Genomic DNA, 54795 nt, shown 5'->3' with positions numbered 1-54795 from the left:
GCAGGTTAGCTTGGCACAACACCAGTTGCCACGAGAAAAAACCGATTGGATGCTGGGGCTACGCTTCGGCAGGTCAGCGAACTTCGCCGTCATGCTTCCCCTTGCCCTGACACTTTGGCTGATGCAAACTTGTTTGCGAATGAGGAATGTCTGTTTCACTGCTGGGTCTGTTCGCGAACAGACCGGCCCGGCACCATGCTTTGGGAGGAGTGTGTCATGACATCCGAGACCGCAGGCTCCACGCCACCGGACAACCTGACGCCGCAGCATCAGGCCATGCCCAACGTCAATAGGGTCACTGCAGATGATATCACCGCGTCGCTGAAGGCCGGGTTTTCCGACTTTCTGGCTCGCCCTTTCATGAGCGGCTTCTTCGGCCTGTTCTATGCAGTATTTGGTATTCTGCTGGTTTGGGCCCTGTTCTGGCTCGGCCAGATCTGGATGATCATTCCCGCCATCGTAGGCTTTCCGCTGGTCGCACCTTTCGCCGCCGCAGGGCTTTACGAAATGTCGCGCCGACTGCAGAAAGGCGAAAGCTTTGGCTGGTCTGAAATCCTCACCGTTATGGCCAATCAACGTAAACGCGAAATGGGCTGGATGGCCTTTGTCACTTTATTCATTTTCTGGGTGTGGATTTACCAGGTTCGGCTTTGGCTGGCGATCACCCTGCAGAATGCTTCTTTCTCTGACTTCGACGGGTTTTTGAACACCGTTTTCTTCACGTCGCAGGGTTGGATCTTCCTTGCCATAGGAACTTGTGTAGGCGCATTCCTGTCGGCCGTACTGTTTTCGGTGACCGTCGTCGCCATGCCTTTACTCCTCGACCGAGAGACCAACTTCATTTCCGCCATGTTAACATCCCTGCGCGTCGTATCGGAAAGCCCGGTGGTCATGCTCAGTTGGGCGGCGATCATCTCGGTTACCATGCTTTTGTCTCTGGTTCCGGCGTTTTTAGGCCTGGTGTTCACTCTGCCGATCCTTGGCCACACCACGTGGCACCTTTATCAGCGGGCCGTGGAACCAGTGGAAAGATAACCCGCCGCAGAGTTCAGTGTGCCATCATTGGCCGAAATTCGTTAAAGCTGCTTTCCGCTCGATATGGAAGCCTCACACTGGCAACCCACAAAAAAAAGCCGGGCCATTCGGCCCGGCAGTCCAACAGGGAGGTACATGTCATAACCCGGACATGCACGGGTTGGGAGTAACCTAATTATGAGTACAGAGTATCACTTTGATCCACATCAATCCACAACCAGTTAAGACACGAGCCTATATCCACCCGATTCTGTGACCAAAAGGCGCGCATTGGACGGATCGGGCTCGATCTTCTGGCGCAGACGGTAGATGTGGGTTTCTAAAGTATGCGTGGTGACACCGGCATTATATCCCCAAACCTCGTGCAGCAGCACATCCCGTGCAACAACGCCATCGGTCGAGCGGTACAGGAACTTGAGGATATTGGTTTCCTTCTCGGTCAGGCGGATTTTGCGATCTTCTTCCGTGATCAGCATCTTCATCGCCGGCTTAAATGTATAGGGACCAAGAACAAATACAGCGTCTTCGGACTGCTCGTGCTGGCGCAATTGCGCGCGGATACGGGCCAGCAGCACCGGAAATTTGAAAGGTTTGGAGACGTAATCATTCGCACCGGCATCCAGGCCCAGGATCGTATCGGCATCACTGTCATGACCGGTCAGCATCAGGATTGGGCTTTTGACGCCCTGTTTGCGCATCAGGCGGCACAGTTCGCGCCCATCGGTATCCGGCAGACCAACGTCAAGAATAACCAGGTCATAGATCGCTTCACGTGCGCGCTCCATTGCGGACTGACCATCTGACGCTTCGAAAACGTCAAAATCCTCGGTCATTACAAGTTGCTCACTGAGCGCCTCGCGCAGATCCTCGTCATCATCCACTAACAGGATTTTCTTGAGTTGAGCCATATCACGGTCCTCCAAACGCTTTTCCATCACTTGCGCGTGGAATATGCAATCAACAAGATTTGCTGCAACGGTTTCACGCCTTCGTGTCAGAGTGGGTAGAAATGTTTCACTTTTCCTTTCGAAAGAGCTAGGAGAAGGGCTTAACGTTATAGGGTAACATAGATGAGTCTCATCCCCGATATCACTGAACTTCTGGCCCGAGCCCGGGCCGACTTGCGCATGGGTGTTCCCGTCGCGCTGACCGATGACAGCGGCTTTGGTGTTCTTGCGGTCTCTGCGGAGACGCTCAACCCACAGCGTCTTGCTGATTTGAAAAAACTCGGTGATCCGGTGGTGGCAATTACCGGGCGACGGGCCGAAACCCTCAAAGCGCGCGCTTATGACGGAGATCTGGCGCGGGTTTCGATTCCGGCAGATGCAGATATCACATGGGTACAGGCGGTTGCCGATCCCTCTGACGATCTGAATGCGCCGATGAAAGGGCCGTTGATGACCGAGCGGCACGGCAACGCCAATCTGCACCGCATTGCTATTGCGCTGGCGAAATCCGCTCGCATTCTTCCTGCCGCAGTCGTCGTGCCGGTCGAAGACGGTCGGGCCTTCGCCGTTTCGCACGGACTGACATGCATTGATCATACACGCGCCGCCCCTCATCTGGCAGGCCGCAGCACTTTGCATGAGGTGGTCGCCGCACGACTGCCGATGGAAGTATCCGAGGCCGGTCGCCTGCATGTTTTCCGCCCCGAGGATGGCGGGGAAGAACATTACGCGGTCGAAATAGGCCGCCCGGATCGTGACAAGCCCGTGCTGGCCCGATTGCATTCCGCCTGTTTCACGGGCGATCTGATGGGAAGCCTGAAATGCGATTGCGGTCCGCAACTGCGCGGTGCGCTGGCACAAATGGGTGTCGAAGGAGCAGGGGTACTTCTATACCTGAATCAAGAGGGGCGCGGCATCGGCCTGGCCAACAAGATGCGAGCCTATTTCCTGCAAGATCAAGGCTTTGATACAGTAGAAGCAAACCACAGGCTAGGCTTTGAGGATGATGAGCGCGATTTCCGGCTCGGCTCGGATATCCTGAAATCACTGGGCTTCAATTCGGTGCGCCTGCTAACCAATAACCCCGCCAAGATCTCGATGATGGAGCGGACCGGGATTGCCGTGACCGAGCGTGTGCCATTGAAAGTCGGCGAAACTGCGCATAACCGGGGGTATCTGGCTACAAAAGCCGCTAAGTCCGGGCATCTGTTGTGACTCCAGGCGATCTGGTACTGACCCCTCGAGGCGTTCGGTTTCTGGGCAGAACGTTCCCCTGTTCCATTGGCAAAGGCGGATTGACCAGCGCGAAACGCGAAGGCGATGGAGCGACCCCCATCGGATGCCATCGAATCGTTGGGATGCTATATCGGCCAGATCGGCTGGTCGCACCCAATTGCTGGGCCATCCCGATCGGACCGCAGGATTTATGGTCGGATGATGTATCGGACTGCCATTACAATCAAATGGTGCCTGCGCCATATGCCTTCAGCCATGAGAAACTGCGCCGGGCTGATCCGCTTTACGATCTGGTCCTGTTGACCGACTGGAACTGGCCGAATGCCGTTCCCGGCATGGGATCGGCAATTTTTCTACACCAGTGGCGCAGGCCCGGTTACCCGACCGAAGGTTGTGTTGCCTTTCGTCGGGACCATCTGCGCTGGATTGCACGGCGCATAACCCTTGGAACGCGTCTGATCATTCCTGAGGCTTAACCCGTTCACCAAAAATGGCCGAGCCGACGCGCACATGGGTTGCGCCCAAAGCAATGGCTTGCTCGAAGTCGCCGCTCATACCCATCGACAACCCCTCAAGCTCGTTGCGTGCGGCGATCTTGGCCAAAAGTGCGAAATGCAGCGTGGGTTCTTCATCGACAGGCGGGATACACATCAACCCGCGCACTGGCAGATCAAGACCCTTGCATTCGGCGACAAATTCATCAGCGTCAGTAGGAAGAATGCCGGCTTTTTGTTCTTCCTCACCTGTGTTGACCTGAATGAACAGGTCCGGGCAGCTTCCCATTTCCTGCGCCAATCGCGCCAATGACTTGGCCAGTTTGGGGCGATCGACCGAATGGATTGCATTGCACAACTCCATCGCCTGGCGTGCCTTATTTGTTTGCAACGGGCCAATAAGGTGCAGATCGACCCCTTCGAAGCGCTCTTTGAAAACCGGCCATTTCCCGGCGGCCTCTTGCACCCGATTCTCACCGAAACACCTGTGACCCTGCTCTAGCACAGCCTGAACCCGTTCATTCGGCTGTACTTTGGACACTGCGATCAGTTTGACGGAACCGGCAGGGCGGTTTGATTTAGCTTCGGCTTTGGCGATACGTGCGGTGATGTCTTGCAACGACATGGGGCCCTCAATCTGTCTTTGGCGCAGAAAAACACCAAGTCGCCACAAAAGAAAAGGGCGAGTCCGAAGACCCGCCCTAAAACCTTACGGTTCAGATCAGCTTAGAAGTTGAACTGAGCACCGAAGTCAGCAACAGTCTGCGAGTCGCAAACGTCACAGTCGTTGACACCGATACCACCGCGCAGCGATGCACCGCCGCCCAGGTCGTAGATGGCACCAATTGCGACCTGCTGCGTGTCGCGGTCAGCGTTACCGTCACCGTAGGTGAACAGCAGGGTGGTTGCAGCGCCCAGGTTGTAGGCAGCCGACAGACCCCATGCAGTACCGTCGGTCGCAGCAACTTCAGTTGCGTCGTCAGCAACGAACAGAGTACCCGAGAAGTCACCCCATTCGCCACCCAGGGTCAGAACGGTCAGGCTCGGATCGCTAACACCGGAAACACCCGAGTCGGTCTGACCATAGGCCAGAGCGGCAGTGATGTTGTTGAAGGTGTAGGTTGCGCTGATGTCCCAGCGGTCCGCGTCAAGACGAACAGGCGCACCACCGTTAAGGGTAGCTGCAACGTCTACCTGGTCGTACGACGCGCCGAACGAGAAGTCGCCAACGGAGTACTGGAAGAATACTGCGTTCGCGCCCGAACCGGTCGACGAGTATGCCAGGAAGTCATAGTCAACGCCCGAGTACTGACCTGCGAACAGTTCCAGACCAACTTCGTTGCCGTAGTAGTTTGCAAGGTTGTCGAACGAACCTGCAACGTTACCGGCGTCGACACGCAGACCACCGTAGATGACCGAGAAGCGTGCGCCGTTCAGGCCAGCGGAGTTTGCTTCGCCGTTGTCCGAATCTTCGTCAGCTTGCAGACGAACACGACCTTCAAAGCGAACGCCGGAGTCGGTTTCAACGATGCCGTCGATGTTCAGACGGAAGCGAGAAACCAGGATAGCGTCGTCGGTCGAACCAGCTGCAACAGTACCGGTTGTGGTTACTGTCTGACCGGTTACAACTGCGCCGTCCACGGTTGTGGTGGTTACACCGGTGCGAACGTTGATCTGATCGATATCGCCGCTGCGATCTTCAACGTAGCCGATACCAAAACGGCCATAACCGCTGAAGTTAACTTCAGCTGCTGCAACGCCTGCGGTCGCAATCAGCGCCGTAGTTGCGAAGAGAACTTTTTTCATCTTGTTTCCCTCGGTTTCAAAAATGTTATCTACTCGACACATGCCTCGGCATATGTCTCAGCACGGACACCGTTTCGCTCTTTTTGCCCCCGTTACGCAAGCTTGGCATAAACCCGGTCACCTCATTGGGGTCAGATTGGTGCAAGGATGCCACAGTTCCTTTTCACCCGGATGCAAGCGATACACTTACATTTCAGAAGAATAGGCTTGTTGCAGCGGGGGTCCTTGGCTAGGAGTATCCCCTGAATACTGCACAACAAGTGAAACAGGACCTGCTGACAATGCGCCTGCCTACGATTTTGGGATTAATCATGCTGACCACCACTATTGCGGCATGCGGGCAGAATCGAAGCACTTCGACAACTTATTCTCCCAACCCCGCCAGCGGCAATTCCGATGAACGCGAATTGAACGATCCGGAACGTTCAACGTTATGGGACATTTTTGACCGCAGCACGGCCGAGCAGACCACAAATGTAAACCGGTATCTGTGGGCGGCTTCACTGGATGTGCTGAACTTCCTGCCTGTGCAGGAGGTTGATCCGTTTACCGGAGTAATCGTAACGGGTTACGGCACCCCTCCGGGCGGGGGACGGTCATACAGGGCGACGGTACACATCAGTGATCCGGCGCTTGCCGCCCGATCTTTGTCTGTCGCTCTGCAATCCAGTGGGGGTGCCCCGGTGAGCGCGGCAACAACTCGCGCTGTCGAGGATGCGATTCTCTCCCGTGCCCGCCAGCTACGCATTGCGGACAACAAGTTCTAGCAACCCGCCGAAAATCACACTAATACCACGCCGGGTTCCTACCCGGCGTTTTCATTCACGAAGGACCGCACAATGTCGCGCTATTCGGCCACCGAAATCGAAGCAAAATGGCAAGAGGCCTGGGACAAGGCAGGAATCTTCACCGCCAACCACAAGGCGGACAAGCCGAAATATTATGTGCTTGAGATGTTCCCCTACCCGTCTGGCCGAATCCATATGGGGCATGTGCGCAACTATACGATGGGCGACGTGATCGCGCGACACAAGCTGTCGACTGGCCATAACGTTCTGCACCCGATGGGCTGGGATGCATTCGGTATGCCTGCGGAAAACGCTGCGATGGCGATAGGCGGTCACCCGAAAGACTGGACCTACGGCAATATCGCGGACATGCGCGGGCAAATGAAGCCCTTGGGCCTGTCGATCGACTGGTCTCGCGAATTCGCTACATGTGACCCTGAGTATTATGGCCAACAGCAGGCGCTGTTTCTGGATATGCTGGAAGCCGGGCTGGTTTACCGCAAGAACGCCGTGGTGAACTGGGATCCGGTCGATATGACCGTCCTGGCCAATGAACAGGTGGAAAACGGGCGCGGCTGGCGTTCGGGCGCGCTGGTGGAGCGGCGCGAGCTGACGCAATGGTTCTTCAAGATCTCGGATTATTCCGAAGAACTGCTGGATGCTCTGGACACGCTGGACAACTGGCCCGCCAAGGTGCGTCTGATGCAGGAAAACTGGATCGGCAAGTCGCGCGGCCTGCAATTCGGGTTCGAGCGCACCGATGGCGGTGCGCCGATCACCGTCTATACGACTCGCCCCGATACGCTGCTGGGCGCATCCTTCATTGGTATCTCGCCGGACCATCCGATTGCCAAGCAACTTGAGGCTGAAAATCCAGAAGTTGCTGAATTTGTTGCGGAATGCCGCAAGGGCGGCACCACGGAAGAAGCCATCGAGACTGCAGAAAAGCTGGGTTATGACACCGGCATAAAGGTCAAGCACCCACTGGATCCGAACTGGGAACTGCCGGTCTGGATCGCCAACTTCATCCTGATGGATTACGGCACCGGCGCGATCTTCGCCTGCCCGGCGCATGACCAGCGTGACCTTGATTTCTGCCGCAAATACGGCCTGCCCGTGGTCGATACCTTCTTCGCACTGGATGACGATAGTCCGGTCGACAAGATCGCCTTTGTTCCGCCGAAGACTGAAAAAGTCCGCTGGGTGAACCATTTCGCGGGCCTGACCGAGGCCACCGGGGATGAGGCGATCAACGCCACCGTCGATTTCGCTGAAAAGGCAGGCTGGGGCGAAGGTGTCACCAAATACCGTTTGCGTGATTGGGGCCTGAGTCGTCAGCGGTACTGGGGTTGCCCGATTCCCGTGGTGCATTGCGAATCCTGCGGCGTGGTGCCCGAGAAAAAAGAGAACCTGCCGGTCCGTCTGCCCGACGATGTCACGTTCGACAAACCGGGCAATCCGCTGGATCGCCACCCGACCTGGCGCGATTGCGCCTGCCCAAACTGTGGCGCTCCGGCCAAGCGTGAGACCGACACGATGGACACGTTTGTCGATTCGTCGTGGTATTTCGCCCGGTTCACTGCGCCGCGAGCTGAAACGCCCACCAATCTGGCCGAAGCTGAATACTGGATGAATGTCGACCAGTATATCGGCGGAATCGAGCATGCGATTCTACATCTGCTCTATTCGCGTTTCTTTGCCCGCGCGATGAACATCACCGGGCATCTGCCGAAAAAAGCCATCGAACCGTTCGACGCGCTGTTCACTCAGGGTATGGTCACGCACGAGATCTACCAAACCCGAGATACCAACGGTCGCCCGGTCTATCACCTGCCCGAGGATGTTACAGACGGTAAACTGGCCGACGGCACTGAGGTCGAGATCATCCCATCGGCCAAAATGTCGAAATCCAAGAAAAACGTGGTCGACCCGGTCAGCATCATCTCGGCCTTTGGCGCTGACACCGCGCGTTGGTTCGTGCTGTCCGATTCCCCCCCCGAACGCGACGTGGAATGGACGGCAGCGGGCGCCGAAGCCGCTTACAAGCACCTTAACCGTGTCTGGAACCTCTGCGACAAGATCGGTGCCATGGACCCGGGCGCCACGGGCGAAGGGGATCAGGAGCTGCTGCGCGAGATGCACAAAACCATCCGCGATGTGACACTCGGCGTAGAGAGCTTTGGCTTCAACGCAGCCATCGCCAAGCTTTATGCCTTTACCAATACGCTGGCAAAATCCAAGGCAGGCGCGACCGCCCAGAAGCAGGCGATCAAAACACTGGCACAGCTAATGTCGCCGATGACGCCACACCTGGCCGAAGATATCTGGGCACATCAGGGCGGCGAAGGTCTGGTGGCCGTCGCTCCGTGGCCGGTCGCGGATGAGGCAATGCTGGTTGATGACACCGTCACCTTGCCGATTCAGATCAACGGCAAGCGCCGCGCGGAAATCAGCGTGGCCAAAGATCTGGACAAGGTCGAGGTTGAAAAAATCGCGCTCAGCACCGAAGCTGTCCGAAAGGCGCTGAATGGCAACGCGCCCAAAAAAGTGATCGTAGTTCCGGGCCGGATTGTGAATGTCGTCGTTTGATCGCAGAACTTTTATGCTGATGCCGCTGGCGCTGGCCGCCTGCGGCTTTGAGCCCGTATACACCCCTGGCGGATCGGGTTCGGCCTTATACGGCCGGGTCGAGGTATCCGCCCCTAACACCGTAGACAGCTACCTGTTGGTTCAAAATCTGGAACAACAACTGGGCCGAAGCGCAGGATCGGCCAGCGCATACAAGCTGGATGTTCAGGTTTCGACAGTGACACGTGGCGCAGCGATCACCACGACAAATGAAACGCAACGCTACACAATTGACGGACGGTCTCAGTATTCCCTGCGGTCCAACGAAACCGGTCAGATCGTGGCCTCGGGCACGGTTGCAGACTTTGTGTCTTATTCTGCTGCAGGGTCCACCGTTTCCACATTGGCGGATGAGCGCGACGCCAAGAAGCGTTTGATGGTGATTCTGTCGAGTCAGATCATGAATCGTCTTTACGCTACACCGGATCTGGCCGCATGAAACTGAGCCCGCGCGAGGCTGATGGGTATTTTGCCAAGCCGGACGCGGACAAGACCGGGCTGCTGATCTATGGCGCGGATGCGATGCGCGTTGCGCTCAAGCGGCAACAAGTGCTGGCCGCTCTGCTTGGTCCCGGAGCCGAAGAAGAAATGCGTCTGACCCGCCTGCCGGGTGGCGATCTGCGTGGCGACCCCGCTCTGCTATTGGATGCGGTCAAGGCAGTCGGCTTCTTTCCCGGGCCACGCGCCGTATTTGTGGAAGACGTTACTGAAACCGCAGCGCCCGCAATTCTGACCACGCTTGAAGATTGGGCTCCTGGGGATGCTCAGATCATCGTGACGGCGGGGCAACTGAAACCCAGCTCGAAAATCCGCAAGGCCTTCGAAGGGCACCCTGCAGCATATGCGGTAGGCATTTACGACGACCCTCCGTCACGCGCCGAAGTGGAACGGGTTCTAACTGCGTCGGGTATGAAGAACGTGCCCCGTGACGTCATGTCTGCCATCAGCGAATTGGCCGTCAGCCTCAGCCCCGGCGATTTCGCCCAAACCATTGAGAAACTGTCACTTTACAAACGTGGTGACAGCTCTGATCTGACAGTCGAAGACATCGAAGCCTGCGCCCCGCGCTCAACCGAAGCAGCGCTGGATGACGTTCTCAACGTCGTTGCCGAAGGCCGCGCGGGTGAGATCGGGCCACTGATCCGAAGGTTGCAGGCACAAGGCACCAATGGCGTGACACTCTGCATCGGGGCGACGCGGCATTTTCGGACACTCTACGCCTGCGCTTCGGATCCCGGTGGTGCTGCGCAGGGCATCGGAAAACTGCGCCCACCTGTTTATGGCAAACGACGTGACCGCATCCTGCGGCAGGCACAGGGATGGGGGGCACCTAAGCTGCAAACTGCGCTGACGGTTCTGACCGATACCGATTTGTCGCTGCGATCCGCCGGTCAGACGGCCCCAGCCATGGCCTTGGTCGAACGCGCGATGATCCGTTTGGCGATGCTGGCGCGATCGCGCTAAATCATTCAGCCTTTTCCAGCCAGTCCGCGGCGGACCGACCGGCCCATCGTCCAGTGGCAAGGCACGCGGTAAGAAGATATCCCCCTGTTGGGGCTTCCCAATCCAACATTTCACCGGCGCAGAACACACCCGGCAGGGCAGTCAGCATCAGCCCATCATCCAGCGCTGTCCGTTTCACACCACCTGCGGTCGAAATGGCTTCATCCATCGGACGAAGACCAGCATGCAAGATTGGCAGCTTTTTCAACATGCTCGCGTCCGCAGATTGAAGCGGGCCGCTGCGCTTTGCCATTTCATGAAACAACGCGATTTTCTGGGGCGACAGGTTAAGCGACTTTCTCAACCATTGGGACAGCGTTGTTTTCGACCGTTTCGCAGAAAACCGCGCCAGCAGAGCCTGCCGATCCAGATCGGGCATCAGATCGACGAACAAAGGCTGCCCCGCGCGCAAGGCCGGCGTGAGCGAGTAAAGCCCGCCGCCCTCCAGACCAGTTGCCGAAATCGCAGCCTCTCCGCGGCTCTCTATATTGCCCGCCATCCATTGCACCGTTTTCAATGCAGCCCCGAAATGAGGCTGCATATGTGGGCTCCAATCGACCGAAAGTGCTGAATTCGCGGGTTCAAATGGTGCGAGAGCCACACCTTTTCCACCTAAAATCTGCGCCCAATGACCGTCCGATCCAAGGCGAGCCCAACTCGCCCCGCCCAGTGCCAGTACGGTGACATCCGCCGACACGCTTTGACGCCCGTCCGGAGCGTCGAACATCAGCACTTCACCTTCCCAGCCTGCCCAACGCCATCGGGTTTTGACCTCGGCCCCGGCTTCACTCAATCGTGCCAGCCAGGCCCGCAATAAAGGCGAGGCCTTCATGGATTCAGGAAATACACGCCCCGTCGAGCCGGTAAACAGCGTCTGACCCAGCCCGCGCGCCCAGTGCTGAACCGCGTCAGCATCAAAGGCGGAAATGATCGGGCGCAACCAATCCGCTGCCGGGCCATAAGACCGGATCAGGATGTCGAACGGCTCGTCCTTGGTCAGGTTCAGCCCCGACTTCCCGGCCATCAGAAACTTGCGGGCAACCGAAGGTTTGGCCTCGGCCACCAATACGGAATGCCCGGCTGCGGCCAGTTGCTCGGCAGCCATCAATCCGGCGGGGCCTGCTCCGATCACCACTGCCTGTGCCATTCACACCCTCTTGCCTTTGTCGCCCATTGGCGCACACTTTCAGCCATCATGTCGAACAGCGATCCAATCTGCCCGCTCTGCGACCGCCCGATCCCCGACGGGGGTGGCAGCCTGCATCATCTGATCCCAAAACTCAAAGGAGGCAAGGGCGGACCAACTGTACTGCTGCATCAGATCTGCCATAAAGAGATTCACGCCACCCTGACCGAAGCCGAACTGGCACGCAGTTTCAGCACGGTCGAAGCCTTGCGCGCGCATCCAAGGCTTGAGAAATTTCTGATCTGGGTCCGCAAACGCCCGCCTGGATTTCGTTCGAAAGTTCCTGGCAAGCGCCGCTCGCGGTGATCAGCCCGGCAGGATCGGGTCGCCGAAAGTATCAGTCAGAGGCGTGGGTATACCTTCGACTTCAATACCCCGATAGTCCGGTACATGTGTGAACTGCGCTCCTGCAACATGCTGGAATTCCAGCGTTGTATAGGGACGTTTCCAAAGCCATTCGCGATTTTCAACCGCCCAAAGATCAGCGTTAGGAGGAGTTTCTTCGGTAAAGGCATAGAAATGCAGGTCAAAGCCGTAGGGGGCGACCTCCTGCATTGACAACAATGACATGCCTCGTGCGCGCCAGAAGGTGTCTTCAGCGGCGATATCGCCGGTGCGCAGGGTAATCTGACCGATCCTGGCCCGTGCGAAAGGTGCATCGGGCTCAGCCGCATGCGGCGGACGGTTGCCTTCGAAATCATGTTGCAACAGCTCGATGACAAACCCCTCGGGATCCACCAGGTGACACATATAGCCGATGTCCAGAAACTGGTTCGGCGCGCTCACCGGAATGCCAAGCGTGCGCAGGTGAGCCGCCGCAAGATCGACATCCGGCACAGTGATTCCGATCTTCCAGTATCGCTGCCCCGGGTCATGGTTGTAGCCACCGCCACCTCCGATCAACAGAAGGTCTGCGTCTTCGCCTTCATAGCCCAAGCGGCGATTTGAGCCTTCAACGTACACGGACATGCCCAGAACGTCGCGATAAAACGCGGCCAGCCGATCCGGGTCAGAGACCCGCAGGCGCAGCGCAGACAGCCTCATGAACACAACCTTGCTATGCCGACAGCAATCTCGGGATCAGCGTTGACGCTGTCTGTCACCAGGTCGCGCGCAGTTTGCATCAGGTGATCCGGTTCCACGATCCGGTCAACCAAGCCAAACTCATACGCCTCCTGCGCGGTGATCTTCTGGCCAGCCATCAGAATCAGCTTGGTTCTCGCGGGTCCAACCAGAGCCGCCATCCGCTTGGGATCGGATGGTTGGGGCAGAAACCCCAACTTCATCACCGGATAGAAAAACTTGGCCGACGGCACGGCAATGCGCAGATCGCAAGCCAGCGCCATACCATTGGCTCCGCCTGCCAATGTGCCGTTCAGCGCGGCAACCGTCAGACAGGGCAAGGCGGCGATCGCGCCAGACAGCCTTTCCCAGATATCCGACGTCGCCAGACCGGCGCGCGCCTCGTCCAAATCAGCCCCGGCGCTGAACACCTTGCCTGCGCCTGTCAGGATCAACGCCTTCGCCTCGGTCGCGGACTCGGCAATCTCGGCCAGCTCTGTCAGCATGGCCCCTGTCAGAGCATTTGCTTTGTCAGGATTGTTGATCGTGACAGTCCAAAGGCCGTCTTCTTTAGTCAAGTTGATCATATCAGTCCAACTCGTTTGCGGATGTCGTCAAGGCGCAACGAGATTTCTGTGCCCAGGAATTCATCCGCGTCATCGGAGCACATCCACAACAGCGCCCGTGCCGGCCAGTCTGCCGGGATGTGAACATCCCAATCCAGCTGACTCACAGGATTGATGCCACTGGCCTTGATCGAGCGCTGCATATCGGTGGCCACCGTCCCCGGTGACAGACCCATGGCGCGAATACCGTTATGGGCCTCTTCCAGATGCAGACACTCCGTGAGCATTTTGGCCCCGGCTTTCGAGGCGCAATAATGGCTCCAAGCTTCAACCGGGTTCGATGCTGCTCCGGACGAGATGGTGAGAATGCTCCCCCCACCAGCGGCCCGCATTACCGGCAACGCCGCGCGCATCCCGTAGAAAATGCCTTTTAGATTGATGTCGATGGCCCTGCTCCACGCCTCAGCATCAGCATTCGAGAGATGAAAGATCGGATCGATTACGCCCGCGTTTCCGATCAGAACGTCCAAACTGCCGAACCGGTCAACACAGGTGGCCACCGCTTGTTCGACCTGCGCGAAATCGCTGACGTCACAGGCCAGTGCGATGGCCTGATCGCCCAATGCGGCGGCCAGCGCGTCAATTTGATCGTGGCTGCGGGCCACCAATGCGACATTGGCACCAGCTGCGGCAAAAACGCGCCCTGCCTCGGCCCCAATTCCACGGCTGGCCCCGGTTATGAGAACAGTTTTTCCCTGCATTTGCCCCTCCTCACGCACTGCAATTTCTGTCGGCTACAGCCGTAACGCGGAAACGGGGAAAGGGTCCACCCCTTCCCCCCTTGACGACACCGGCTGCAAACCCGACCATGCGCCGCAAATTGATCAAGAAGGGTTACCTTATGTCCGTTTTTCTTCGCCGCAGTTGCGGCGCTGCCCTGGCTTATGCCGTTGCCACCCAAGGAGCGTTTGCCGATCTGACGGCTAATGATGTCTGGTCCGACTGGCAAAGATATTTCACGTCTATGGGTTACACCATCACAGGTGACGAAAACACCGCAGGCGACGTCACCACAATTTCAAACATGACGCTTTCAATGGCCTTTCCCGAAGACGACGGGCAGTTTCAGATGGTCATGCCAGAGATGACGCTGACCGAAAATGGTGACGGAACCGTTACCATTGGAGTGCCGGAAAGCTTTCCCATGGGAGTCACCGGTCAGGCGGAAGACGAAGAATTCGCTGCCACCGTCACATATTCCCACAGCCAGTTGAACATGGTCGTTTCAGGCACGCCTGAAGACATGACCTATGACTATACGGCTGACAAACTGGGCGTGAAACTGGACTCAATTGAGGTCGATGGCGAGCCTCTGCCAAATGAAGTCTTTGGCGCCAATGCTGAGGCAAGTGATCTGTCCGGCAGCTCGCGAATGCAGATCGGCGATAATCGCAATATCAGCCAGACTTTCAACGCAGCCGCGCTAAGCTATAACCTGAACTTCCAAGACCCTGAAAGCGGCGAAAACGGGTTGATCGACGGTCAGGTGGACCAACTGGCATTTGAAGGCGACAACGTGATTCCGTTGGACTTCGACCTTTCGAATCCGGAAGCCTTCTATGAAGCTGGCTTCGCCTTTGACGGCACCTTTACCTATGCCTCGGGCAGCACTGATCTGAGCGGCACCAGCGAGGGTCAGGCGTTCTCGATGAACAGCACGTCGGAGGGCGGGCGCTTTGCCGCAAGCATCGACGCCGAGAAGGTTGTCTATGATATCGACCAAAACAGCACGAAAATGGCTGTAACCACGGCAGGCCTGCCGTTTCCGATCGAGCTTTCGATGGCCAAGGCGGGCCTGAACTTCGAGTTTCCGATTCAGCAATCGGACGAGGTTCAACCCTTCGGATTTGGGCTTAACCTGACAGATTTCACCATGTCGGACGTACTGTGGGGCATCTTCGATCCTGCGGGCGCGTTGCCGCGTGATCCTGCGACAATCGCTCTGGATGCGACGGGTACCGCAAAAGTGCTGATGAATATCTTCGATCCTGAAATCGACGTCGAATCTGACGAAGCACCGGGGGAACTGCACTCTCTGAAAATCAACGAACTGCTGGTTTCGCTGGTTGGTGCCAAACTGACCGGTGACGGTGATTTTTCTTTCGACAACACGAACACCGAAGAGTTTGATGGCCTGCCCAACCCAAGCGGGGTGGCAAACCTGCAGCTTGTTGGTGCCAACCAGTTGATCGACACCCTGATCGGCATGGGAATCATCTCGGACGAAGACGCGCTGGGCGCCCGTATGATGATGGGTCTGATGGCGGTTCCTGGCGAAGAGCCGGACACTCTGAACTCGAAGATCGAGTTTACCGAAGACGGTCAGATCCTGGCGAATGGTCAGCGTCTTAAGTGACAAGCAACAGAAAGGGCCGCGCAACATGCGGCCCTTTCTCTTTCCAGCTGGCCCCTGCCCAAACCTCTGAAACGGCATGGGTTCACTGCGATCCTCAACGCACAATCTGGTCACAGGTCTTGCGAGACGGGCAGTCCAAGGCTAGGTCCTTGGCAATCAACCCGGAGGCCTCATGACCCGCACACCAGAAGAAATCAGCCAGCAGTTGCTTGATGTGGCCCGCAAGGCAGGCGCGGAGGCGGCGGATGCCATCGTTCTCGACGGCTCCTCTGTCTCGGTCGAAGTGCGCGGCGGCGCGCTGGAACACGCCGAACGCTCAGAGAGCACCGATTTGGGATTGCGGGTGTTTCTGGGCCAACAATCCGCCATTGTGTCCAGTTCCGACAGCCGCCCGGAAACCCTGCACGCTATGGCTGAACGTGCCGTAGCCATGGCCAGAGAAGCCCCGGAAGATCCGTTCTCCGGGCTGGCTGACAGGGACCAACTGGTCACGGACTGGGATGTGCAGTCACTGGAATTGTGGGACCCTACACCGGCCCCTTCCGCCGAAACCCTTATGCAGGATGCCCTGGGTGCCGAAGCTGCAGCGCTGGCCGTCGCCGGCGTCACCCAGGTGTCGGATGCGGCCGCAAGCTATGGAACCCACCGTGTGCATCTGGCTGCGACCAACGGATTTACCGGCGGATATGAACGCAGCAGCCGGTCGATATCCTGCGTTGCGATCTCGGGCGAAGGCACCGGGATGGAGCGGGATTATGACGGGGACAGCCGGACGTTCCAATCCGATCTGCGCAGCGCGGATGAGATCGGGCGCACAGCAGGCGAGCGCGCGGTGCAACAGGTTGGTGCGCGCAAACCTGAGACCGGTAATTTCCCCGTGCTCTTCGACGAACGAATCTCGTCTTCGCTGATCGGCCACCTCCTGGCCGCCAGCAATGGTGCAGCGGTCGCACGGGGCGCATCCTGGCTCAAGGATTGTCTGGGCCAGGAAATTCTGCCCTCAAACCTGTCCCTGATCGAAGATCCGCACCGCCCGCGCATTTCGGGTTCCCGTCCTTTTGATGCCGAGGGTTTGCCGACACAACGCAGGGCGATTGTGGAAAATGGCATCCTGACAGGGTGGACGCTGGACCTGACAAGCGGCCGAAAACTGGATATGGCGTCCACGGGTAACGCCGCACGCGGCGTCTCGGGCCCGCCTTCGCCCAGCAACTGGAACCTGAGGCTGACACAAGGCGACCAAAGCCGTGCGGACTTGCTGCGCGATATGGGGACCGGGTTGCTGGTCACATCCATGATCGGATCGACGATCAACCCCAATACCGGTGACTATTCCCGTGGCGCATCAGGTTTTTGGGTCGAGAATGGCGAGATCACACATCCGGTCAATGAATGCACGATCGCAGGCAATCTGCGGGACATGCTGCGCCGGATCATTCCCGCAAATGATGCACGCCCGTATCTGTCGCGCGTGGTTCCATCGCTTCTGATCGAAGGAATGACACTTGCCGGCAATTGACCTGCCCCTGCTGATCGAAGCGGCACTGGAGGCCGGCAAGATCGCCACGCGCTATTCCGGCACACAGGCACAGCGCTGGGATAAACCCGACGGCGCCGGGCCTGTGACCGAGGCGGATCTGGCCGTGAACGCGATGCTGGAAAAGCGGTTGTGTTCGGCACGACCGGGCTATGGCTGGCTCAGCGAGGAATCCGAGGACTCAACCGGCCGGCTGAACCATAATCGAACATTCATCATCGATCCGATTGACGGCACCCGCAGCTTTGCCGAAGGCGCGCGCACCTGGGCGCATTCCATAGCTGTCGCCGATAACGGCACGGTGACAGCGGCAGTGATTTATCTGCCGATGCGGGATTTGTTGTACGCGGCGGCACAAGGTGAGGGTGCGACGCTCAATGGCGAGGCGATCTCGATTTCCGACACGACAGATCTTTTGCAATCGGAAGTTCTGGCCGCCAAGCCGAACCTTGACGCACGGCATTGGCGTAACGGGCAAGCACCGGAGTTCGAACGCGCATACCGCCCGTCACTTGCCTATCGCATGGCGTTGGTCGCGCAAGGGCGGTTTGATGCGATGCTGACCCTTCGTCCCAGCTGGGAATGGGATATCGCTGCAGGCGATCTGATCATCCGCGAGGCAGGCGGCATCTGTTCGGACCGCGCGGGACAACAGCTGATTTTCAACAATGCTCATCCCAGACTGAACGGCGTGATCGCAGCCAACACCGCGATTCACCAGCAACTGTCAGCGCAACTGGACCCGGCCGGACCCGGAATAGGAACATGAGCAAACCGCGCTCACTTAGCCTGGCCGCCTACAGGGTGCTGTCATGGGGGATGCGCAACGGGGTTGGGCCACATTCCAACATGCCGCGCCCTGAAGGCGAGTTGGTGTGGATTCATGTTACCACACCGGATCGTCTGCGGGCTGTGACTGACTTCTGCCGTCGGCTGCTGCAGGTCAGGGCTGAGCTGAATTTCTTGCTGACTGCACCACCCGACGAGGACTTGTCTAACTGGCCGGATTGTAAATTCCCTTTGATTAACCTGCCACAGGAACAGAGCGGAGCCGCGCGCGAGTTTGTCGAATACTGGCGTCCGAACATGGGGTTGTGGGTCGGTGGCGATCTGATGCCCAACATCATCACGCGCGCTGATGAACAGACGATCCCCCTGGTTTTGTTCGACGCCCAGTTCAGCGTGGCACTGTCCAGAAGCGCGCGTTGGTTGCCGGACATCACGCGGGTGACCTTTGACTGTTTCCACAAGATTCTCACACCGTCCGCGGAGACTGCACGACAGATCCGTCGTCTCGGAGTGCAATCTGTAAAGGTCGCGGAGTCACCCCCTTTGCGGATCAGCCCCAACCCCCGGCCCTGGCCTGAAGACGAGCTTATTGAGACCACTCATACACTTGCCGGACGCCCGGTTTGGTTGGCGGCATGGGTTCAGGACAAGGAGTTCATCTCGGTCTTGACAGCCCATCGTCAGGCGCTGCGTATGCTGCACCGGCTGGTTCTGGTGCTGCACGTCGCAAACGAGCCGGAACTGGCACCGCTGAGACGGCGATTGGAATCAATGGACTTGCGCTGCATCAACTGGGATGAAGGCGATCTGATCGAAGATACTACACAGGTCGTTCTGACCTCGGACCCCGAAAACCTGGGGCTGTGGCATCGCATGTCGGCGGTGACCTTCATGGGCAGTTCGCTTGAACGTGGCGCAGGCGGCCAAGACCCGTCCGAAGCAATCGCGCTGGGGTCTGCTATTATGTTTGGGCCGTTTGTGCATCGCCATCAAGACCTCTATTCCAGCTTGCAACAGGCAAAAGCCGCCAAAGAGGTTAAAACTGCTACCGAGCTGGGCGACGCCGTAGTGCAGCTTCTGGCCCCCGACCAAGCGGCCGGCATGGCGTTGGCAGGATGGCAATTGTTAACCGAAGGCGCACCACAAGCAGACGCCCTGATTGAAATGGTGCAAGATATTCTGGATCAGCGGAGTGCAGATCATGCGGGCACCTGATTTCTGGAACACGCCCCCGGACCAACCGGGTTTGAGGGCGCGTCTGCTGGCACCGCTGGGACGCCTTTACGCGGCAGCAACCGCGCGTAGGGTCGCCGCCGAGACCGGTGAAAAGCCCGGTGTGCCGGTGATCTGTATCGGCAACCTCAACGCGGGTGGCACCGGTAAGACGCCCATGGTGATCTGGACACTAGAACAACTCAGAAACAGCTGGCATGAACCACATGTCGTCACTCGGGGGCATGGAGGCTCTTTGGAGGGGCCGGTGCAAGTTGATCCAGCCAAGCACACGGCAACCGAGGTAGGAGACGAGCCGCTGCTTCTGGCGATGTTCGCCGAAGTCTGGGTTGCCAAAGACCGGGCGGCAGGTGCGCGCGCGGCTGCCGCAGCCGGGGCTTCGGTAATTGTTCTGGATGATGGCTTTCAGAATCCCTCGGTTGCCAAGGATTTTTCGATCATTGTTGTGGACGCTGAACGCGGGTTCGGAAACGGCTTGTGTCTGCCTGCCGGTCCGCTGCGGGAACCGGTCGATGTAGGGCTGAGACGGGCCGACCTGGTGTTGTCCCTTGGCGATGAAGCAGCGCAACAGGGCTTCGCCGATCAGTGGGGTGACAAGTTGACCATCCCCCATGTCACGGGCGCAATCGAACCTCTGAAAACAGGCATGGACTGGACCGGAACACGCGCACTGGCATTTGCCGGTATCGGCCATCCCGAGAAATTCTTTAAGACACTGCGGCAGCAGGGCGTGGATCTTGTCCGCGCCGAAGCCCTGGACGATCATCAACCCCTGACTCAGGCCCTGATGTCCCGTCTGGAAAACGAGGCGCGCCAACTGGGCGCTCAGATGATCACGACCGAGAAAGACGCCGTGCGCCTGCCTTCGGCATTTCGCAGCAAAGTGATCACCCTGCCCGTTCGATTGCATGTCATCGAAAAAGAAAAGGTCAAGGATATGCTGCTGACCGCGGCACCCGCACCCAAATAGGCCCGGTCGGCCCAAACAGGACCGACCGGAAAAGGGTTAGCCACCCAGCTCGTCTTCGATCAGCTTTTTGAAGTCGGCGTAGGACTGGTTGTCGACCTTCTTGCCGTTCACAAGGAATGACGGCGTCGCCTGAATGCCATCTCGTTCGGCGTTTTCCTGATACCATGCAGCCAGTGTCCGCGCCTTGGTACCGTCTTGCAGACAGGCTTCAAGCTGGTCGCCATCGATACCGGCCAAACGGCCGATCTTGCGCAGTTCGTCCACGATCTCGGCCGGACCACCGGCACGTGTCCATTCTGACTGACCTTCATAGATAAGATCGGTGATACCAAAGAATTTCTCGGGGCCGGCACAGCGTGCAACCATTGATGCCCAAAGGCCGTAGCGGTCAAAATAGACCTCACGGTAGGTAAACTTGACCTTACCGGTGTCGATGAAGTCTTTCTTGAGCTGTTTGTATGCGCCTGTGTGAAAGTTTGCGCAATGCGGGCAGGTATAGGACGCATACTCGATGACCTCGACGGGCGCATCCTCGGCGCCTTGCACCATTTCGACGATCGTCGAGGTGTCCAGGTCTGCCTCTTGCGCTTCGGCGGCGCTTACCAGCGGAAGGGTTACGTTCGTGTTCGACTGTGTCAGCCAATAGCCGCCAGCGGCTACGGCGACAGCCGCACAAATTACGGTTGCAATACGGCTCATTCTCAGCCCTTTCTCAGCGTTTCTGTTTGGATAAAACGTTGCGCCCGAGACGTTCAAGGGCCGCGCGCAAATCTTCATCATTTACATCGCGTGACACTTTGTCAGCCTCGGCGGCAATGTCAGGTGCAATCTGGGGTTTAGCTTGCTTCGGCTTGTGGTCGAAACTGGCCTGCCCCTCGGCAAATCCGGTCGGAGCGGTCTGGGTTATCCGAACGCGGCTGATAGCATTATAGCCATAGACCGCATTCACCTTGCCGCGCAGTTGTTCCTTCTGCATTTCCAGCATCGGAGCCTGCGGCCCGGTGGTCAATACGGTCAGGGTTGCGCCAAATCCGCCTTTGCCATAGCCCACGTTAATCGGGCGCGCGATGGCGGCGGTATCCTGACCCACAATCTCGGCCCAATGGGTCAAAAGTCGCGACACCGCAAACCCCCGGCTTTCCCCGGCGCGCCTGATCTGGTCGTTCAGCAAAGATGCGGTGCGTTTGAACCCGCGGGTCGAAGAACGTCTGCGTTGCATCTGGTTTCCAACTCCTACACCGCTATTGTACTGGGCGGGACACCGGGTTCCAGCGAAACCCGACAAGGAGATGAATAAAACTTGCGTGACTCTGCTGAATTCACCGTCAGTGCGGCGTTATTGGAGTGGTATGATCGCCACGCCCGCGAAATGCCTTGGCGTACTGGCCCGGCAGATCGTTCCGCCGGGGTTCGACCCGATCCGTATCGTGTCTGGTTGTCCGAAGTGATGTTGCAGCAGACCACCGTGGCAGCCGTGCGCGACTATTTCCTGCGCTTCACCACACGCTGGTCTACGGTTCAGGCGCTGGCTGCTGCACCGGATGAGCAAGTCATGGGGGAATGGGCAGGTCTTGGTTATTACGCCCGCGCCCGAAATCTGTTGAAATGCGCGCGTGTAGTCGCGCAGGATCACGATGGTCGGTTTCCCGAAACCTTTGATGCCCTGCTGAAACTTCCCGGAATTGGTCCCTATACCGCCGCTGCGATCTCGGCCATAGCGTTTGATAAGCCCGAAACTGTGCTGGACGGAAACGTCGAACGGGTCATGACCCGGTTCTATGACATTCACGACCCTTTACCCGGCTCCAAGCCGTTGCTGAAAGAAAAAGCGTCAGCTCTGACTCCTTCCACGCGCCCCGGCGATTACGCACAAGCAGTAATGGACTTGGGGGCCACCATCTGCACACCGAAATCACCGGCATGCAGCATCTGCCCCCTGCGTGATCCCTGCCAAAGCCGTATCGCAAGTACCCAAGCCGACCTTCCGCGAAAAACACCGAAAAAACCCAAACCAACCCGCTATGGGCACGTGTATGTCGCGCGTTTGGCGGACGGAGCCATGATACTGGAACGTCGGCCTGACAAAGGTCTGTTGGGTGGAATGCTGGGCTGGCCCGGATCAGAGTGGAACGATGATCCAACCGAACGCCCCCCGTTCCCTGCGGCCTGGAAAATGTTGCCGGGCGAAGTGCGCCATACGTTTACACATTTTCACCTGATTCTACGGATCTGGACCACAGAGGTCGGCAATCAGGAAATCCCCGAACACCTGACAGTGGTGGACAAGCACAGTTTCAAACCCAGCGACCTGCCAACGGTGATGCGTAAGGCCTATGATCAGTGGAGAGGACAATAAGTCCGCTGTGCAATTCTTCGGGTCATGGCTAGGCTGTGTCCGTATAGTCGGAGCAGAGAAAATGATCGCAACAGGCACGTTGTCCCGCTGGCAATCGGCGTCCCCCTTCTGGGTGTCCCTGCTGCTGGTCCCCTTGATTTGGGTCACCGCCGTTACTGGTGGCTGGTCGGTCATTTTGGTGCCGTTTGCGACCTGGTGGGCCTTTGCGATTCTGGATCGGATCACCGGTCTCAACGAGCAGAATGCAGACCCGAATGCGCCTGATGATGTTCTGCAATGGTATATCTTGCTAACTAAACTATGGGTGCCGATTCAGTTCATCACCCTTTTTGGCCTGATCTGGTACGCAACCCACAGCAACCATCTGTCAACACTGGAGGAAATTGGCCTCTTCTTTGGCATGGGTGTCATCTCAGGCACGATTGGCATCAATTACAGCCACGAGTTGATGCACCAGAAAAGTCATTGGGAACGCTGGTTGGGAGATATCCTTCTTGCCATGGTATTGTATTCCCATTTTCGGTCCGAGCATCTGTTGGTTCATCACCGCCATGTGGGAACCCCACGCGATCCGGTTACGGCGCGCTATAATGAAGGATTCCATCGCTTCTATCCCCGCGTCCTTTGGCAATGCCTGGTCTCTGCCTTCAGGGCCGAGCGCGACAAACTTGCACGCAAAGACCGACCTTGGACAGATCGTTCAAACCCTTTCTGGCGATATTGGGCACTGCAAGGGGGGATGCTGGCACTGGCAGGCCTGATCGGAGGATGGTCCGGTCTGGCGCTGTTTCTGCTGCAAGCTGGTGTCGCAATCTGGCAGCTCGAGTTGGTCAACTACGTGGAGCATTACGGCCTGACACGAAAACACCTGGGCGAAGGGCGGTATGAGCACGTCCTGCCACGCCATTCCTGGAATGCTTCGCAGAAAGCTTCAAACTGGTTGCTGATCAACCTTCAGCGCCATTCGGACCACCACTATAAACCCAACCGCCGGTTTCCACTGCTGCAACACCATTCCTCGGACACAGCCCCGCAATTGCCCTATGGGTATCCCGTCATGACAGTGGCCGCGATGATCCCCCCGTTGTGGCGACGGGTCATGAACCCACGCGTCCGGGAGTGGAGACGCCATTATTACCCCGAGATCACCGACTGGCACCCCTATAACAAATCTCTGAACCCTATGCCCAAAGCGTGACCGCAGCGCGCACCCGCGCGCTGTCTGGCCCAACCATCAGCACGGCATCTCCGATGCTGTTCTGATGGGCGGGAGGACCTCAGCTTTTCATCACCCAGACATCCATCGATGCCTCGACTCCTCGCACAGACTGATCCCGATACGCGACGAAACCAGCCAGGGCGTCCGGCATTGACGGGTTTTCTTCGGCAACCCGTGCACGCACAGCATCACTGACAATAATACGCGCCTTGAAATCACGCGTCAGCGCTTCAAGCTTGGCCGCCACATTGACCGCATCACCAATCACCGCAAATTCCAGCCGGTTGGCCCCAATATCTCCAAGTACGACCGAACCGTAATGCACTCCAACTCCGATGTAGATTTCGGGCTCCCCCACCCTGCGGCGATCCAGATTCCATCGGTCAATTGCGCCCACCATCGCTCGCGCGCACTCCAAAGCGTTGCTCGCATCAAGAGGCGTTGGCACCGGAGTGCCAAAGGTCGCCATCAAACCATCCCCTAAGTACTTGTCCAATGTTCCATGGTGCCGAAATACTTCGGTTTCCATACGGGCGTGGAACCCGCGCAACACCTCGATCACTTCATAAGGATCGCGTCCGGCGGCGTATTTGGTGAACCCGACAATATCAATGAACAGAACCGCCACGTCCTCTTTACGGACCTGTTTCAACGGCTCATCGTTCTGGCTCAGCTCATCTACCACGTTGGGCGAGAAATACCGTGACAGATTGGCCCGTTCCCGTTCCAGTCCTGCATTGCTCATCAACAGGTGATTAAGCCGCCGCATCGAGATGCCCAGCGTTACCGCGACCATAACGAATACGATCACTTGCTGGATACGCTGAGGGGCCATGAAACTGTTCGGGTCCAGCAGCGCGGCAACATCCGGATATCCCTGCAAGGCCACTGCGACCTTTTCGCTGATCCCCGGAACTGGCGTTGCCACCCACCAGGCAACGATCCATCCGACCGTCCACATCATCGCCGTCCACGAGCCGATGGCAATGACGGTGCGCCAGGAATAGGCCAATGTCCCAGCCGCCAGAATGACGAAAAAGTACTGAAAGTTGTCAAACCGATATTGCATGGCCAGCGGCAGGACGTCATCGCTGAACGGGTTGGGTACGATCATCCCCAGGGTCATGATCAACAGATCAACAAAGATCAAAAGAAGCTCGACCCGGGATTGCCCCACCCGCCCTGCACGGCGGATCAGCCATCCATTGGCGCAGATCAGCAGCAGGATGAAATGATACCACAGCACATCCCATTGCGGGTTCAGGAATATGAGTAGAATCCCGGTCAGTGCCATAGCCACCCAGCGTGCGCGAACGGCCAGTTCCAGCCCTTCACGCTTGTGCCGCTCTAACGCGGCCTCGGTATACTTGTTGTCCAGATCAAACGTGTCAGGTTCCGTGAAAAACAGGCTGCGGCGGGGCTGCGCGGTCGTCTCGGTCATGGCCGTGATCTTTCTTGCAGTGTCAGGGTCAACGACATGCAACCACTGTTGATCCAAAAACAAAAGACCCCGCCGTAGGATCGGCGGGGCAAGGCGTAGTGCCTTGTGTCAGGCCACAGGCACCGGCGGTGTTCTTGAAATCAGTTCATCTCGGCCCGGATCTGCTGACGCAGAACGTCGATCGGAACCGTTTTTCCATCACGCTTGAAGCACCAGTACGTCCAGCCATTGCAGGACGGCGCGTTTTCCAGATGCGCGCCCACCTGATGGATCGAGCCTTTGACGTTGTCGCCTACCAGCGTCCCGTCGGCACGAACCTTGGCCTTATGACGCTGGTTCATGGAATAGAGCTCTTCGCCCGGGCGCAACATTCCGCGCTCCACAAGCTGGCCGAACGGAACACGCGGCTCGGCGCGTTTACTGGCACTGACTTCCAGAGCCTCGCGGTCGAACTTGCGCACCTTGGCGATGCGTTTCTCGGCCACCTTGCGATAGCTGTCCTCGCGCTCGATGCCGATGAATTCGCGGCCGAGCATCTTGGCAACAGCACCGGTCGTTCCGGTACCAAAGAACGGATCCAGTACCACGTCCCCCGGATTGGTCGAGCCGATCAGAACACGGTGCAACAGCGATTCCGGCTTTTGCGTCGGGTGTGCTTTGTCACCGTTTTCGTCCTTCAGGCGCTCATGACCTGTACAAATCGGAAGCACCCAATCACTGCGCATCTGCACGCCTTCGTTCAACGCCTTCAGCGCTTCATAGTTGAACGTATACTTCGCGCCTTCGCGCTTGGACGCCCAAATCATCGTCTCATGCGCGTTAGTAAAGCGCTTGCCCCGGAAATTCGGCATCGGATTCGATTTGCGCCACACAACGTCGTTCAGAATCCAATATCCCGCATCCTGCAAGGCCGAGCCAACACGGAAAATGTTGTGGTAAGAGCCAATTACCCAGATTGCGCCATTCGGCTTGAGCAGACGGTGCGCCGCCTTCAGCCACTCACGGGTGAATTGATCATAGGCTCCGAAGCTGGAAAACTGATCCCAGTGATCGTCGACCGCGTCCACCTGGCTGTTGTCTGGGCGATGCAACTGACCTTTCAACTGCAGATTATAAGGGGGATCCGCAAAAATCAGGTCAACCGACGCCTCGGGCAGACTGTTCATCACATCGATGCAGTCCCCGGATAGAATCGTGTTTACAGGGAGCGCTTTTGCGCCCTTTTTGGTGGTTGTCGTCATATCACTGCCTCAAGTGTCCACGGCGCTTTTGCGCTCATTTGGTTGAGACAAGGATGAGTCAAAGACGATTCGCCGTCAATTTCTTTTTTGAATCAGCGACTTACGATTTACTCTTGATACAAGATATTGTGCACCGGTTTGAACGAACGTCTATGGTGTGGGGTCACGCCGAGATTTTGCAGCGCTTCCTTGTGTTGTTTTGACGGATAACCGGCGTTGGTTTCCCATCCATATCCCGGATGCTGTTGCGCCAAATCCACCATCATCTGATCGCGCCAGTTTTTCGCAAGGATGGAAGCCGCCGAAATCGACACGGATCGCGCGTCCCCCTTCACGACTGCCTGCGACGGGATTTTCAGACCGCGCGGAATCATATTGCCGTCGATCAACAGGAAATCAGGAGCCGGCGACAGCGTCTCGACCGCACGCACCATCGCCAGATGCGACGCCCTCAGGATGTTGATCTCGTCAATCTCGGCGACCGAAGCTTCAGCCACCGCAAACTCAGCGTTGTTCCGAATCTCTGCGTCCAGCGCAGCACGGCGTTTCGCGGTCAGCTTTTTTGAATCGTTCAGCCCTTGGGGGATGGCCTGTGGGTTCAGGATCACGGCTGCGGCCACAACTGGTCCGGCCAACGGTCCACGCCCGACCTCATCCACACCTGCGATACGGAGATGGCCAAGTTCCAACAGCGCTTGCTCAAGTTCAAAATCTGGTTTTGTCATGCTCTTGGAAAACCGCGTTTCACGCAGCACTGCAAGAAAAAAGAGAGGGCGGCCCACACCACCCTCTCTCACACGGCGCTTCTTTGGCGCCGCTCCTGCTCAACCGATGTTACTGATAAACGACACGGTATCCTTTCTGGCGCAGGCACGCGGGTTCGTATGCCCGCTTTACCTTTTGGCCGTTCCAGAAACCGACCTTGCACTCTTGCGGCAGGCTATTGGCGTGTTTGTAGTGTTTCTTGAGGCATTGCGGCCCGAGCAACGGGTGATCCTGTGAATACCCGTTGAATGTGCGTAGGCAGCGCTGCGGTAGATCGTACCGCGCTACACGTGGCGGCAGAGGGCGCACCGGCTGTGGAGCGTAAGGTGCCGGAGTATAGGTCTGATGGCGTGCCGCCCGATCCTTTTTCTTTTCCTTGTTATAATAGTGAACCCCGGCCCCGATGATCGCGATGGCCGCCAGCCCCCCAAGAATGTCCTTTGCATCAGCAGCCCGTGCCTGAGAAGCAGAAACCCCGGTAATGGCAACAGCGGTCGCAATGATCAAAGCGATGAATTTCTTATGCATGAGGCGTGTCCTTCTGAATGTTTTGGCGACCGTGTGACGGACCGCGTCCTGATTGCACTGACACTGGGGACGACTGGTCCAGACAAGCAATAACGGCCCGGTGTTATTGGATATCAGGGACCGCAAACCCCTTGGGTTATTGAATATCGCGACAACTCATGCGCAGGATGCGGCCTATGAAACAGATCCTATCTTCTCTGACCTTTGCGGTCCTGATATCGCTTGGCTCTACCGCGTCCGCCGCGGATTGCTACGCGGATTATAAGGCCAAGAAAGACAACCCTCTGCGTCTGCATTACGGGGTCATTCAGGTCTCGAACTGCGATAAGGGCCAGGCCCGAGCAGAAATCGCCCAGCGCCTGCGCGCATCAGGCTGGACCTTGCTTGAGGTGCAGTCCGTTTTCGGGCCGGAAGGGTTGGAGCAGAGGAAGGGCAATGCCGGACAATTCTATCTCCGTTTCTGATGCGCGCCGGTCGGGTGTCAGACTGGTGGTGCTGGGCATCGCTGCCATTGTCGTCATTCTGATCACCGCCGCCGTTTTCCTGTTCTGGACCCTGCCCGACGCCAACGCGTTCAACGCACGTGTCGAACGGTTGTTTGTCGAGGCCGATCTGACCTCGCAAACCGAAATCCGGTTGCTTGAAATTCTGGCCCAGTCCGGCACTGCGTTTGCTGACACCCTGTCCAGTTATCGGATGGTCATCTATGTGCTGCTGGTTTTTGCCAGCGCGATGATGATTTCTGCTCTGGTCTTTTTAGTGATGCTGGTTCTGATGAATCGGCGCATGGCACAGATCGAACGTACGGGCATTCAGGTGACATCGTTGCTGATCAGCCGCGAGGAAAACACCGTCTACCTAAACAATATGGATTTCAAACTGACGCCTGCCGCTATGGAAACCCTGTCTGTTCTGGCTGAATCCCGGCTGGATGACGAGGTTTTGTCCGGTGCTCAGATCGAGGGCATGATTTCAGGCCGCGACGCGGCCGATTGCGACGAAGCCGCAGGCGCAACACGAATAAAGCGTTTGCGGGATGCTCTTGGGAACCAGATGGTCAGCGAACTTCTGGTAAAGAACATCGCCAAAAAAGGCTATATGTTATCCATCGAAAAAGACGTCATTCAGATGGTCTGAACATAGGTCAGTGATCGTTCGCGCCGGATAAATTCCCGTTTCCGCCTCTTGGAATGTCGAGCGGAAGGCCCCATTCTAGACACACCCTGGGCAAGGGAGGTCGAATATGAACGTCCACGCCGCACCAAAGATCAACGGATATGGAATCTCGGTTGAACCGCTGAATGGTAGAGTTGCCATTTACCGAAACGATAGACTCTTGGCAGAGAGCACCAACGCCAAGGTGATGTATGAAACGCGCCTGCCCCCCACGATCTACGTACCGCGCGCGGATGTGCATGTTGATCTTAGCGAAGAAACAGACCTGCAGACATTCTGCCCATTCAAAGGCACAGCCACTTACCACGATATTAACCTGGGTTCCGAAAACCTGGCCAATTCTGTCTGGGCCTATGAAGAAGCACTGCCTGAAAGCGCAGCCATTCAAGGCTGCATCGGGTTCGTACCTGGTGCCTATACATCAATCGATCTTGGCGAAAACGTCCTTCGCGAACCCGATGACGGCAATATCAGCGGACCGCTGATCGATTGGCTGATGCGTGGGGCCTCGACCGCGACAACGCCTGAGGGCTTTACCAAAGCGTTGGCTGAAAAAATGCTGGAGCATGGTATCACGATCCAACGCCTGAGTATCCTGGCTTGGTCCCTGCACCCCCTGATCGCAGGAAAGCACTATATCTGGGAAAAAGATGAAGACGAAATTCTGACCCGGGCTCCAACATACGAAATCTATGATCACCCGGCTTTCATCAACAGCCCGTTGCGGCATGTTTCGAACGGCCTGGGTGGCGTGCGGCAAAGACTGAACGATGAGAACCCGCATAACAGCTTCCCGATCATGGAGGATTTGCGGGCCAAGGGCGCGACCGATTATGTGGCCATGCCCTTGCCGTTTTCCGATGGGCGAACCAACGTATTAACGCTGACCTGCGATCACCCGGACGGGTTTACCACCGAAAATCTCGGCCTGGTCTTTGAATGCTCCTCTGTCATTGCCCGCTTCTACGAAGTGTTCATGCAGCGCGAAAACGCGCAGGTCTTGCTGGAAACCTATGTCGGAAAACGCACCGGTGCCCGCGTGTTAGGGGGCGAGATCAGGCGGGGTGATGGGGACGAGATCGACGCAGCGATCATGTTCTGCGATCTTCGCAATTCAACGAGCCTTGAAGAGAGGCTGGGCCGAAACGACTACATCAATCTCCTGAACGAGTTCTTTGAAACAGTCTCGGGCATTGTCCATGATAATAACGGAGAAGTTCTGAAATTCATTGGTGACGCTGTTCTGGCCGTTTTCCCGGCAACTGACGAGAATGCCAATGCGGCCCGCACCAATGCCCAGCGCTCGGCGATCAAAATTGTCGAGACTTTGGGAGAGCTGCGCAAAGCGGGCACAGACGAGCATTGCGACTGTTCGATTGGCGTTGCTTATGGGCGGGTCACCTACGGAAACGTGGGCTCTCGCGAGCGCCTCGATTTCACAGTTATAGGTCAGGCCGCGAACATCGCCGCACGTTTGGGGGAATTTGGCAAGACTCATGGGCATCGCATTGTCGTTTCAGAAGATATCGAACCGGCTTGCTCCAACGCTGTGCCGTTGGGTGAAGTCAATCTACACAATGTGTCTCAACCTGTCAGATCATATGCTATACGAACCACAGCAGATGAAATTCTGAACGGCTGAAAACCTCCGTTCGCGGTTCTGAAAAAAATTACCTTGTTTTGTACCGTTGCAACTATGCTCCATTGGCTAATTCAATCCGAGAGCTTCCCATTCAAACGGCGCCAAGCAAGATCAACGCAGTCTTCGCAGGCGAAATCGTGTTTTGAAACTGGGCTATCTGGCTTCTGGCCAAATAAATGTCGGTCAGTTTCTCAATGGACCCCGGATCCGAAAACTGTGCCAAGTCCTCCGAACCGGTCAGTTTGAGCAGCCTGCCTTTGAACTCGACCAGTTGCATGTCGACGTCCAGCTGCGCAAAAGACGATGGCAAACCAAGAGCCGTTTCCATCATGTTGCGCAAAGGCGGCAGTCCCATCAGATCGAACCACTTAGTGTCTGTACTGGAAGAACTGTTGGCCAGATCCGAAAGCTCTCGCTGTGCATAGAGCGAAAATCGCATCGTCTCATCCGAGTTTCCAACGGCAATTTCAAACCGGGCGGTCAAATTGGCCTGGGCGATCTCTTCCATGTTGGTAACCCGGGCTGTTTTGCGGACAGCCCCCGGACCAAATCCAAAGGCGTTCGAAAACTCCCGGTATCGTTTGTCCGCCAATCGATTGGACAATGCATCATCCGCCTGAGTGCCATCCTCAAGGATTTTCCGGATGAAAAACCGGTTGTCTAAATCCTCTTCCAACCCAAACGCTCCCAAAGCGACCTGTAACAACCTGCGATCCGACACCAGCTGATCAGCAGACTGTATATTCCCGATATTTTCCAGAAAGTACTTCGTCTCTCGCTCATTCACCGCAGATGATGAAAAACTTTGGAACTGGCCTTCATAGGTACGTTGCAAAAACCGCCAACCCACGATTCCGCCACTTGGGATGACAGGTTGAAAAGTCATTGCTGATAAGCCATCAGCCGTTCTTCACGCGGCAAAAGCGAGCGAAGCGATTTGAGGCACTTGTAATAATGCGCCGCAACCAGAGCATCGGTGGCTTCAGCCAACACCCGTCGGCTATCTGCGTCCGTAAAAACTTGGCTCAGCTCTTCCACGCGACGTAACAGTTGCTGACGAGCGTGCCCGGGCTCCATGTCACCGGACAATACAAGCTGCGCAGCATAGCAGACGCGGCGCACCGGCGTATTCACTTCGTCGGGATGAATCGCATCCCGCAGCCGCAATACATTTGCCTGCGGCGTCATGATCGAAAAACGGCCGCGACGATCGCCGTTCTCGATAACGACCCCGTTGATCAGAACCCTCTCTTTCGGGGCAAGCTTCAAGACCAGACCACTCATCTAATTGCCCTCATCTGGCGTAGTCCGCGCAGAACAGCTGTGTTGATTTCCACCAACGGTTCAACGGCTGCGCCGTCCCCCAAAACGCGGCTGCTGTGTTGTTCGGTGAATTCAGCAAGGTAGAAGATTCTGGCTCTCAGATCGTTGGGCAGCGCATTCTCGGAATCGGCTACACCAGTTGCCAGCACCCCCCATAGCCGCCGGTTTTCGTGCACGGCCTGAACAAACGCCGAAAAATCCGTTGCCTTTCGCGCTGTCGCCGCTTTGAGGCGCCGTGTGATCCTTGAAATCGCTTCGTATTCAGTATCGCGAGGCGTTCTTGTCGGCGCTGCGGTTTGCGCGTAGGTGCGATGGGCTAGGGTTTGCGGTGTCACTTGAAATCCTTCCAAAGAGCCGTCTTCAGGCAGTAATTGCCGGGGCGCGACGACCGCGCCCCAACCGGTTTCGCGATTTAGCGGAACAGCGACAGTATCGATTGCGGTGCCTGATTGGCGATCGAAAGCGACTGTGTTGCCAGCTGTTGCTGAACCTGAAGTGCTTGCAGCCGCGCCGAAGTCTCTTCCATGTCCGCATCGACAAGCGAGCCGATACCTGACTTGAACGAGTCGGACAGGTTCGAGATGAACTCTTTCTGAGTTTCAATCCGGCTTTGGGAGGAACCGAAAGCAGCTGATGCGTCGATCGACGTATCGATCAGCGACTCAACTGCGGCCAAGGCAGCGGTCGCGCCCGCGCCTGTCGAGACATCAATGCCGGCCAGAGCGCCCAGACCACCGGCACCGGCATTCACAAACTGAGCCGAGAACGAAATGTCGGAGCCCGTACCGTTGGTGACAGACAAGGTTCCGGCGGTGCCAGAGTCATAGTCGACGGTCAGACCGGCAATCCCAAGCTCTTCAATCTTCGACTTTAGCCCCACGGCGACCAGATCACCGGTTGTTGTCGCGGCAGCGTCTTCGGCAGATACGGTGTAGGAAACAACCTGATCGTTAATGGCTACGACGACCTTGTCACCGGCAGCAAAGGCACCGCTGGATTCATCGGTAACCAATGCAGTCGCAGCAGTCGCTCCGTTGTCTATGGTTGCACCAACGCGATCGTTGCCTGTCGATGCGCCGGTCGATCCATCAAAAACCTGCTTTGTAACATATCCACCGGTCGACAGGTTCTGCCCGGCAACGGTGATGGACGATGCGGTCACGGCACCAGTGTTGTCGCGATCCAGCGACGCCAGCACCGAGGCGGAACCGGCAGAGCCGTCAACCAGGTTCAGACCATTGAACTGCGCCGCACTGACAACGGACGCGATCTGATCTTTCAACGCAGTCACATCATCGTTGATTTTGCCACGATCAACGTTGTCTTCCTGCGCCGCGACGATCTTGCCTTTCATCTGGGTCAGCAGATCGGTTACGGTTTCAGCGGCATTCCGAGCAACGGCGACGGTCGATTCACCAAGCGCCAGGCTGTCCTTGATAGCGTTGAAGCCTTTGACGTCCGACTCCATCACTTTGGAAATCGCCCATACTGCCGAGTTGTCCTTCGCCGTTGCGACATCCTTGCCAGTCGAGATTGCGTTCTGGGTCATCGCCAGATTTTTGTTGACCGACTTGAGAGTTTGCAGCGCAACCATCGCGCCATTGTTTGTCAGAATGCTGGACATAGCTTTCATCCTTTTCCGTTCGGGCCATTTTGCCCATGTTCACTCCACAGAATCTGCGGGCATTGGTGTCTTTCTGACCTGTGCGACGCGCCGCGTGGCCGTTCGCGCCACCTGCTGTTTACAGGTGCAACACCACTTTTGAACCCGATCCCCTAACGGAGTGCTAATAGGCTGAATCCAGAAATTTCGGATTTGAATCAAACTTCTGCCTATGCCCGTTTTTCCAACTTTGCCGTTCTACGCACCGCAAATTCACTCCGCTGCCCGTCCGCGCCATAGGTGCTGAACTCCTGCCGAACACGCCGCAGTTCAGCCATGCGGCCGGCTACCGCGCGGATGCCTTCAGCCGCACTGTTCAGAAGCGCCTGATTGCGTTCGGCTTTCTGTTGAACGCGAATCAGCGCCTCGCTATCCAGCACCTGAAGATCGTTGATTGCTCCGATCAGCTTCTCTTTCTCAGGCACCATGTTCGACAAAAGGTCCAGATCCCCGTGCACAAGTGCCGCGCGTTCCAAATCCAGAACTTCTTCCAGAGACTTGATCAGCGTTGTGTCAACCTTCGACGGCATCGGTTTTCTCCATCAGTGACATGAATAGAATTTCGGAAAGGCCCACGCCGCCAGACCGGGCCAATTGCTGCGCCTGATGTTGGACAAGCAATGACGAAAACTGATCTTCACCTGCATCACCGCCAAAGGACTGACGCGTTTTACCCAACCCGGCAGACTTCAGCATTTCGCCCAGAAACGCCGCTTCCAACTCAATGGCAGCGTTCTTCAGTCGAGTCTGGGATGATGGTGATTGAGACACCTGAGGAATGGTCGAAACCTTCATTGCGTTCTCCGAAATTTGCATCGAACTTTCTCGATCAAAGTTGAAAGCAGTTAAAATAAACGTAACTTCCTGCAGGCATGTTCTGTCCTATCACACGGAGCCGGAGCAAAATGCCCAACCCCCTTTCGCTGGCGACCGCAACGCCAACCACACCCGAGAAAGCCGCCACATCTCGTCACCTTCCAGACCAAAAAACTGGTTCAGAGAGCTTTCAGGATGTCCTGGGGCAAGAGGTCGAGTCCACCGACGTTCCTGACGACGAAAATTCCGCCATTGTAGCCGAGAATACAGATATAGAAGCGGAGGCTGCGCCTGTGTCAGTGACAACTCCTGAGGCAACAGTAACAGCCCATCCCGTCCCCGAAACCGAACAAACAGTCGAACTGCAAACCTCCTCTACAATTGACGAAAACACTGGCATGGACCTGGTAACGCTGGTGCCGGTTCAGTTTGCAGCAGCAAATCACTCGCCCATCACAACATCGGAACAGTCACAGACGGCGGTATCACACGGATTGCCCCCGCGAGACGTCCCGCCCCTCCCGATTCAGTCGAATTCACAAGGGGAGCAGACGCAGAATGCAACTCCTCAACCTGCACAAATGAAAGGGATGACCGAAAATGGCCGTGTATTTGATCAGCTGACAAAGCCAAAAAGCAAGGTTGCCGGAACCGAGGCAACTCCGGTTTTCCTAAACACTGAAAAGACACTGCCAGCAAAAACGGTCACCTTAACACCTAAACCGCCAACGCCGGATCATGCACCCTCGGTGACACAACTGCAGCTGATGGCAACCGCGGTTGAATCCGAACCGGCAGCGCCAGTTATTGAGGTCGAAGCCCTGCATGCCGCCGGGGAAGACCCATTGCCGCTGACGACACGCGAACCGGTGTCACAGCTGGCGGCCCCACCAACAGCCATCCGCGCTGAAATCGCGCGTGCGATCGCTGGTCAGCTGGCAGCAACGATCCAGACAAGGGCTGGATCGGGGGCGATCGAAATCGCGCTGAACCCCGAAGAACTTGGACGTGTGTCCATTGTGCTGAACGGTCGGGAGGATGGCCTGCACATGACGATCGCAATTGAGCGCCCGGAAACCCTCGAGCTTATGCGTCGCCATTTAGCCGTTCTGACAGAAGAGCTTCAAAAACTGGGTTATGGTGATCTGAGCTTTGATCTGGGAACCTCCTGGGACTCTGGCGCATACGAAAAGGCTACAGACGACGCGGACACCCATGCCCCCTTACATTCAGAGCGTTCGCCGAGCAAACAGGTCGCACAAACCACCCCCATTCCACGGATTCTTGCCTCGGGCCGGGGCATCGACATGAGGTTTTGACCAATGATCACTCCCGTCAACACCACGCCGTCAGTTTTGCCTCAGAAAACGGCTGAAGCATCGCAGAGTTCCGCACTTACTTCGGATTTTGAAACGTTCTTGCTGATGCTGACGGCACAAGCTCAGAATCAGGATCCGTTGGAGCCAATGGATTCTACCGAATATGCGTCTCAATTGGCTCAGTTCTCGATGGTCGAACAACAAGTCCAGACCAATGACCTGTTGTCCGCCTTGGCCAATACACTGGGTGGTATGAACCTGAATGAGCTTGCAAGCTGGGTTGGCATGGACGTTCGCTCGACCTCGGCTTTTCACTTTGACGGCCAACCCGTGACATTGTTCGCTCAGGCCGATCCTGATGCAAATGCATCCAAATTGGTGATCCGCGATAGTGACGGTGCAGTCATCGATAGAGTCACCGTGCCAAAGACGACCAGAGAGTTTGTGTGGGAAGGTGTCGACTCCTCGGGCAACCCACTGGCATCAGGCAACTACACGGCAACCCTGGAAAGTTACAATAACGATGAGCTGCTCTCCGAGAAACCTGTGGCAGCCTACAATCGCGTCGTCGAAGCACAGATTGGGGGCGATGCTGTTTTGTTGACCTTGCAAGGTGGTCAGATGATTCCGGCAACTCAGGTCACCGCGGTCCGAACTGGTGCTTGATCTGTCGGGCAGGACGAGCCAAAGCTTGGCAAATCGACTCGCTAAAAAAGTGATAAAACCTCTGCACGATCTGCCTGCCCCCCCTCGTGATCTGATTGACCATCTCCACACTCAAGGACTGGTCAACACGAATCCGCAGTTTGAAACCCTGTACGGCGGACGAACCAACAGGGTGTGGAAGGTTTTGGGCGGCGATGGTGACAAGGTGCTGAAACTTTACAGCCCAGCATTGCGCAATCCCTTATTTCGAAATGACGCGGAGTTGGAAGCCCAATGCCTGAAGGCACTTGGCTCCACGGGTTTCGTGCCGAGACTGCGCGCCGCAGGGCAATACAACGAAGCTCATTGGGTGTTTTATGACCACGCACCCGGAGCACCCTGGCAGGAGGGATCAGAGCAGGTTGGTGCTTTGCTGCGTAAGCTTCATTCGCTGTCAATCGCGGTCCAAGCACCTGCCGGATGTAACGGCAGCGCGGACCTGAGGGCTCATGGGTCCAGAATTCTTCAAGGCTGCACGTCAAATACCCGTGGCAAACTGGAAGAACTTCAGCCTTCAACTTCAGTCGCGCCAACGGAACAGACTTGTCTGATCCACGGCGACCCCGTGGCGGGTAATATCCTGGTTGCTTCCGGCGGTCTGACTTTGATCGACTGGCAATGCCCAACCTTTGGCGATCCCTGCGAAGACCTTGCGCTCTTTCTTTCTCCGGCAATGCAAGCGCTTTACCGTGGCTCACCGCTGACAGAGGCAGAGGAAGATCAGTTTCTTTCCGCCTATGGCAGACTCGAAATAGTCGCACGCTATCAACAACTCAAACCGTGGTATGCGTGGCGCATGGCAACTTATTGCCTTTGGCGCACTGAAAACGGTGCACCCGATTATGCGAAAGGGTTGAAACTGGAAACCGCCATTCTGTGACGAGGCCTCTCATCGCAGGTCGGCAAGCGCCATCATGGCGTAGGCTGGCGGCATAAGCACACGACGCCAGCGGCCCAAAGGAAACCGATCTGGCGATTGCGTCATCGGGTTTGGCAACCGGGCGTCCTGACCCAGAACCAACCGCGCCAATGCTCGACCGCAGTACGTGCCCATGGCGACGCCATTGCCATGATACGCAAACCCGGCATACATTCCCGGCTGCCCTGGAACTGGGCCGGTGAAAGGCGTCAGGGCCCGCGACAGACACACTAATCCGGACCAGAAATGAGTGGCCTCAACTGTCGACCATGCAGGAAACATATTGTTGAAATCCTGCTGAACCTTTCGCCGAATGGCCGTTTCGGACCGTGCAGATGATCGCAACCCGCCCCTCATACCAAACAGAAAGCGCCCATCCGGCATCAGGCGAAAATAATGCAGAAGATTGCGTGTGTCATAACACATCTGATCCGAGGTCCAGCCCTGTGCCAATTGCTCGGAGTGATTTATGGGGCGCGTTACCATAACCGTTGATTGCGCAGGCATGTATCGCCCTGACATCCAGGCCGGAATATCCTCGCTGGAATAGCCGTTGGTGCACACCAACACCGACTGCGCCGTGACCGGCCCGGCCAGCGTTTGCAACACAAAGCCCGACGCTGTTTTTTCAATGTTCAGAACCGGGCTTTTCTGGAACAGATGTGCACCCATTGCCTCTGCGGCTTTGGCGATCCCGAACAGATATTTGCGGGGATTCAACCCGAAACCAATCGGCAAGGTGTAGGCACCATGAAACGCGCCGCCCATGCCCAGGGCAGGCAGGTCTCTGGCTTCGTGCAAGGTTCCCGTCTTGTCAGCATTCCGGCGCAACACGTCCATGGCCCGTCTGGAATGCGCCAGTTGGGTTTCCCCGTTGGAGTGGGTATCTGCATCGATCTGATGTTGTGTCAGCAGATCAGCAACCAACTGCACCGCGTCCTCTTCTGCGGCTGCATAGGCCTGAGCTTCGGCCTGCCCGTATTGACGTTCCATTGACGCAGGGCCCAGTTTTGAACCACCAAGGCAGCAAAATCCGCCATTGCGACCCGAAGCACCCCATCCAGGAGGGCCTGCTTCGAACACTGCAACCGTAGCGGTTTCAGCCAGATGCAGGGCTGCGGAAATCCCAGTAAAGCCGCCACCGACGATGGCGACGTCAACCTTCACCGCCCCCTGAAACTCTGGCCAGTCCGGGCTGGAAATTGTTTCGTCCCACCAGCAGCCATCGCGCGGTGCGTCGCTATAGGCGTATTCCGGAAAAATCCGCCTCATTCGGCGCGTGCAGCGGCCATTTCATCCTGCCGCTGACGCACCATCGCACGTTTGGTCACAAGCGAGGCGGTGATCACCCCGACCGTCACCACGGCGATCATGATCGTGGACAACGCATTGATTTCCGGGCTGACACCGAGGCGCACCGCTGAGAAAATCTTGATCGGCAAGGTCGTTGCCGATGGCCCAGAGGTGAAGGACGCAATCACCAGATCATCCAGCGACAAGGTGAAGGCCAGCAGCCATCCCGAGATGACCGCAGGTGCAATGATCGGTAGAGTGACAAGTCGGAAGGCTTGCGCAGGTGAGCAGCCAAGATCCAATGCCGCCTCTTCCAGTGATCGATCAAACGTGATGAGGCGCGAGGATACGACAACCGAGACAAAGCACATCGAAAAGGTCGTATGGGCCAGAACGATGGTCAGAATGCCCCGATCCAGACCGATGCCGATGAAGAGAAGCAACAACGACAGGCCGGTGATCACCTCGGGCATCACCAGCGGTGCATAGATCATGCCGGAAAACAGCGTGCGGCCAAAGAACCGTCCACTGCGGACCAGTACATATGCGGCGGCGGTACCCAATATGGTCGCCAAAGTCGAAGAAAAGACCGCAACCCGGATCGTGACCCAGGCGGCATCCAGAAACGCCTCGTTCTGCAGCAGCTCTCCGTACCACTTGGTTGAAAACCCGGCCCAGACCGTGACCAGTTTGCTTTCGTTGAAACTGAAGATGATCAGGATAATCATCGGGATATACAGGAACGCAAAGCCCAGCGTCAGCGAAACCGTGTTGAACCAGCTTAATCTGTTCATCCCTCGGCCTCCGACTGTTTCTGCTGGTTGCGCTGGAACAGCACGATGGGAATAACCAGGATCAGCAGCAAGACGATGGCGACAGCACTTGCCACTGGCCAGTCGCGGTTCGAGAAGAATTCTTCCCATAGAACCTTGCCAATCATCAGCGTGCCGGAACCACCCAGAAGCGATGGGATCACGAACTCTCCGATCACGGGGATCATCACAAGAAAACAACCCGCGATGATACCGGGTTTGGATAGTGGGATGGTCACCAGCCAGAAGGCTTGCAAACGGGAACACCCCAGATCCTCAGCCGCCTCGATCAGCGATCCGTCCATGCGCTCCAACGCCGAATAGATCGGCAGGATCATGAAGGGCAGATAGGTGTAAACGATGCCGATATAGACGGCGGTCGAGGTATTCAGGATCGTCAGCGGGGTCGAGATGATACCGGTCCAAAGCAAAATCTGGTTGAGGTAGCCTTCGTTCGACAGAATGCCCATCCACGCATAGACCCGGATCAGGAATGAAGTCCAGAATGGCAAGATCACCAGCATCATTAGCGTAGGGCGCCATTCCTGAGGCGCCCGCGCCATGCCGTAAGCCATTGGGTATCCTACCAGCAGCGTCAGAAAGGTCGAAATCAAGGCGATCTTCACGCTGGACAGGTAGGCTTTCCAATACAGGTCGTCTTCGGTCAGCCAGACGTAGTTCTCAAGATCGAGCTGGCTGAAGAACTCATTGATCCCCGACCAACCGGCAGACAGGTCCAAAGTTGGAGTATAAGGCGGGATTGCAAGCGCGGTGTCCGAAAGTGAAATCTTCAGAACAATGAAGAACGGCACCAGAAACAGTGCCAGCAGCCAGACATAAGGTATGGCGATCAGAACGGCGCGGCGCATCAGTTTGCCAGCAGAACCGCAGCCGTCGCTGTCCAGGACAGCCAGACCGGGTCTTCCCAAGTGAACGAACGGCGCGAAATGCGGCGGGTGTTGGCCGTCTGTGCCTTGATGATTGTGCCGTTTTCCAATTCAACATGATAGGTGGATAGGTTACCCAGATAGGCAATGTCATGAACCTTGCCTTGAACGGCGTTAACCGCATCGGCAGGTCGCTCGGCAGAGATAGTCACTTTCTCGGGGCGGATCGCCAGATGGCAGGACTGACCGTTTGAGAATCCGGAGGGCGATGAAGCGGTTAAAGGCGCCTGTCCTTCAGCCCAATCAATTTGATAGGTATCTTTTCCCGCTGTCGCCGCACGACCTTCGATGATGTTCACATCTCCAATGAAATCAGCGACATAAACAGATGCAGGGATTTCATAGATCCGATCCGGCGTCGCCACCTGCATCAATTGCCCCTGATCCATCACCGCCACACGACTGGCAACGGTCATCGCCTCTTCCTGATCATGGGTGACGATGACGAAGGTGGTGCCGGTTTTCTCCTGAATATCCATCAATTCAAACTGCGTGTCCTGACGCAGTTTTTTGTCCAACGCACCCAGCGGTTCATCCAGCAACAGAAGTTTGGGTGCCTTGGCCAGTGACCGTGCCAGTGCCACGCGCTGCCTTTGACCGCCCGAGATCTGGTGCGGTTTACGGCGGGCAAATTGTTCCAGCCGGGTCAGGCGCAGCATCTCTTCGACCCGATCCTCCAGATCGTGCTTGGGCATGTTGTCTCGGCGCAGACCAAAAGCGATGTTTTCCCAGACACTGAGATGCGGGAACAGAGCATAGGACTGGAACATCATGTTCACGGCCCGCTTGTTCGGCGGGATCGGATCGATATCCTGTCCACCCAGCAGGATATGCCCTTCGGTCGGCGTTTCGAACCCGGCCAGCATCCGCATCATCGTTGTCTTGCCGCACCCTGACGGGCCAAGCAGAGCAAAGAACTCACGTTCGAAAATATCCAGCGACAGGTTGTCAATCGCGGTAAATTCGCCAAAGCGCTTGGTCACGTTCTGGAACTGGATCAAAGGTTTCGCCTGTGGGTCATCCCACGGCGCAAAGACGTCAGAATTCAAAGCAGCCCCCGCAAGTCTTTTAGGACAGGAAAGACGCGGGACGATGGCATCGCCCCGCGCGGAAGGATCAAGTGCCTGATTTGACCTTGGTCCACATGCGCGTCACAAGACGCTGCGTTTTTTGCGGATAAGGACCTTTGATATAAGTATTATCCATCGCCTCCTCAGATGGATAAATCGCCGGGTCCTTGATCACCTCTTCATCCAGGAACTCTTGCGAGGCTTTGTTCCCGTTGGCGTAATACACATAGTTTGACGCTGCGGCCATGTTCTGCGCATCCAGCATGAAGTTGATGAACTTGTGCGCGCCTTCGGGGTTCGGCGCGTCTGCGGGAACGGCCATCTGGTCGAACCACATCTGGGATCCTTCCTTGAACGCGTTATAGGCGATTTCAACACCGTTGTCGGCCTCTGCCGCACGATCACGTGCCTGCAGAACGTCGCCCGAGAACCCAACGGCCACACAGATGTCCCCGTTGGCCAACGCGTTGATGTACTCCGAGCTGTGGAATTTGGTCACGTACGGCCGCACGGCCATAAAGACCTCTTCGGCCTTGGCGATATCATCTTTTTCATGGGTATTCGGATCGACCCCGGCATAGATCATGGCTGCCGGAACCATCTCATCAGGTGCATCCAGGAAATACACACCGCATTCCGCCAGCTTCTCCATGTTCTCCGGGTTGAAGATCAGTTCCATCGAGTCGATTGGCGCATCCTCGCCAAGAACTTCCTGAACTTTACCGACGTTCACACCCAGTCCGGTTGTTCCCCACATGTAGTTGACCGAGTACTTGTTGCCAGGATCAAACTGCGACACACGGTTCGCAATGACATCCCAGGCGTTTCCAATATTTGACAACTGTGAGGAATCCAGTTCCTGGAATGCACCGGCCTGAATCTGGCGGCTCATGAAGCTGCCTGTAGGAACAACTACGTCATACCCCGAACCACCGGCCAGCATTTTGGTTTCCAGAACCTCATTACTGTCGAACACGTCGTAGATCAGGGTCACACCAGTTTCCGCCTCGAACTTGTTAAGAAGTTCTTCGTCGATGTAGTCGGACCAGTTGTATACACGCACCTCTTCGGCAAATGCCGCCGAAGTCCCCAATGCGATGACCGCTGTCATGGTCAGCGTTTTGATTGTCATATTCTTCTCCCTGCAAGTGTACGGCTATTTTCCCGTTTTTTTGGATTTGATCAAGTTTTGCGTTTTCCCCCGATCCAGCGTATGGTTTCACGAGGCCTGTCACCTGACAAGTCAGGGTTAGTCGAAATAGGAAGAACCAATTGGATTTGATCAAAAATAAGGCGTCTGCATCAACAACCGACGGTGGGAAACAACCCGCGCATGAGCAGGTTTACCAAACGCTCAGGTCACAGATCCTGTTCGGGGAATTGGTTCCTGGCCAGCCGGTCACGATCCAGGGTCTGACTGATTCGCTGGGTGTTGGCATGACCCCAGTACGCGAAGCCATCCGCCGGTTAATCTCGGACGGGGCATTGGTGTTTCAAGGCAATCGGCGCGTAAGCGTACCGCTGTTGTCCCCGGGTGATATCCAGGAAATGATATTTGCAAGAACCGCAATAGAATCAGAACTTTCAAGGCGCGCAACTTCAAATTTGCAAACCGAGGACATTGATAATCTGGAGCGCATCGACATGCATCTGGATCGCATGATTGCAGATGGTGACGTGGGTGGATATCTGCGCCTGAATCAGGCATTCCACGAAACGTTGTACTCTTACGCAAACGCACCGATTCTCAGCGATCTCGCCGAAAGGCTTTGGTTGCGGTTCGGCCCGTCGCTGCGGGTTGTGTGTGGCCGGTTCGGCACGCAAAGCCTGCCGGATCGGCATAAAGATATCATTTCCGCTTTGCGCGAGGGGGATGCCGAAAGGGCCGCGAAGGCAACGATTCAGGACATCGAACAAGGCATGGAATTGATGGCAGACGCCCTGAACTCTGCCTAACTCAACCCGATTCGATTGACAGTGATGAATTTGATCATATTGTGATCGCCAACTGCTTTTTGTAGGAGATTCTCCGATGTCCACCATCACCAACCATATGCCGACCGCCGAACTGCAGGCTCTGGACGCCGCGCATCACATTCACCCTTTTTCGGCCAATGGTTCATTGGGCCAGGAAGGGGCACGCGTGATTACACGTGCCAATGGCGTTTACCTGACTGACAGTGAAGGCGAAGAAATTCTGGATGCGATGGCGGGCCTTTGGTGCGTCAATATCGGTTACGGCCGCGATGAGTTGGCTGACGTCGCCGCGCGTCAGATGCGTGAGCTGCCCTATTACAACACCTTCTTCAAAACGACCCACGTCCCGGCCATCGCTTTGGCCGCCAAGATTGCCGAACTTGCTCCGGGCGATCTGAATCATGTCTTTTTCGCTGCTGGCGGGTCCGAGGCCAACGACACCAATATCCGCCTTGTGCGCACCTATTGGGCCGAGAAGGGTCATCCAGACAAGAACATCATCATCAGCCGTAAGAACGCGTATCACGGTTCGTCAGTCGGGTCGGCTTCGCTGGGCGGTATGGCAGGTATGCACGCGCAGGGCGGCATTCCAATCCCGAACATCCATCACATCAACCAGCCGAACTGGTGGGCCGAAGGCGGCGACATGTCACCCGAGGAATTCGGGCTGGCACGTGCGCGCGAGCTGGAAGAGGCGATCCTGGAACTGGGTGAAGATCGTATAGCGGCCTTTATCGCCGAGCCGGTTCAAGGCGCAGGCGGCGTGATCGTCGCACCCGATACTTACTGGCCGGAAATTCAGCGTATCTGCGACAAATACGATATCCTGCTGATTGCAGACGAGGTTATCTGCGGATTTGGCCGCACTGGCAACTGGTTCGGATCCGAAACCGTTGGTATCAAACCGCAGATAATGACCATCGCCAAGGGCCTCAGCTCGGGCTATGCGCCGATCGGCGGATCAATTGTAAATGACGAGATTGCCGAGGTGATCGGTGGCACCGAATTTAACCACGGCTACACCTATTCCGGCCACCCGGTCGCCGCTGCTGTGGCGCTGGAGAACCTGCGCATCCTCGAAGAAGAGAAGATCGTCGAGCATGTGCGTGACGTCGCCGCCCCCTATCTGAAAGAGAAATGGGAAGCACTGGCTGATCACCCGCTGGTGGGCGAGGCGAAGATCGTCGGCATGATGGCGTCCATCGCTCTGACACCCGACAAAGCCAGCCGCGCCAAGTTCGCGTCCGAGCCCGGCACGGTCGGCTATATCTGCCGCGACCGGTGCTTTGCCAACAACCTGATCATGCGTCATGTGGGCGACCGTATGATCATCTCGCCTCCGCTGATCCTGACTCCTGCGGATATCGACGAGATGTTCGTGCGGATTCACAAATCGCTGGACGAAGCACAGGCGGAGATCATCGCTCAGGGGCTGATGAAAGCCGCGTCCTGAGATCAGCAAATTACTCTATTGAGAGGCGGCCCGTTTGGGCCGCCTTTTTTCTACCGCAGTCGTTCCAAAAGCTGCGCAGTCGGATACCCGTCCGGCACTAAACCCTGCGCCAGTTGATAAGCGCGAACCGCGTTGATCGTGTTCGGCCCGGTGCGACCGTCAACACCTTTCGTATCGAACCCAGCATCTGTCAGGCGGGTTTGCAGTTCCTTTTTCTCGGTGAAACTCAGCACTCGATCACTTCGCGGCCATTCGGATTGAAACGGAGTACCGCCCGCAAGCCGGTCGGACAGGTGTCCGATGCCGATCACATAGGCGTCAGCCCCATTATAGGCTTCGATCACGCCAAAATTGTCGAAGATCATCAATGCCACGCCCTGATCACCTGCCGGAAGCAGGATCGCCGCCTCGCCATGATCAGGCACGGCTTTGCCATTTTGGGCCGTCACGCCACGTGCGGCCCATTCGGACGGCAACAGCGTAAAATCGCGACGGGCTGCAGAATAATCGAAACCGGCGGGCAAGCGCACTTCCACACCCCAGGGTTGCCCCTTTGTCCAGCCGTGCCGTGTCAGATAAGACGCAGCTGAAGCAAGTGCATCGGTCGGATCATCCGACCAAATGTCCCGCCTACCGTCCCCGTCGAAGTCAACCGCGTGATCCAAATACGATGTCGGCATAAATTGCGTATGCCCCATTGCGCCTGCCCAACTGCCAAGCATGTTTCTGGGGCTTACGTCACCTGCCTGCACAATCTGCAGTGCGGCGATCAACTGCGTTTCAAAGAACTGTGCCCGCCGCGCATCAAAGGCCAGTGTCGCCAAGGAACTCAGCGTCCGGTTACTGCCACGGTAAGAACCGAAAGATGTTTCCAACCCCCAGATTGCCATGACCACTTCCTTTTCAACGCCATATTCAGCCTCAATTTGCTGCAACACCTGCCGATGTCGTTGCATGGCGGCACGCCCGTTCGACAGGCGCGTTTCTGAGACCGCGGAATCCAGATACTCCCAGATCGGTTTCGAGAATTCAGCCTGGTTGCGGTCTCGTTTCAGGACATCGTCGTCCAAGGTCATGTCCGCGAACACCTTGTTCAGCGTTCTTTGCGATATGCCCTGCCGCCTCGCGCGCTCCTGAAACGCACCGAGCCAGGCCTGAAACCGCGCCGTCGCTGCCGCAGACACCCGTAAGGCTTCAACCGCCGGGCGCGGGACCGGACGGATCGATACCGTCACATCCGCCGAGGCCAGATGTATCGTTTCTCCCGATGCTTCGCTGTCTGACCATTTCGTGTTTTCTGTTATGTCCGCCTGCACCATGGATGCCCACAATGCGACGGTCATGACGCCGCCTACGCATTTTTGCATTCCGATTTTTCCTGATCACTGCTCACCCTCAGGGTAGCGCAAAACCGGAAAATCACAAAGCGCTCAGACGTCCACCTCGCGGTCGTCTACGTCTCGCTCTGCACGAATCTGCGCCAAAACCTCACGCAGCATGGGTACTCGGTTCGGCCTAAAGCTTTGATCTGTCACAGACATGTCCTGCATACGATCCAGACGAAAGACGCGGAAGTCCTGCCTCAGATGGCACCAGCTCAAAAGAACATTTGATCGGTCCATGTAGACAATACTCAGCGGATTGACGCGCCGGTGCGTAGCATCGCCCTTCGCATCTATGTATGAGAACTCTATCGCACGCTCATCCCACGTCGCCTGTCGCAAAATGGCCACGTCAATTGTCGGCGCAGATGGGCGATTAAACCGTGTAGCGGCCAGAACCGCATGGCTAAGCCGATGGGATTGGCGTTGTGGCAATCGCCCCTGCAGCTTCCGTAGGGCGGCACTGGCTGCGTCTGATAAGGCCGGATCGCCAATCACCTGAACTTCACGCAGGCCGAGAACCAGCGCCTCAAGCTCATCATCGGTGAACCCTAAAGGGGGAAGTGTTGCATCCTCGATCAGAGTAAAACCGAACCCCGCTTCGCCATCGATAACAGCCCCAAGGCCGCGCAACGAGTCAATATCCCTATGAATGGTCCGGGCAGAAACACCCAAGTCTTGCGCCAATTGCTCAGACGTTCTGGGCGACGGACCAGAACGCAAGGCTTGCATCAGTTGAAACAATCGGGCGGTACGAGACATGGTGTATCGTAGCTTAAGCCTAATGACATAAACTGTCATTAGGGCGGGTTACTCATCTGGCACCCCAAATACGGAGCCAAGCGATGCTGACCCTTCTCACCTACCCCTCGGCCTTCGGGTTGTTCAGCGCCAGCCCGTTCTGCGTCAAGACAGCCCTGATGCTACAGCACTCCGGCCAGACTTGGCAGCGTTCGGATATGCTTGACCCTCGTAAAATGCCCCATCAAAAACTGCCAGTCCTTCGTACACCTGAGCGATTGATACCGGACAGCGATCTGATCCGTGATTGGTTGGAACAACAGGGCGCGATTTTTGATAAAGGACTGACAGACGTGGAAAAAGCGCAATCCCGCGCCCTAGTACGGATGGCGGAAGAGCATCTGTATTTCCACATTGTTCTGGATCGCTGGGGCAATGACGAGGTCTGGCCGATCCTTCGTGATACCTTCTTCACAGGAATTCCGACCCTAATCCGAAAACCTGCGTCAAACGCGATCCGAAAATCTGTTCTGAAAGGGATCACGTCGCAAGGGATTGGGCGTTTCTCACTTTCCGAGCGACTGGATCGGGTTGAACGCGATCTCGAGGCGATCTCGGCCTATCTGTGGCAATCCCGGTTCCTGTTGGGGGATCGACCGACATCAGCGGATATGAGCGTCGGCCCGATGCTCGCCGCCATGCGCGCAACGCCTGCAGATACCCCGCTGACCCGCAGGATCAAACAGGATAACCTGTTGAACAGTTACGTGGACCGGATGGAACAGGCGATACCAATCGCATGAGACCCTTTGATGAGCCTTCGGTCGCCTCAGTTTTTGAGGCTCTGCCCCCGCAAACACGCGCGGGGGCCTTGGCGCTTCGCGAACTGATCTTTGACACGGCGGCATCTCTGCCCGCCGCTCAGCTATTGCGAGAGGAGCTGCGCTGGGGACAGCCCGCCTACCTTGCCCCCCAAGGATCAACAATCCGGCTGGGGGCCCATAAGTCTGCGAATTTTGCACTGTTTGTGCACTGCCAAAGCCGGTTGATAAGTGATTTCACCTCAGCCTTCCCGGGCGAGGATCGGATCGACGGGAACCGTGCCATCCTGTTCGATGACCCGGGCCAGATCGACGAAACCCGCCATGGCTGGCTGATTGCCCGGGCGCTGACCTATCACCTCTGACGGCGCTTGCGTTCGACCTTGCGCTTGATCTTGTCCTTCTTGCGCTTGGTGCTGACCGCCTTGCGTCGGGTTGACCGCTTGGCAGGTCCACGCCCTCGCGGCAGGGCCTGATCGTCGATAGACAACAGTTCCAGTTCCAACCCACCGGTCACTGGCGTCGCTTCGGTCAAGCGAACGGTGACGCGTTGGCCGATGGCAATGATCAGCCCGGTGTCCGAACCCATAAGCGTTCCGGCCTCTCGGTCGAAATGGAAGAACTCGCGCCCCAAGGACCGCACGGGTACCAGGCCATCCGCGCCAGTTTCATCCATTTTCACAAAGGCCCCGAACCGGGCAATGCCACTTATCCGCCCGGTAAACTCGTTGCCCACTCGTTCACTCAGATAGGCAGCCAGATAGCGGTCGGTGGTATCGCGCTCGGCCATCATCGAACGCCGCTCGGTATCCGAGATATGCGTGGCCGTCTCGTCCAGCCGCATAATTTCATCTTCGGTCAGGCCGTCCTTGCCCCAGCCATGGGCCGAGATCAGCGCCCGGTGCACGATCAGGTCGGCATAGCGCCGGATGGGTGAGGTGAAATGCGCGTAGTTGCGCAGCGCCAATCCGAAATGGCCGAAGTTCTCGGGGTTATAATAAGCCTGCGCCATCGACCGCAGAGTGGTCAGGTTGATCAGTTCCGCATCTTCAGTCCCGGCAGCGGCATTCAGCAACGCGTTCAGGTGGCGCGTTTGCAGCACCTGCCCTTTGGCCAGATTGAGCCCAGCCGCCTGCGCCGTTTCCCGCAGGCTTTCCAGCTTCTCAGGTGCGGGTTCCTCGTGCACACGGAACAACAGCGGGCTACGCTTGGCAATCAGGGTCTCGGCTGCAGCGACATTGGCGAGGATCATGAACTCTTCAATCAGCTTATGCGCGTCCAGACGGTCGCGGAAGGCGACGCTCTCGACCTCACCCTTGTCGCTAAGAACGATCTTGCGTTCGGGCAAGTCCAGTTCCAGCGGCTGTCGTACCGCACGCGCCTTTTTCAAGGCAGCATAAGCGGCGTAGAGCGGTTTTAACACTGTCTCAAGCAACGGCCCTGTTCGATCATTCGGGGTGCCGTCGACGGCCTCCTGCACCTCCGCATAGTTCAGCGATGCAGCCGAACGCATCAGGCCCCGCACGAAGCGATGGCCAATCTTGTTTCCGTCCGCATCGATCTGCATCCGCACAGCGATGCAGGCGCGTGGCACACCTTCATGCAACGAACAAAGGTCACCCGACAGTCGATCCGGCAACATCGGCACTACGCGATCTGGGAAATAGCTGGAATTGCCCCGCTTGCGCGCCTCACGGTCCAGTGCTGTACCGGGCTGCACATAGGCGGCGACATCGGCAATGGCGACCCAGATGACGTGCCCACCGGAGTTCTTGGGGTCATCATCTGCATGGGCATAGCAGGCATCGTCATGATCGCGCGCATCCGAGGGATCTATGGTCAACAAAGGCATATCCCGCAGATCCTCACGGCCTTTCAGGCCAACTGGTTTGGCCTTGTCGGCCTCAGCAATCACCTTGTCGGGGAAATCATCCGGGATACCGTGCTGATGGATCGCGATCAGTGACACCGCCTTGGGCGCTGTAGGATCACCCAATCGCTCGACAATGCGCGCGCGTGGCAGTCCCATGCGGTTCTTCGGCCCGGCTTGTTCAGCCTCGACCAGTTCTCCATCCTTGGCCCCCAGAACGGCTCCGTCCGCGACCAGCCATTCGGTTTGACCCGCCTTGTCGATTGGAACAATCCGCCCGCCTTCAGCTCCTTTTCGGAAGATACCCACAATTTTTCGGGGGTTCGTCCCGATACGACGGATCAGGCGTGCTTCGTAATTGTGGTCTTCTTCGTGCACCACGGTCAGGCGGGCCAGAATTCGGTCACCTTCTCCCAACGCCGGGTCACTGGCGCGAGCAATGATCAGGACGGTGGGCTCAACCCCCTCGCCATGCCACTCCAGCGGCCGCGCAAACAGGTCTCCATCCGCGTTCGGAGCCTTCACCTGCAACACACTGACCGGCGGCAGGCGGTCCGGATCGCGATAGCTGCGTTTGCGCTTTTCCAGATGCCCCTCGGCCTCAAGCTCCTTGAGGATACGTTTGAGATCAATCCGATCCGCGCCTTTGATGCCAAAGGCCTTAGCGATATCGCGTTTCGAGGTCAGGGTGGGGTTCGCCGAGATCCAGTCGAGGACCTCCTGCTTGGTAGGGATGCGAGTCATACGTCCGGCGTAGCACGCGTTTGCGACCGCGTCATGACCAAAAAACCTCAGGTTCTAAGATCGGCGACCGTATCCACATCACGCAACTGATCAAGCAATGAAACCCGGCAGCCGGGGATCGAGGCAAGCGTGTCAGCCAATGCGTGTTCCGTCGACCAGCGTACGTTCCGGAACAAACTTGCCGGCAAAGCTGCATGTCGTTGCGCTCCGACCAGCCAATAGCCGCCGTCTGGGGCTGGTCCAAATACCATTTGAGAACGCCCCAATGCGTCGAAAGCACGGGCAATATGGGCGCGGGAAATCCCCGGAATATCCGCGCCGATCAGGCAAACCGGCCCTTTGGGCATCCCGCGCAGCATCCGCCCCATGCGATCCCCCAGGTCGCCACGCCCCTGCGCCGCGCGCGGCAGGTCAGCAGGCCAGACACGGCTGGTCAGACCCTGCTGATCGGGCGAGACGGCCAACACGATCTGCCAGCGGGGATCACGCAATCTTCGGATCAATGATCGGGTCTGGTGCCTGAACCACCATGCTGCGCCGACCATTCCAATGTCCCGCCCCAGGCGCGTTTTCACACGACCCGGATGAGGTTCCTTCACCATGATCACCAATGTACGGGTCACGGCAATTCCTGTACCATGTCGCGATGCTCAATCCCGGCGTCCAGATAAACCGGACCCAAAGCGGTAAAGCCGAGTTTTTCATAAAAACTGATAGCGTGTGTCTGTGCTCCGAGTATTACCTGGTGGATCGCTGGGTCGGCTCGGACAATATCGACAGCCTTGCGTATCAGGTCAGCGCCCAACCCCTGTCCCCGGACTCGGCTCAGAACGCAAACGCGACCGATCTTGGCCGCACCCTCGCCACAGACAATACGTGCTGTTCCCACAGGCCCTTGAACGTCCCGCGCCAGAAGATGGATCGCGGAACTGTCCAGCGCGTCCTGTTCTTCCGAGACAGGGACCCCCTGCTCGAGAACGAAGACCTGATGCCGCAAAGCGAAACAAGTTGGTAAGTCCTGGGTAACTTCAATGTCAAAACTCATTCAAAATAGTCCGTCAGGATACGGGAGTAGATCGCTTTGAGCTGCTCAATCTGCGCCACCTCAACACACTCGTCGACCTGATGCATCGTGCGCCCGACCAACCCGAACTCAACAACCGGACAGTGGTTCTTGATAAAACGCGCATCCGACGTACCGCCGGTTGTCGAAAGCTCGGGCGCTACGCCTGTTTCAGCCTCTACCGCTTTGGCCACCAGATCCGACAATGGTCCGGGTGGGGTCAAAAAACTTTCGCCCGAAATCCTGATTTCAGCAGCAATTTCAACACCGTACTGAGCAGCCACCTGATCAGCTTCCAACTTCAGCCAGTCACTTAATCCGACCCCAGAGTGCAGGTCATTGAAGCGAATATTCACCGTTCCGCCGCACTGGGCCGGGATCACGTTGGTTGCGGTATTTCCAGTGTCGATAGTGACCACTGCCAACGTGGAGGCATCGAAGTGATCTGTACCCTGATCCAGTTCGTGACTCGCCAACCGATCCATCAGCCGGGCCATGGCCGGCAAAGGGTTCTTGGCCCGATGCGGATAGGCCGAATGCCCCTGAACGCCTGTGATCGTAAACCAGGCAGTCATCGAGCCCCGACGGCCGATCTTCATCATCTCACCCATCTTGTTCGGGCATGTCGGTTCACCCACCAGGCAGACGGACATATGCTCATTCGCACCGGCCATGTAGTCGAGCAGGGCGGTGGTGCCATCCAGCGCATCGCCTTCCTCATCACCGGTGATCGTCAGGATAATGGCTCCGTCCGGCGGCGTGTCGCGCACGAAATCCACGGCAGCAGCCGCAAAAGCCGCAACCCCCGATTTCATATCGGTGGTGCCGCGCCCATACATTACGCCATCCCGCACCTCGGCCCCGAAAGGCGGCATCGTCCAGGCAGTTTCATCGCCGACCGGAACAACATCGGTATGGCCGTTGAAACCGAAACTGCGCGCATGACCTTTCCGGCCCCACCGCGCGAAAAGATTGCTGATGCCCCCCCGGTCAACGCGCGTGCATTCGAACCCTGCATCCGACAGCACCGACTCGAGCAAAACCAGCGCGCCGCCTTCCTCAGGTGTGACCGATGGGCAACGGATCAGATTGGCTGTCAATTGAACAGGGTCGGTCATGCATTGGCCTCTGGAACTGTATCTTTCGCGGGTTCGCGCACAGATTCAACGAATTGGCCGGTTTTCCAACCCCAATCCGTAAAAAAATCGCCCACCTTTAGGCGAAGATGTCAAAGAGAGACCCCAATAATTCATGGTAGTTTACCCAGCGACCATCTTGCCGCCCGCAGCACAATCGCGTTACAGGGCCGCGAAACAGGTGAATTGAATATGAAGCGTGCATTATTCGCACTGATCTGCCTGACTTTCGCCGTCCTGGCACAGCAGAGCATGGCACAGTCTCTCACAGTCACTACGGTGACCCGCTCCCCGTTTTCCTATGTCGAGGACGGGGCAGAAACCGGCTTTTCGATGGATCTGCTCGCCGCGCTGGCCGAGTCGCTGAACTGGGACTACACGGTCAATCGGGTCGGGTCATTCTCGGACATGCTGGATGCAGTACAGGATGGGTCTGCAGATCTTGCGGTCGCCAATATCTCGATCACTGCTCTGCGGGAAACGCAAATGGACTTCACCCAGCCTATCTTTGAGGCGGGTCTGCAGATCATGGTACCGTCGGAAGCCGCCCGCCAGCCGTCGCTGCTGCAAGCGCTGCTCTCCAAAGAGCTGTTTATAGCCATTGGCCTGGCTTTTGCCATCCTGCTGGGCGGCGGTATGTTGATGTGGAGCTTTGAACGTCGCGCCCAACCCTATTTCGACCGCAAGCTGAACGAGGCCTGGTTTCCCTCGTTCTGGTGGGCGCTGAACCTTGTCGTGAATGGCGGGTTCGAAGAGAGGATGCCACGCACACCCTTTGGCCGGCTTCTTGGTGTTGTTCTGGTCGTCTCTTCGCTTTTCATCGTATCTGTTTTCACGGCCCGTATCACGTCGGTCATGACGGTGGACGCGATCACAGGCAGTGTGAATTCGGTGAACGACCTTTATGGCAAAAATGTCGGAACCATCTCAAATTCAACGGCGGCAAGCTTTCTGAACCGGCGTGAAATCGAATTCACCGGCTATTCCGGGTTGGATCAAATGCTGGACGCTTTCCAATCCAAACAACTTGACGCGGTGGTATTCGATGCACCGATATTGTCCTACTATGCAACTCATGAAGGGCGGCGGATTGCATCGATGACAGGTGGCGTTTTCCTGCGCGAGAACTACGGTATCGCCTTCCCGACAGGGTCACCTCTGGTCGAGGATGTTAACCAGGCACTGCTGGCGCTGCGCGAAGACGGAACTTATGACGAAATCTACCGTAAGTGGTTCGGCATACGGAACTAGGCCTGCGCCTCGTCTCCGAAAAACGGTGTCATCTGCGCGACGATGACTGCGTTTTCATCCAGCGCTCGCTGCATCAGGGCACGTTCGTCCGGTTCGATATCGTGCCCCTGTGCCTCGCGTTCGGCCAGAGTCCCGTATCCAGTAACATCCAGGGGTGCGGTGTCGGCCTGTTTTAGAATAGCCACTGTTTCGCGCACCGCCTCGGCTTCATCCACACCGCTGGCATAACACATCAGTGCTGCGCCGGTCGCACCTTCCGGCAAGCCGTCGCCATCCTTGCGGCCGACCTGGACCAGAAGGGTATAGACTTGCTGACGCGAGGGCTTCTTTTTCTTTTCCATATGCCTTGCATTACGCGCGGTGTTTTGAAGGGTCAACCGCTTCCGTCGATCCAACCTTTGAGTCCGGGTTCTGCCGCGAACTACGGCCCTGTACCGAGGTACAGAATTCCTGCAACAAAGCGACTCAGTGAACCCCTGCTCCCGATTTCGCCAAAAAATTGAGAAACGTTTCACTTTAGTTCCCTGAGTTGAATCGGGCACATTTTTGCCACATTTTATCCTCAATTTTGGCCATTTTTTGCTGGCTTCGACGCGTTTCCAGCCTTTCATAACGGCGCTACGAAGGCGTCTTTACGCTCGTGCCACTGCGTAAGTCATTTTGAAACAGGAGAATTAAGATGAGTGTTCTGTCCAAGTTAATGATGACAACTGCAAGTGTGATTACGCTTTCCGGAGTACCTGCTGTTGCTGTTCTGTCTTTTGTGACGGTGGATGCAGCATACGCCCAGGAAGGCGGTGGTGAAAACGAAGGCGGTGGCGAAAACGAAGGCGGTGGCGAAAACGAAGGCGGCGGCGAAAACGAAGGCGGCGGCGAAAACGAAGGCGGCGGCGAAAACGAAGGCGGCGGTGAAAACGAAGGCGGCG

58 protein-coding genes are annotated in these 54795 nt (G+C 56.9%); 27 read left to right on the top strand and 31 right to left on the bottom strand.

The genetic code is table 11. The features are described from left to right. The first annotated feature begins 216 nt into the window (after positions 1 to 216). Positions 217 to 1035, top strand: coding sequence for a DUF2189 domain-containing protein (locus ACR0K5_RS21160; protein ID WP_480631526.1), 819 nt, complete (start codon positions 217 to 219; stop codon positions 1033 to 1035). 221 nt (positions 1036 to 1256) lie between these two features. Here the strand turns inward: ACR0K5_RS21160 and ACR0K5_RS21155 are convergent, their stop codons facing one another. Beyond that, positions 1257 to 1943 carry a response regulator transcription factor gene (locus ACR0K5_RS21155; protein ID WP_117872957.1) on the bottom strand — a complete coding sequence of 229 codons (687 nt, stop codon included), beginning with the start codon at positions 1941 to 1943 and terminating at the stop codon, positions 1257 to 1259. A 162-nt stretch (positions 1944 to 2105) separates the two neighbouring features. On the opposite strand from ACR0K5_RS21155, the gene ribA reads away from it, so the two are divergent. Beyond that, on the top strand, positions 2106 to 3197 hold the full coding sequence (gene ribA / locus ACR0K5_RS21150) for a GTP cyclohydrolase II (protein ID WP_480631525.1): 1092 nt from the start codon (positions 2106 to 2108) through the stop codon (positions 3195 to 3197). After that, positions 3194 to 3694: a L,D-transpeptidase family protein gene (locus tag ACR0K5_RS21145; protein WP_480631524.1), complete on the top strand. Its 501-nt coding sequence runs from the start codon at positions 3194 to 3196 to the stop codon at positions 3692 to 3694. The genes ribA and ACR0K5_RS21145 overlap by 4 nt, the downstream gene beginning before the upstream one ends. Here ACR0K5_RS21145 and ACR0K5_RS21140 read toward each other — a convergent pair. Beyond that, entirely contained in the window at positions 3678 to 4337 is a 660-nt protein-coding gene (locus ACR0K5_RS21140; protein WP_480631523.1) for a YggS family pyridoxal phosphate-dependent enzyme, read from the bottom strand. The genes ACR0K5_RS21145 and ACR0K5_RS21140 overlap by 17 nt on opposite strands. 101 nt (positions 4338 to 4438) lie before the next feature. Next, entirely contained in the window at positions 4439 to 5518 is a 1080-nt protein-coding gene (locus ACR0K5_RS21135; RefSeq protein WP_480631522.1) for a porin, read from the bottom strand. Positions 5519 to 5799: 281 nt separating this feature from the next. Here ACR0K5_RS21135 and ACR0K5_RS21130 point away from each other — a divergent pair, with 281 nt between their 5' ends. The 4 genes from ACR0K5_RS21130 (at position 5800) to holA (ending at position 10398) form a co-directional block, all read left to right on the top strand. Continuing rightward, positions 5800 to 6285 (top strand): DUF3576 domain-containing protein, encoded by a 486-nt coding sequence (locus ACR0K5_RS21130; RefSeq protein WP_480631571.1) that lies wholly within the window; start codon positions 5800 to 5802, stop codon positions 6283 to 6285. A gap of 72 nt (positions 6286 to 6357) precedes the next feature. Next, positions 6358 to 8895: a leucine--tRNA ligase gene (leuS, locus tag ACR0K5_RS21125; protein WP_480631521.1), complete on the top strand. Its 2538-nt coding sequence runs from the start codon at positions 6358 to 6360 to the stop codon at positions 8893 to 8895. Next, on the top strand, positions 8882 to 9373 hold the full coding sequence (gene lptE / locus ACR0K5_RS21120) for an LPS assembly lipoprotein LptE (protein ID WP_480631520.1): 492 nt from the start codon (positions 8882 to 8884) through the stop codon (positions 9371 to 9373). The genes leuS and lptE overlap by 14 nt, the downstream gene beginning before the upstream one ends. Beyond that, complete coding sequence (gene holA / locus ACR0K5_RS21115; RefSeq protein ID WP_480631519.1) at positions 9370 to 10398, top strand: DNA polymerase III subunit delta; 1029 nt, start codon at positions 9370 to 9372, stop codon at positions 10396 to 10398. The genes lptE and holA overlap by 4 nt, the downstream gene beginning before the upstream one ends. Position 10399: 1 nt before the next feature. Here the strand turns inward: holA and ACR0K5_RS21110 are convergent, their stop codons facing one another. Continuing rightward, positions 10400 to 11584, bottom strand: a complete 1185-nt coding sequence (locus ACR0K5_RS21110; protein ID WP_480631518.1) for a TIGR03862 family flavoprotein — start codon at positions 11582 to 11584, stop codon at positions 10400 to 10402. Positions 11585 to 11632: 48 nt separating this feature from the next. Between ACR0K5_RS21110 and ACR0K5_RS21105 the strand changes: the two genes are divergently transcribed. Then, positions 11633 to 11929 (top strand): HNH endonuclease, encoded by a 297-nt coding sequence (locus ACR0K5_RS21105; protein ID WP_480631517.1) that lies wholly within the window; start codon positions 11633 to 11635, stop codon positions 11927 to 11929. Here the strand turns inward: ACR0K5_RS21105 and ACR0K5_RS21100 are convergent, their stop codons facing one another. From ACR0K5_RS21100 to ACR0K5_RS21090, 3 genes are read right to left on the bottom strand one after another with little or no spacing between them, the layout of a single operon-like run. Further along, on the bottom strand, positions 11930 to 12667 hold the full coding sequence (locus ACR0K5_RS21100) for a VOC family protein (RefSeq protein ID WP_480631516.1): 738 nt from the start codon (positions 12665 to 12667) through the stop codon (positions 11930 to 11932). Beyond that, on the bottom strand, positions 12664 to 13272 hold the full coding sequence (locus ACR0K5_RS21095; protein ID WP_480631515.1) for an enoyl-CoA hydratase/isomerase family protein: 609 nt from the start codon (positions 13270 to 13272) through the stop codon (positions 12664 to 12666). Before ACR0K5_RS21095 ends, ACR0K5_RS21100 begins: the two co-directional genes overlap by 4 nt. After that, the gene (locus ACR0K5_RS21090) at positions 13269 to 14012 is read right to left on the bottom strand and encodes an SDR family oxidoreductase (RefSeq protein ID WP_480631514.1); all 744 of its coding nucleotides are present in this window, start codon (positions 14010 to 14012) and stop codon (positions 13269 to 13271) included. Before ACR0K5_RS21090 ends, ACR0K5_RS21095 begins: the two co-directional genes overlap by 4 nt. A 140-nt stretch (positions 14013 to 14152) precedes the next feature. Here ACR0K5_RS21090 and ACR0K5_RS21085 point away from each other — a divergent pair, with 140 nt between their 5' ends. The 5 genes from ACR0K5_RS21085 to lpxK all read left to right on the top strand — a co-directional run bounded on the left by ACR0K5_RS21085 (position 14153) and on the right by lpxK (position 20196). After that, positions 14153 to 15667: a DUF2125 domain-containing protein gene (locus tag ACR0K5_RS21085; RefSeq protein WP_480631513.1), complete on the top strand. Its 1515-nt coding sequence runs from the start codon at positions 14153 to 14155 to the stop codon at positions 15665 to 15667. Between the two features lie 172 nt (positions 15668 to 15839). Beyond that, on the top strand, positions 15840 to 17186 hold the full coding sequence (locus tag ACR0K5_RS21080; protein WP_480631512.1) for a TldD/PmbA family protein: 1347 nt from the start codon (positions 15840 to 15842) through the stop codon (positions 17184 to 17186). Then, on the top strand, positions 17173 to 17973 hold the full coding sequence (locus ACR0K5_RS21075; protein ID WP_480631511.1) for an inositol monophosphatase family protein: 801 nt from the start codon (positions 17173 to 17175) through the stop codon (positions 17971 to 17973). Before ACR0K5_RS21080 ends, ACR0K5_RS21075 begins: the two co-directional genes overlap by 14 nt. Continuing rightward, complete coding sequence (locus ACR0K5_RS21070) at positions 17970 to 19208, top strand: 3-deoxy-D-manno-octulosonic acid transferase (RefSeq protein WP_480631510.1); 1239 nt, start codon at positions 17970 to 17972, stop codon at positions 19206 to 19208. Before ACR0K5_RS21075 ends, ACR0K5_RS21070 begins: the two co-directional genes overlap by 4 nt. Next, on the top strand, positions 19195 to 20196 hold the full coding sequence (lpxK, locus tag ACR0K5_RS21065; protein WP_480631509.1) for a tetraacyldisaccharide 4'-kinase: 1002 nt from the start codon (positions 19195 to 19197) through the stop codon (positions 20194 to 20196). The genes ACR0K5_RS21070 and lpxK overlap by 14 nt, the downstream gene beginning before the upstream one ends. A gap of 36 nt (positions 20197 to 20232) precedes the next feature. Here lpxK and ACR0K5_RS21060 read toward each other — a convergent pair whose 3' ends face one another. Continuing rightward, complete coding sequence (locus ACR0K5_RS21060) at positions 20233 to 20895, bottom strand: DsbA family protein (RefSeq protein WP_480631508.1); 663 nt, start codon at positions 20893 to 20895, stop codon at positions 20233 to 20235. Between the two features lie 13 nt (positions 20896 to 20908). Then, entirely contained in the window at positions 20909 to 21415 is a 507-nt protein-coding gene (locus tag ACR0K5_RS21055) for a DUF721 domain-containing protein (protein WP_480631507.1), read from the bottom strand. Positions 21416 to 21496: 81 nt separating this feature from the next. Between ACR0K5_RS21055 and mutY the strand changes: the two genes are divergently transcribed. Continuing rightward, complete coding sequence (mutY, locus tag ACR0K5_RS21050) at positions 21497 to 22552, top strand: A/G-specific adenine glycosylase (RefSeq protein ID WP_480631506.1); 1056 nt, start codon at positions 21497 to 21499, stop codon at positions 22550 to 22552. Positions 22553 to 22613: 61 nt separating this feature from the next. After that, positions 22614 to 23750, top strand: a complete 1137-nt coding sequence (locus tag ACR0K5_RS21045) for an alkane 1-monooxygenase (RefSeq protein WP_480631505.1) — start codon at positions 22614 to 22616, stop codon at positions 23748 to 23750. A gap of 79 nt (positions 23751 to 23829) precedes the next feature. Here the strand turns inward: ACR0K5_RS21045 and ACR0K5_RS21040 are convergent, their stop codons facing one another. The 4 genes from ACR0K5_RS21040 to ACR0K5_RS21025 all read right to left on the bottom strand — a co-directional run bounded on the left by ACR0K5_RS21040 (position 23830) and on the right by ACR0K5_RS21025 (position 27746). Further along, positions 23830 to 25212 (bottom strand): adenylate/guanylate cyclase domain-containing protein, encoded by a 1383-nt coding sequence (locus ACR0K5_RS21040; protein WP_480631504.1) that lies wholly within the window; start codon positions 25210 to 25212, stop codon positions 23830 to 23832. Positions 25213 to 25352: 140 nt separating this feature from the next. Beyond that, entirely contained in the window at positions 25353 to 26453 is a 1101-nt protein-coding gene (locus ACR0K5_RS21035) for a DNA methyltransferase (RefSeq protein WP_480631503.1), read from the bottom strand. A gap of 107 nt (positions 26454 to 26560) precedes the next feature. Further along, positions 26561 to 27178, bottom strand: coding sequence for a ribonuclease HII (locus tag ACR0K5_RS21030; protein WP_480631502.1), 618 nt, complete (start codon positions 27176 to 27178; stop codon positions 26561 to 26563). Positions 27179 to 27287: 109 nt separating this feature from the next. Continuing rightward, on the bottom strand, positions 27288 to 27746 hold the full coding sequence (locus tag ACR0K5_RS21025) for a hypothetical protein (RefSeq protein ID WP_480631501.1): 459 nt from the start codon (positions 27744 to 27746) through the stop codon (positions 27288 to 27290). Between the two features lie 176 nt (positions 27747 to 27922). On the opposite strand from ACR0K5_RS21025, the gene ACR0K5_RS21020 reads away from it, so the two are divergent. The 3 genes from ACR0K5_RS21020 (at position 27923) to ACR0K5_RS21010 (ending at position 30564) form a co-directional block, all read left to right on the top strand. Then, positions 27923 to 28210, top strand: a complete 288-nt coding sequence (locus ACR0K5_RS21020) for a hypothetical protein (RefSeq protein ID WP_480631500.1) — start codon at positions 27923 to 27925, stop codon at positions 28208 to 28210. Beyond that, the gene (locus ACR0K5_RS21015) at positions 28182 to 28883 is read left to right on the top strand and encodes a winged helix-turn-helix domain-containing protein (RefSeq protein WP_480631499.1); all 702 of its coding nucleotides are present in this window, start codon (positions 28182 to 28184) and stop codon (positions 28881 to 28883) included. The genes ACR0K5_RS21020 and ACR0K5_RS21015 overlap by 29 nt, the downstream gene beginning before the upstream one ends. A 106-nt stretch (positions 28884 to 28989) precedes the next feature. Further along, positions 28990 to 30564, top strand: a complete 1575-nt coding sequence (locus ACR0K5_RS21010) for a DUF427 domain-containing protein (RefSeq protein ID WP_480631498.1) — start codon at positions 28990 to 28992, stop codon at positions 30562 to 30564. Between the two features lie 91 nt (positions 30565 to 30655). Here the strand turns inward: ACR0K5_RS21010 and ACR0K5_RS21005 are convergent, their stop codons facing one another. The 6 genes from ACR0K5_RS21005 to ACR0K5_RS20980 all read right to left on the bottom strand — a co-directional run bounded on the left by ACR0K5_RS21005 (position 30656) and on the right by ACR0K5_RS20980 (position 34345). Beyond that, the gene (locus ACR0K5_RS21005) at positions 30656 to 31450 is read right to left on the bottom strand and encodes a DUF1217 domain-containing protein (protein WP_480631497.1); all 795 of its coding nucleotides are present in this window, start codon (positions 31448 to 31450) and stop codon (positions 30656 to 30658) included. After that, complete coding sequence (gene flbT / locus ACR0K5_RS21000) at positions 31447 to 31848, bottom strand: flagellar biosynthesis repressor FlbT (protein WP_480631496.1); 402 nt, start codon at positions 31846 to 31848, stop codon at positions 31447 to 31449. The genes ACR0K5_RS21005 and flbT overlap by 4 nt, the downstream gene beginning before the upstream one ends. After that, a complete protein-coding gene (flaF, locus tag ACR0K5_RS20995) occupies positions 31845 to 32222 on the bottom strand; it encodes a flagellar biosynthesis regulator FlaF (protein WP_480631495.1) in 378 nt (125 codons plus the stop codon). The genes flbT and flaF overlap by 4 nt, the downstream gene beginning before the upstream one ends. Positions 32223 to 32299: 77 nt before the next feature. Next, positions 32300 to 33511 carry a flagellin N-terminal helical domain-containing protein gene (locus ACR0K5_RS20990; protein WP_480631494.1) on the bottom strand — a complete coding sequence of 404 codons (1212 nt, stop codon included), beginning with the start codon at positions 33509 to 33511 and terminating at the stop codon, positions 32300 to 32302. Positions 33512 to 33720: 209 nt separating this feature from the next. After that, entirely contained in the window at positions 33721 to 34080 is a 360-nt protein-coding gene (locus ACR0K5_RS20985; protein WP_480631493.1) for a flagellar biosynthesis protein FlgN, read from the bottom strand. After that, positions 34064 to 34345 (bottom strand): rod-binding protein, encoded by a 282-nt coding sequence (locus ACR0K5_RS20980; protein ID WP_480631492.1) that lies wholly within the window; start codon positions 34343 to 34345, stop codon positions 34064 to 34066. The genes ACR0K5_RS20985 and ACR0K5_RS20980 overlap by 17 nt, the downstream gene beginning before the upstream one ends. Before the next feature lie 110 nt (positions 34346 to 34455). Between ACR0K5_RS20980 and ACR0K5_RS20975 the strand changes: the two genes are divergently transcribed. From ACR0K5_RS20975 to ACR0K5_RS20965, 3 genes are read left to right on the top strand one after another with little or no spacing between them, the layout of a single operon-like run. Further along, positions 34456 to 35685 (top strand): flagellar hook-length control protein FliK, encoded by a 1230-nt coding sequence (locus ACR0K5_RS20975; protein WP_480631491.1) that lies wholly within the window; start codon positions 34456 to 34458, stop codon positions 35683 to 35685. A 3-nt stretch (positions 35686 to 35688) separates the two neighbouring features. Next, positions 35689 to 36351, top strand: a complete 663-nt coding sequence (locus ACR0K5_RS20970; RefSeq protein ID WP_480631490.1) for a flagellar hook capping FlgD N-terminal domain-containing protein — start codon at positions 35689 to 35691, stop codon at positions 36349 to 36351. A gap of 49 nt (positions 36352 to 36400) precedes the next feature. Next, entirely contained in the window at positions 36401 to 37270 is an 870-nt protein-coding gene (locus ACR0K5_RS20965; protein ID WP_480631489.1) for a phosphotransferase family protein, read from the top strand. Between the two features lie 9 nt (positions 37271 to 37279). Here ACR0K5_RS20965 and ACR0K5_RS20960 read toward each other — a convergent pair whose 3' ends face one another. From ACR0K5_RS20960 to ACR0K5_RS20940, 5 genes are all read right to left on the bottom strand, one after another. Continuing rightward, complete coding sequence (locus tag ACR0K5_RS20960; RefSeq protein WP_480631488.1) at positions 37280 to 38581, bottom strand: NAD(P)/FAD-dependent oxidoreductase; 1302 nt, start codon at positions 38579 to 38581, stop codon at positions 37280 to 37282. Next, the gene (locus tag ACR0K5_RS20955) at positions 38578 to 39396 is read right to left on the bottom strand and encodes an ABC transporter permease (RefSeq protein ID WP_480631487.1); all 819 of its coding nucleotides are present in this window, start codon (positions 39394 to 39396) and stop codon (positions 38578 to 38580) included. The genes ACR0K5_RS20960 and ACR0K5_RS20955 overlap by 4 nt, the downstream gene beginning before the upstream one ends. Further along, positions 39393 to 40283 carry an ABC transporter permease subunit gene (locus ACR0K5_RS20950; protein WP_480631486.1) on the bottom strand — a complete coding sequence of 297 codons (891 nt, stop codon included), beginning with the start codon at positions 40281 to 40283 and terminating at the stop codon, positions 39393 to 39395. The genes ACR0K5_RS20955 and ACR0K5_RS20950 overlap by 4 nt, the downstream gene beginning before the upstream one ends. Then, positions 40283 to 41410 (bottom strand): ABC transporter ATP-binding protein, encoded by a 1128-nt coding sequence (locus tag ACR0K5_RS20945; RefSeq protein WP_480631485.1) that lies wholly within the window; start codon positions 41408 to 41410, stop codon positions 40283 to 40285. Before ACR0K5_RS20945 ends, ACR0K5_RS20950 begins: the two co-directional genes overlap by 1 nt. A gap of 67 nt (positions 41411 to 41477) precedes the next feature. Continuing rightward, entirely contained in the window at positions 41478 to 42563 is a 1086-nt protein-coding gene (locus ACR0K5_RS20940; protein ID WP_480631484.1) for a polyamine ABC transporter substrate-binding protein, read from the bottom strand. Positions 42564 to 42703: 140 nt separating this feature from the next. Between ACR0K5_RS20940 and ACR0K5_RS20935 the strand changes: the two genes are divergently transcribed. Together ACR0K5_RS20935 and ACR0K5_RS20930 are read left to right on the top strand one after the other, a co-directional pair. Further along, positions 42704 to 43387 carry a GntR family transcriptional regulator gene (locus ACR0K5_RS20935; protein WP_480631483.1) on the top strand — a complete coding sequence of 228 codons (684 nt, stop codon included), beginning with the start codon at positions 42704 to 42706 and terminating at the stop codon, positions 43385 to 43387. A 76-nt stretch (positions 43388 to 43463) separates the two neighbouring features. After that, positions 43464 to 44861 carry an aspartate aminotransferase family protein gene (locus ACR0K5_RS20930; protein ID WP_480631482.1) on the top strand — a complete coding sequence of 466 codons (1398 nt, stop codon included), beginning with the start codon at positions 43464 to 43466 and terminating at the stop codon, positions 44859 to 44861. A 50-nt stretch (positions 44862 to 44911) separates the two neighbouring features. Here ACR0K5_RS20930 and ACR0K5_RS20925 read toward each other — a convergent pair whose 3' ends face one another. Together ACR0K5_RS20925 and ACR0K5_RS20920 are read right to left on the bottom strand one after the other, a co-directional pair. Further along, entirely contained in the window at positions 44912 to 46228 is a 1317-nt protein-coding gene (locus ACR0K5_RS20925; RefSeq protein WP_480631481.1) for a lytic murein transglycosylase, read from the bottom strand. 63 nt (positions 46229 to 46291) lie between these two features. Next, positions 46292 to 47005 carry a helix-turn-helix transcriptional regulator gene (locus tag ACR0K5_RS20920; protein ID WP_480631480.1) on the bottom strand — a complete coding sequence of 238 codons (714 nt, stop codon included), beginning with the start codon at positions 47003 to 47005 and terminating at the stop codon, positions 46292 to 46294. A gap of 83 nt (positions 47006 to 47088) precedes the next feature. On the opposite strand from ACR0K5_RS20920, the gene ACR0K5_RS20915 reads away from it, so the two are divergent. Together ACR0K5_RS20915 and ACR0K5_RS20910 are read left to right on the top strand one after the other, a co-directional pair. After that, positions 47089 to 47787 (top strand): glutathione S-transferase family protein, encoded by a 699-nt coding sequence (locus tag ACR0K5_RS20915; protein ID WP_480631479.1) that lies wholly within the window; start codon positions 47089 to 47091, stop codon positions 47785 to 47787. Next, positions 47784 to 48170 (top strand): DUF1801 domain-containing protein, encoded by a 387-nt coding sequence (locus tag ACR0K5_RS20910; RefSeq protein WP_480631478.1) that lies wholly within the window; start codon positions 47784 to 47786, stop codon positions 48168 to 48170. Before ACR0K5_RS20915 ends, ACR0K5_RS20910 begins: the two co-directional genes overlap by 4 nt. On the opposite strand, the gene rnr is transcribed toward ACR0K5_RS20910, so the two are convergent. The 4 genes from rnr to dapE are packed head-to-tail and all read right to left on the bottom strand — an operon-like array spanning position 48161 to position 52600. Continuing rightward, positions 48161 to 50419 carry a ribonuclease R gene (gene rnr / locus ACR0K5_RS20905; protein WP_480631477.1) on the bottom strand — a complete coding sequence of 753 codons (2259 nt, stop codon included), beginning with the start codon at positions 50417 to 50419 and terminating at the stop codon, positions 48161 to 48163. The genes ACR0K5_RS20910 and rnr overlap by 10 nt on opposite strands. Positions 50420 to 50466: 47 nt before the next feature. Beyond that, on the bottom strand, positions 50467 to 51042 hold the full coding sequence (locus tag ACR0K5_RS20900) for a TIGR04282 family arsenosugar biosynthesis glycosyltransferase (RefSeq protein ID WP_480631476.1): 576 nt from the start codon (positions 51040 to 51042) through the stop codon (positions 50467 to 50469). After that, on the bottom strand, positions 51039 to 51464 hold the full coding sequence (locus ACR0K5_RS20895) for a GNAT family N-acetyltransferase (protein ID WP_480631475.1): 426 nt from the start codon (positions 51462 to 51464) through the stop codon (positions 51039 to 51041). The genes ACR0K5_RS20900 and ACR0K5_RS20895 overlap by 4 nt, the downstream gene beginning before the upstream one ends. Beyond that, the gene (gene dapE / locus ACR0K5_RS20890) at positions 51461 to 52600 is read right to left on the bottom strand and encodes a succinyl-diaminopimelate desuccinylase (RefSeq protein WP_480631474.1); all 1140 of its coding nucleotides are present in this window, start codon (positions 52598 to 52600) and stop codon (positions 51461 to 51463) included. The genes ACR0K5_RS20895 and dapE overlap by 4 nt, the downstream gene beginning before the upstream one ends. Positions 52601 to 52810: 210 nt before the next feature. Here dapE and ACR0K5_RS20885 point away from each other — a divergent pair, with 210 nt between their 5' ends. After that, positions 52811 to 53869, top strand: a complete 1059-nt coding sequence (locus ACR0K5_RS20885; RefSeq protein ID WP_480631473.1) for a transporter substrate-binding domain-containing protein — start codon at positions 52811 to 52813, stop codon at positions 53867 to 53869. Here the strand turns inward: ACR0K5_RS20885 and ACR0K5_RS20880 are convergent. Then, positions 53866 to 54210: a hypothetical protein gene (locus ACR0K5_RS20880; RefSeq protein WP_480631472.1), complete on the bottom strand. Its 345-nt coding sequence runs from the start codon at positions 54208 to 54210 to the stop codon at positions 53866 to 53868. The two genes, ACR0K5_RS20885 and ACR0K5_RS20880, sit on opposite strands and share 4 nt — an antisense overlap. A 338-nt stretch (positions 54211 to 54548) precedes the next feature. On the opposite strand from ACR0K5_RS20880, the gene ACR0K5_RS20875 reads away from it, so the two are divergent. Next, on the top strand, positions 54549 to 54795 hold a 247-nt coding region (locus ACR0K5_RS20875), incomplete at its 3' end, for a hypothetical protein (protein WP_480631471.1).

The organism is Ruegeria sp. AB9, assembly GCF_056542585.1.
This window is presented reverse-complemented; position numbering and strand designations above follow the sequence as displayed.

What these genes read in the sequence shown, in the direction of transcription:
- ACR0K5_RS21160 (WP_480631526.1), top strand. Translation starts at nt 217, where the DNA reads ATGACATCCGAGACCGCAGGCTCCACGCCACCGGACAACCTGACGCCG.
- ACR0K5_RS21155 (WP_117872957.1), bottom strand. Translation starts at nt 1,943, where the DNA reads ATGGCTCAACTCAAGAAAATCCTGTTAGTGGATGATGACGAGGATCTG.
- ribA (WP_480631525.1), top strand. Translation starts at nt 2,106, where the DNA reads ATGAGTCTCATCCCCGATATCACTGAACTTCTGGCCCGAGCCCGGGCC.
- ACR0K5_RS21140 (WP_480631523.1), bottom strand. Translation starts at nt 4,337, where the DNA reads ATGTCGTTGCAAGACATCACCGCACGTATCGCCAAAGCCGAAGCTAAA.
- ACR0K5_RS21135 (WP_480631522.1), bottom strand. Translation starts at nt 5,518, where the DNA reads ATGAAAAAAGTTCTCTTCGCAACTACGGCGCTGATTGCGACCGCAGGC.
- ACR0K5_RS21130 (WP_480631571.1), top strand. Translation starts at nt 5,800, where the DNA reads ATGCGCCTGCCTACGATTTTGGGATTAATCATGCTGACCACCACTATT.
- leuS (WP_480631521.1), top strand. Translation starts at nt 6,358, where the DNA reads ATGTCGCGCTATTCGGCCACCGAAATCGAAGCAAAATGGCAAGAGGCC.
- lptE (WP_480631520.1), top strand. Translation starts at nt 8,882, where the DNA reads ATGTCGTCGTTTGATCGCAGAACTTTTATGCTGATGCCGCTGGCGCTG.
- holA (WP_480631519.1), top strand. Translation starts at nt 9,370, where the DNA reads ATGAAACTGAGCCCGCGCGAGGCTGATGGGTATTTTGCCAAGCCGGAC.
- ACR0K5_RS21110 (WP_480631518.1), bottom strand. Translation starts at nt 11,584, where the DNA reads ATGGCACAGGCAGTGGTGATCGGAGCAGGCCCCGCCGGATTGATGGCT.
- ACR0K5_RS21105 (WP_480631517.1), top strand. Translation starts at nt 11,633, where the DNA reads ATGTCGAACAGCGATCCAATCTGCCCGCTCTGCGACCGCCCGATCCCC.
- ACR0K5_RS21100 (WP_480631516.1), bottom strand. Translation starts at nt 12,667, where the DNA reads ATGAGGCTGTCTGCGCTGCGCCTGCGGGTCTCTGACCCGGATCGGCTG.
- ACR0K5_RS21095 (WP_480631515.1), bottom strand. Translation starts at nt 13,272, where the DNA reads ATGATCAACTTGACTAAAGAAGACGGCCTTTGGACTGTCACGATCAAC.
- ACR0K5_RS21090 (WP_480631514.1), bottom strand. Translation starts at nt 14,012, where the DNA reads ATGCAGGGAAAAACTGTTCTCATAACCGGGGCCAGCCGTGGAATTGGG.
- ACR0K5_RS21085 (WP_480631513.1), top strand. Translation starts at nt 14,153, where the DNA reads ATGTCCGTTTTTCTTCGCCGCAGTTGCGGCGCTGCCCTGGCTTATGCC.
- ACR0K5_RS21080 (WP_480631512.1), top strand. Translation starts at nt 15,840, where the DNA reads ATGACCCGCACACCAGAAGAAATCAGCCAGCAGTTGCTTGATGTGGCC.
- ACR0K5_RS21070 (WP_480631510.1), top strand. Translation starts at nt 17,970, where the DNA reads ATGAGCAAACCGCGCTCACTTAGCCTGGCCGCCTACAGGGTGCTGTCA.
- lpxK (WP_480631509.1), top strand. Translation starts at nt 19,195, where the DNA reads ATGCGGGCACCTGATTTCTGGAACACGCCCCCGGACCAACCGGGTTTG.
- ACR0K5_RS21060 (WP_480631508.1), bottom strand. Translation starts at nt 20,895, where the DNA reads ATGAGCCGTATTGCAACCGTAATTTGTGCGGCTGTCGCCGTAGCCGCT.
- ACR0K5_RS21055 (WP_480631507.1), bottom strand. Translation starts at nt 21,415, where the DNA reads ATGCAACGCAGACGTTCTTCGACCCGCGGGTTCAAACGCACCGCATCT.
- ACR0K5_RS21045 (WP_480631505.1), top strand. Translation starts at nt 22,614, where the DNA reads ATGATCGCAACAGGCACGTTGTCCCGCTGGCAATCGGCGTCCCCCTTC.
- ACR0K5_RS21040 (WP_480631504.1), bottom strand. Translation starts at nt 25,212, where the DNA reads ATGACCGAGACGACCGCGCAGCCCCGCCGCAGCCTGTTTTTCACGGAA.
- ACR0K5_RS21035 (WP_480631503.1), bottom strand. Translation starts at nt 26,453, where the DNA reads ATGACGACAACCACCAAAAAGGGCGCAAAAGCGCTCCCTGTAAACACG.
- ACR0K5_RS21030 (WP_480631502.1), bottom strand. Translation starts at nt 27,178, where the DNA reads ATGACAAAACCAGATTTTGAACTTGAGCAAGCGCTGTTGGAACTTGGC.
- ACR0K5_RS21025 (WP_480631501.1), bottom strand. Translation starts at nt 27,746, where the DNA reads ATGCATAAGAAATTCATCGCTTTGATCATTGCGACCGCTGTTGCCATT.
- ACR0K5_RS21020 (WP_480631500.1), top strand. Translation starts at nt 27,923, where the DNA reads ATGAAACAGATCCTATCTTCTCTGACCTTTGCGGTCCTGATATCGCTT.
- ACR0K5_RS21015 (WP_480631499.1), top strand. Translation starts at nt 28,182, where the DNA reads ATGCCGGACAATTCTATCTCCGTTTCTGATGCGCGCCGGTCGGGTGTC.
- ACR0K5_RS21010 (WP_480631498.1), top strand. Translation starts at nt 28,990, where the DNA reads ATGAACGTCCACGCCGCACCAAAGATCAACGGATATGGAATCTCGGTT.
- ACR0K5_RS21005 (WP_480631497.1), bottom strand. Translation starts at nt 31,450, where the DNA reads ATGACTTTTCAACCTGTCATCCCAAGTGGCGGAATCGTGGGTTGGCGG.
- flbT (WP_480631496.1), bottom strand. Translation starts at nt 31,848, where the DNA reads ATGAGTGGTCTGGTCTTGAAGCTTGCCCCGAAAGAGAGGGTTCTGATC.
- ACR0K5_RS20990 (WP_480631494.1), bottom strand. Translation starts at nt 33,511, where the DNA reads ATGTCCAGCATTCTGACAAACAATGGCGCGATGGTTGCGCTGCAAACT.
- ACR0K5_RS20985 (WP_480631493.1), bottom strand. Translation starts at nt 34,080, where the DNA reads ATGCCGTCGAAGGTTGACACAACGCTGATCAAGTCTCTGGAAGAAGTT.
- ACR0K5_RS20980 (WP_480631492.1), bottom strand. Translation starts at nt 34,345, where the DNA reads ATGAAGGTTTCGACCATTCCTCAGGTGTCTCAATCACCATCATCCCAG.
- ACR0K5_RS20975 (WP_480631491.1), top strand. Translation starts at nt 34,456, where the DNA reads ATGCCCAACCCCCTTTCGCTGGCGACCGCAACGCCAACCACACCCGAG.
- ACR0K5_RS20970 (WP_480631490.1), top strand. Translation starts at nt 35,689, where the DNA reads ATGATCACTCCCGTCAACACCACGCCGTCAGTTTTGCCTCAGAAAACG.
- ACR0K5_RS20960 (WP_480631488.1), bottom strand. Translation starts at nt 38,581, where the DNA reads ATGAGGCGGATTTTTCCGGAATACGCCTATAGCGACGCACCGCGCGAT.
- ACR0K5_RS20955 (WP_480631487.1), bottom strand. Translation starts at nt 39,396, where the DNA reads ATGAACAGATTAAGCTGGTTCAACACGGTTTCGCTGACGCTGGGCTTT.
- ACR0K5_RS20950 (WP_480631486.1), bottom strand. Translation starts at nt 40,283, where the DNA reads ATGCGCCGCGCCGTTCTGATCGCCATACCTTATGTCTGGCTGCTGGCA.
- ACR0K5_RS20940 (WP_480631484.1), bottom strand. Translation starts at nt 42,563, where the DNA reads ATGACAATCAAAACGCTGACCATGACAGCGGTCATCGCATTGGGGACT.
- ACR0K5_RS20930 (WP_480631482.1), top strand. Translation starts at nt 43,464, where the DNA reads ATGTCCACCATCACCAACCATATGCCGACCGCCGAACTGCAGGCTCTG.
- ACR0K5_RS20925 (WP_480631481.1), bottom strand. Translation starts at nt 46,228, where the DNA reads ATGCAAAAATGCGTAGGCGGCGTCATGACCGTCGCATTGTGGGCATCC.
- ACR0K5_RS20920 (WP_480631480.1), bottom strand. Translation starts at nt 47,005, where the DNA reads ATGTCTCGTACCGCCCGATTGTTTCAACTGATGCAAGCCTTGCGTTCT.
- ACR0K5_RS20915 (WP_480631479.1), top strand. Translation starts at nt 47,089, where the DNA reads ATGCTGACCCTTCTCACCTACCCCTCGGCCTTCGGGTTGTTCAGCGCC.
- ACR0K5_RS20910 (WP_480631478.1), top strand. Translation starts at nt 47,784, where the DNA reads ATGAGACCCTTTGATGAGCCTTCGGTCGCCTCAGTTTTTGAGGCTCTG.
- rnr (WP_480631477.1), bottom strand. Translation starts at nt 50,419, where the DNA reads ATGACTCGCATCCCTACCAAGCAGGAGGTCCTCGACTGGATCTCGGCG.
- ACR0K5_RS20895 (WP_480631475.1), bottom strand. Translation starts at nt 51,464, where the DNA reads ATGAGTTTTGACATTGAAGTTACCCAGGACTTACCAACTTGTTTCGCT.
- dapE (WP_480631474.1), bottom strand. Translation starts at nt 52,600, where the DNA reads ATGACCGACCCTGTTCAATTGACAGCCAATCTGATCCGTTGCCCATCG.
- ACR0K5_RS20885 (WP_480631473.1), top strand. Translation starts at nt 52,811, where the DNA reads ATGAAGCGTGCATTATTCGCACTGATCTGCCTGACTTTCGCCGTCCTG.
- ACR0K5_RS20880 (WP_480631472.1), bottom strand. Translation starts at nt 54,210, where the DNA reads ATGGAAAAGAAAAAGAAGCCCTCGCGTCAGCAAGTCTATACCCTTCTG.